We start from the raw sequence: 55,743 nt of genomic DNA, 5'->3' as shown, positions 1-55,743 counted from the left end.
CCGTTTTCTGGTGGAGTTTATGGCTAAGCTCAGTGCCGAACTGGCGGGCGAGAATGAAGGTGTGGATCATACGGTGATTGATGCGTTTTCGCCGGTTGACTGACCGCGTAGCCCTAAACAGAAGTAATTATGTTAACCTGTCGGCCATCTCAGATGGCCGGTTAAATCTATGCAGGAAAATATATCAGTAACCGATTCATACAGCACCGGGAATGCCGCACAGGCAATGCTGGAGAAACTGCTGCAAATTTATGATGTAAAAACGCTGGTAGCGCAACTTAATAGCGTGGGAGAAAACCACTGGAGTCCGGCGATTTTAAAACGTGCGCTGGCTAACGACTCGGTGTGGCACCGCTTAAGCGAAAAAGAGTTCGCCCATTTGCAAACGTTGTTACCCAAACCGCCAGCACATCATCCGCATTATACGTTTCGCTTTATCGATCTCTTTGCCGGTATTGGAGGCATCCGTCGCGGTTTTGAATCGATTGGCGGTCAGTGTGTATTTACCAGCGAGTGGAATAAACATGCGGTGCGCACCTACAAAGCTAACCATTATTGCGACCCGGCGACGCATCACTTTAATGAAGATATCCGCGACATCACTCTGAGCCATAAAGAGGGTGTGAGCGATGAAGTGGCGGCAGAACATATTCGTCAGCACATTCCTGAACATGATGTTTTATTGGCCGGTTTTCCTTGCCAGCCGTTTTCACTGGCTGGCGTATCGAAAAAGAACTCACTTGGTCGTGCGCACGGTTTCGCTTGCGATACCCAGGGCACGCTGTTCTTTGATGTAGTGCGTATCATCAATGCCCGTCGTCCGGCGATTTTTGTGCTCGAAAACGTCAAAAACCTGAAAAGCCACGACCAGGGCAAAACATTCCGTATCATCATGCAGACGCTGGATGAACTGGGCTATGACGTGGCCGATGCCGAAGATAATGGCCCGGACGATCCGAAAATCATCGACGGCAAACATTTTCTGCCGCAGCACCGAGAGCGCATCGTGCTGGTGGGCTTTCGTCGCGATCTGAATTTGAAAACAGATTTCACCTTGCGGGATATTAGTGACTGCTATCCGGCACAACGTATTACGCTGGCGCAGTTACTGGACCCGGTTGTCGAAGCAAAATATATCCTGACGCCGGTGCTGTGGAAGTACCTCTATCGCTATGCGAAAAAACATCAGGCGCGCGGTAACGGCTTTGGTTACGGAATGGTTTATCCGGACAACCCGCAGAGTGTTACGCGTACGCTTTCTGCCCGTTATTACAAAGATGGTGCGGAAATTTTAATCGATCGCGGCTGGGATATGGCGACAGGTGAGAAAGACTTTGACGATCCGCAGAATCAGCAACATCGTCCACGTCGATTAACGCCTCGAGAATGCGCACGCTTGATGGGCTTTGAAGCACCCCATGAAGCAAAATTTCGTATTCCGGTTTCTGACACTCAGGCCTATCGCCAGTTCGGCAACTCGGTGGTAGTACCGGTATTTGCTGCAGTGGCAAAATTGCTTGAGCCAAAAATCAAACAGGCGATGGCGTTGCGTCAGCAAGAGGTACAACATGGCCGACGTTCACGATAAGGCCACGCGTAGCAAAAACATGCGCGCGATTGCCACGCGCGATACGGCAATCGAGAAACGTCTCGCCAGCTTATTAACCGTGCAGGGGCTGGCGTTTCGTGTTCAGGATGCCAGCCTGCCCGGACGCCCGGATTTTGTCCTCGATGAGTATCGCTGTGTAATATTTACACATGGCTGTTTCTGGCATCATCATCACTGTTATCTGTTTAAAGTGCCTGCTACACGCACTGAGTTCTGGCTGGAGAAGATTGGCAAAAATGTAACGCGTGACAAGCGGGACATTAGCCGCTTACAGGAATCAGGTTGGCGTGTATTGATTGTCTGGGAGTGTGCGTTACGCGGACGGGAGAAGTTGACCGATGCGGCGCTTGCCGAGCGTCTGGAAGAGTGGATCTGCGGCGAGGGCGCCAGCGCGCAGATCGACACTCTGGGGATTCATTTACTCGCGTGATCCATCCTGAATGACTGGCGCGACAATCGGTTTTGCCGGGAAGAGATATTTTCCCAACGTGACCAGCACCACTGCGAAGACAATCACGCCCAGCGCCAGCCATTCAATCTTCGACAACGTTTCGCCGCCCAGCCCCGTACCCAGCAAGACCGCGACTACGGGGTTAACGTATGCATAGCTGGTGGCGAGAGCCGGGCTGACATTGCGGATTAAATACATATAAGCATTGATGGCGATGATCGAACCAAACAGCGCCAGATACCCGACCGCAAGGAAGCCCGAAAGAGAAGGGAGCTTCGCCAGTTTTTCACCTGCAATCATCGACGCGATCATTAACACCACTCCAGCCGCCAGCATCTCAATGGCGCCCGCCATCATTCCTACTGGTAGGGTAATGCGCGAGCCATAAACCGAACCAAACGCCCAACTCACAGAACCGATCAAAATCAGAATCGCGCCCCACGGATTGCCGCTTAAATTACCGCCGCTATTGAGCATGATGATTCCGGCAAGCCCAATGGCGATACCCACCCATTCCAGCTTGCGCGTTTTAATGCCAAACAGGCGACTGAAACAGAGAGTAAAGAGAGGTACTGTTGCCACCACCACGGCGGCAATGCCGGAAGGAACATTTTGATGTTCAGCCACCGTTACCATACCGTTACCGACAGCAAGCAGTAATAAACCAATCAACGCGGCATTAAGCAGGGGACGCAGTGGCGGCAATTTGTGCCCACGCAGCAGTAAAAAGGCCATTAATAAAATACCGGCAGCCAGAAACCGCACGCCTGCCATCATTAACGGTGGCCAGCTTTCAACCCCAATCCGAATGACAAAATAGGTTGAGCCCCAAATGATATACAACGCAAACAGCGCGCCAAAAAGCGGTAACAACTGGCGGAAACGCATAATCCCTCACGATGGAAATAAAAAGGCGGTTCATAGTAAACGTGAAAATCATTTCGCTGGCGAGAGATATAATTGTGTTTGATTGTTAAAAAAATGTTGACCTGTGAAGCAAGTATCAGCCGGGCCGATTTTGCTTCATACTTAGCGCGTCAACGATAAAAATGAGAGGGAATGCTTTTGGCCGGGAGTAGTTTACTGACATTGCTCGATGATATCGCCACTTTGCTGGACGATATCTCCGTGATGGGCAAGCTGGCGGCGAAGAAAACCGCCGGTGTATTAGGGGATGACTTGTCGCTCAATGCGCAGCAAGTTTCAGGTGTGCGTGCCAATCGGGAGTTGCCCGTGGTCTGGGGCGTGGCGAAGGGATCGCTTATCAACAAAGTGATTCTGGTGCCGCTGGCGCTGATCATCAGTGCTTTTATCCCGTGGGCGATTACGCCACTGTTGATGATTGGTGGCGCATTTCTCTGCTTTGAAGGGGTAGAGAAGGTGCTGCATATGCTGGAGGCGCGTAAGCACAAAGATGATCCGGCGCAAAGTCAGCAGCGTCTGGAGGCACTGGCGGCGCAAGATCCACTGAAGTTTGAAAAGGACAAAATAAAAGGGGCGATTCGAACCGATTTTATTTTGTCTGCGGAAATCGTTGCCATCACGCTGGGGATTGTGGCGGAAGCGCCGTTGCTTAATCAGGTGCTGGTACTTTCAGGGATCGCACTGGTCGTGACCGTGGGTGTTTATGGTCTGGTGGGTATCATCGTTAAAATTGATGATTTGGGCTACTGGCTGGTGGAAAAATCCAGTACGGTTATGCAAGCGACAGGCAAGGGGTTGTTGATTATTGCCCCCTGGCTGATGAAAGCGTTATCGATAGTCGGTACGTTGGCGATGTTCCTGGTCGGCGGCGGTATTGTGATACATGGCATCGCGCCGCTGCATCATGCGATTGAACATTTCGCCGGGCAGCAGAGTGCGCTGGTCGCAATGATATTACCGACTGTTTTAAATCTGATTCTTGGTTTTATCATCGGTGGTATCGTCGTGTTGGGAGTGAAAACGATAGCGAAATTGCGCGGTCAGGCACATTAATATTCTCATTGGCTATTATGCAAAATTCGCCATTCTCGACTAAGGTGAACAAGTTTCACTCGAAAAAAGGAGGCGAGTATGAGCTTTGTGGTTAGTGAGGAAGTGACGGTCAAAGAGGGCGGCCCGAAGATGATTGTTACTGGGTATTCCAGCGGCATGGTTGAGTGTCGGTGGTATGACGGTTACGGTGTCAAACGGGAAGCCTTTCATGAAACTGAGCTTGTTCCGGGGGAGAGGCGTCGTTCGCCGGAAGAAGCCTGAAAGCGTATAATTAACACCAAGCCGGATAAGGCGTTCACGCCGCATCCGGCTGTTGTGCCAATGTCTGCATTGAATGCCTGATGCGTCTTATCATGGCAACATTATAAAATTATTGCTGTTTGGCGGTACGTTATCGCCAGGTTATGCCAGAATCATAAGAAAGCAGGTTGGGAGTCGTCAGGGTGCAGCACGAGACAGAAATGGAAAACCAGAGCTGGCTGAAAAAACTCGCGCGCCGCCTGGGGCCTGGTCATGTCGTTAATCTCTGCTTTATTGTGGTGTTGATCTTCTCAACGTTACTTACATGGCGTGAAGTGGTGGTTCTGGAAGATGCCTATATTTCAAGCCAGCGTAACCATCTGGAAAATGTTGCCAACGCGCTTGATAAACAACTGCAATATAACGTTGATAAATTATTGTTTTTACGTAACGGGATGCGTGAAGCCCTCGTTGCGCCGCTCGATTTCACTTCTCTGCGCAATGCCGTTACCGAGTTCGAACAACGTCGCGATGAACATGCCTGGCAGATAGAACTCAACAGACGGCGCACCTTGCCAGTAAACGGTGTCTCGGATGCGTTAGTCAGTGAGGGGAGTCTGCTTTCCCGCGAAAATGAATCCCTGGATAATGAAATTACCGCCGCGCTGGAAGTTGGTTACTTACTGCGTCTGGCGCACAACTCCTCATCAATGGTTGAACAAGCGATGTATGTCTCGCGCGCCGGATTTTACGTTTCGACGCAGCCGACGCTATTTATGCGTAATGTGCCTGGGCGTTACTACGAATTTGTCACCCAACCCTGGTTTATCGGTCATTCACAACGAGAAAACCGTCAACGCGCGGTGCGTTGGTTTACCTCTCAGCATGAGCATAACAATGCTACTGAACCACAGGTCACTGTAAGCGTGCCGGTCGATAATAATAATTACTGGTATGGCGTATTGGGGATGAGTATTCCCGTGCGTTCAATGCAGCAATTTTTACAAAATGCTATCGATAAAAATCTCGATGGCGAATATCAACTCTATGACAGCAAACTGAAATTATTGACCTCATCTAACCCGGACCATCCTGGCGAAGATCTCTTTGATCCTCGTGAACTGGCATCACTTGCGCAGGACATTGAACACGATACGCGCGGTGGGATTCGGATGAACAGCCGCTATGTTAGCTGGGAACGGCTGGATCATTTCGATGGCGTATTAGTGCGTATCCATACGCTTAGTGAAGGTGTACGTGGTGATTTTGGCAGCATAAGTATTGCATTAACCCTGCTGTGGGCGCTCTTCACCACCATGCTACTTATCTCCTGGTATGTGATTCGCCAGATGGTAAGCAATATGTTTGTCCTGCAAAGTTCGCTGCAATGGCAAGCGTGGCACGACACCTTAACCCGCATGTATAACCGTGGTGCACTGTTCGAAAAAGCGCGTCCGCTTGCTAAATTGTGCCAGACACACAAACATCCTTTTTCTGTCATTCAGGTCGACCTTGACCATTTTAAAGCGATTAATGACCGCTTTGGTCACCAGGCAGGCGATCGTGTGTTGTCACATGCCGCCGGATTAATTAGTCGTTCATTGCGAGCCCAGGATGTTGCCGGACGAGTTGGCGGCGAGGAGTTTTGTGTGATTCTGCCGGGCGCTAACCTGGAGCAGGCAAAAGAAGTTGCCGAACGCATTCGTCTGAAGCTGAATGAAAAAGAGATGTTGATTGCCAAGAGCAAAACCATCCGCATTAGTGCTTCGTTGGGGGTGAGCAGCAGCGAGGAAACCGGCGATTATGATTTTGAACAATTACAGTCGCTTGCCGATCGTCGGCTTTATCTCGCTAAACAGGCAGGGCGTAATCGGGTTTTTGCGAGCGATAACGCTTAACGAGCGGTGAAAAAGTGATCCAGTCCTTCGCGCCAGCCTTCCGGTCCTTCTCGCTGCGTTCGCCAGACCCTGGCAGGCTCCTCATTTTGCAGATGAACACCTTCCCGGTTTAGCCCTTTCACAATGACTGCGTAATCCATCACCTCCAGTAAGGGGGCATCATTTGGACCATCGCCTAAGCCGATCGTCGTCGGACGTTCTCCCCCTGATTGTTGATATATTGCGATGATCCAGTTAGCTGCCTGATCTTTTCCGGCAGAGGCATCCAGTACATGCCAGAAGCGAGCGCCTTGTACAAACTGTAACCCCAGCTCGTTCAGGCGGGCGGTAAATTGCGCCATCCGCTCGTCACTGTCGCGCCAGATGAGCGTGACTGAGGCTTCATGCAACTGCGTCAGCGCCGCCTGGCTGCGGCTTAATCCCGTCCATTCCGCAATGGTTGTATCATCGACATCATCAAAGGTGGTGAATTTGAAATGTTCTTTCTCGCGCAGCGTATTCAACACCAGACTGATTTCACTATGGGCAATGCCCGAGATGATCCGGGGAAAACCGTCGATATCTTGCCATTGATGATCCAGTTGGATCACCGCGCCGTTTTCGGCAATCATCGGCAACCCTTGTAGCCCCACGTTTTTTTGCAGGTACAGCATTTCCGCTGACGTTTTACTGCTACAGAGAATCACAGGCACGCCTGCTTCCCGTAAACGGTTTAACCAGGGAGCGGCAGGCTGCCAGTCATAACTATGACTATCTAACAGGGTGCCATCGAGATCGGTGAAAATCAGCAGTGGTTGTTGAATTGAAAGCATGGTAGCGCATACTCCCTTTACCAGGATGTTTCTCAAAATAGCACGATTTGTATTTGATCATTTTTCGGGAGCGATCCCGCTCGTAGCAGAGCTCGTAAGGGGTGACGGAAGTCACAGTTTCATTCATTAATGACATTAATCATTCGCGCAAAGAATATTTCCTTGTCAGCGAAAAAAATTGCAGATAAGGTGATGAACACATCAGATTTCCTGGTGTAACGAATTTTTTAAGTGCTTCTTGCTTAAGCAAGTTTGATCCCGACCCCCACAAGGGTCGGGATTTTTTTATGTTGCATTTAGCGGTTCACTTCCGAGACGCTAAAGTCATGGATGTCCAGCTCAAAGGCATCCGCTAATTCACGCCATGTATGATATTCACGCCCATCAACGCTGACGTGCTCAGAATCGCTCTGGCTGCGATGAACTTCGCTTTCGCTAATTTCATTGATCGCCGCCAACAGGGCATCGACATCGACGCTGACCTCTCGTTTTGCGGTATCGCTGTACTCTTTTGCGGTCTTCATCATCTTTCCTCGCAACCGTTACTCATTTGTTGCTGCCGACCGTTATGTCAGCCTGGCATCTCTTAAGTATAGACCGTCGAGAAAATCAGCACTCGCGTGCGCCCGGCGCTGCCAGAAAAACGAAATTGTTCTACACTGGCACAAAGCCACAGGAGGAAAACGATGAAGGTGAATGATCGGGTAACAGTCAAAACGGATGGCGGTCCGCGTCGTCCTGGCGTGGTACTGGCAGTTGAGGAGTTTAGTGAAGGCACAATGTACCTGGTTTCGCTGGAAGACTACCCGCTCGGCATCTGGTTCTTTAATGAGGCAGGGCATCAGGACGGTATCTTTGTGGAGAAAGCAGAGTAATTTTATTCAGTCTGACTGGTGGGAAACCACCAGTCAGAATGTTTTAGCGCATGTTGACAAAAATACCATTAGTCACATTATCCGTCAGTCGGACGACATGATAGATAACCTGTTTATTATGCGTTTTGATCTTACGTTTAATATTGCCTTTATGCGATGAAACGGTCTTGGCTTTGATATTCATTTGGTCGGAGATTTGAATGGTTCCCTGACCTGCCATCCACATTCGCAACATACTCGATTCGGTTCGACTCAATGATAATGTCGGCATATTTAAAACAGTGGCCATCGTTGTCTCTTTTTTCAGAATATCGCCAAGGATATCATCGAGAGATTCCGGTTTAATCGATTTGGAACTGATCAATAAATTTTTTCTGACCAACAGATATTCATCAAAATGAACGTTGGCAATCGCCATAAAAACGATAAATAACGTATTGGGATGTTGATTAATGATGTGCTTGATGCGTTGACTGTTAGAAGTATCGTGGATAAAACAGTCCTCATTAATAAACACCACTGAAGGGCGCTGTGAATCACAAGCAATGGCAAGGTCATCAACGGTTTCGATGTCGTTGATTTCTCTTTTTTTAACCCCTCTACTCAACAGATACCCGGTTAAACCTAGTCGGGTGTAACTACATAAATCCATAATAATCGTTGACATGGCATACCCTCACTCAATGCGTAACGATAATTCCCCTTACCTGAATATTTCATCATGACTAAACGGAACAACATGGGTCACCTAATGCGCCACTCTCGCGATTTTTCAGGCGGACTTACTATCCCGTAAAGTGTTGTATAATTTGCCTGGAATTGTCTTAAAGTAAAGTAAATGTTGCGATATGTGAGTGAGCTTAAAACAAATATTTCGCCACAGGAGTATCCTGGAAGATGTTGTCTGATTTTATTTTTCAGATAATCCTTAGGATAACACGATAAACATTACGGAATCATATTGCTGGAAATTCGCTAATAATGTCCGCCAGTAAATTAAAAATTTCACTAAATAAATGTTCGCAAAATGGAGCAATTAACGGCATTAATGCTGCCATTAATGAAATGCCGACCGTCAGCGTTAATGGAAAACCGATAACGAAAATTGATAATTGCGGAGCCATACGATTAAGCAATCCCAGCGCCAGATTCAGCGTCAGCAGCAGAGTAATAAGCGGTAATGCCAGCATAAATCCGTTGAGAAAAATCAAACTTCCCGCTTTGGTGAGTGCCAGAAAAGCATTGCTGTTAAGCGGTTCGCCACCAATCGGCAGGGTGTGAAAGGTATCGACCAGCAGCGAAATCAACCATAAATGACCGTTAAATGTCAGGAACAGCAGTAACGCCAGCATATCCATGATGCGCGCTAAGACGGGCATATTGAGATGGCTACCAGGATCCACAAACGTCGCAAATGACAGCCCCATTTGCAGACCGATAATTTCGCCTGCGGTTCGTACAGCGGCAAAGGCAAATTGCATGGTAAAGCCAAGCGCAATGCCAATCAGGATCTGCTGCATTGCCAGCCACAGGGCATTAAACGAAAAAATGGAAACATCGTTGGCAGGTAATGCCGGAGCTATGGCGAACGTGATCATCATTGCGAGACCCAGTTTCACCCGTTTCGGCACGCTGCGTTCGCTCAAAATGGGCGCGGTAGAAATGAGCGCCAGCACGCGCAGTAATGGCCAGAAATACAGGCTTAACCAGGAAAGCCATTGATCGCTTGTCACCTGCAACATAGTACGGGTTACCCGATGATATACGGCAGGTTAGTGAACAAGGTGCGGACGTAATCCAGCAACAGGTTGAGCATCCACGGTCCGGCAATAATAATGGCGATAAATACGGCGATAATTTTCGGAATAAACGACAGCGTCATTTCGTTAATCTGCGTGGCAGCCTGCAAAATGCTGATGATAAGGCCAGTGACCAGCGCCACCAGCAGCAGCGGGGCAGCCAGCGCCAGCGCGACTTTCATCGCTTCTGTCCCCATCATCATGACCGATTCGGGTGTCATTTTGCCTCTCTAGCTGTAAAAGCTCTGCGCCAGCGAACCGACAAGCAATTGCCAGCCATCCACCAGCACAAACAGCATCAGTTTAAAGGGCAGAGCAATGGTGGCGGGTGGAACCATCATCATCCCCAACGCCATCAAAACGCTGGCAATCACCAGATCGATAATCAAAAAAGGAATGAAAATCGTGAAGCCTATCTGGAATGCGGTTTTTAACTCGCTGGTCACGTAGGCCGGGAGCAAAATGCGCATCGGCACAGCCTCCGGTCCCTGCAACGGGCCAGTATTCGCCAGTCTGGCAAACAACCCTAAATCCGCCTCGCGGGTCTGACGCAGCATAAATTCACGCAGCGGCTGCGCCCCTTTTTCCAGCGCCTCCTGCATGGAGATTTTCTCTTCGCTGAATGGCTGGTATGCATCGACATAAATTTTGTCGATCACCGGAGACATAATAAAAAAGGTCAAAAACAGCGCCAGCCCCAGCAATACCTGGTTGGGCGGCGCGGAGGGCGTTCCCAGCGCGTTACGTAATAAACCAAAAACAATGATGATGCGGGTGAAGCTGGTCATCATCAGTAAAATCGCCGGAATAAACGTCAATGAGGTGATGAACACCAGCGTCTGCACCGGGAGCGACCAGCTTTGTCCACCGCCAGGTAGCGGCTGGCTGGTGATACCAGGCAGTTGCGCGAACGCGAGGGGCGTAACCAGCCAGAGAAGAACCGGCGCGACAGACAACAAACGACGCATCAGGATCTCCCGCTACGCTTGAGCAAGTTTTTCATGACCGACTGAAAATCGGCCTGTGGTATCTCTTCTGTGGGTGCTGAAGGGGGAAGTTTATGCAGCAAATTGATTTGCCCTGCGGTAACGCCGAGCACCAGCCGCGCATCGTCCACATCGACCACCACGACCCGTTCACGCGCGCCCAGCGAGGCGCTGGCGCTAATTTTCAGACCGTTAACGCCAGTGCGTTTAGGGGCAAATCCCAGCCGTTTTACCAGCCAGGCAGCAGCGAGGATCAGGACAATAATGGCAATCAGTGCGCCACTCACCTGAAGGAGCGGCGCGGTGGAAACTGGCGCAGAAGATTGCACAGTGGCGTGGTTATTCATCACTAACGGCTCAGGCGGCGCATTCGCTCAGACGGGGTAATGATATCGGTGATCCGCACGCCGTATTTATCGGCAACGACCACCACTTCGCCCTGGGCGATTAAATAGCCGTTGATCAGAATATCCAGCGGTTCGCCCGCCAGACCGTCCAGCGCCACGACTGACCCTTGCGTCAGACGCAACAGCTCTTTGATGGTCATACGTGTGCGACCCAGCTCGACGGTCAGCTTAACCGGAATATCCATAATCAGGTCGATATCCTGCAATGTTCCACTGACGTCGCCGCCGCCAAGCTGCTGGAACACGGCTTCAGTCGCGCTTTTGCCGCTTGTTGATTTTTGTTCGCTCAACGCTTCAGCCCACAGATCGTCCATTGCGCCGTTGTTGTCATCGGCCGGATTATTCAAGTCACTCATTTGGGCTGTTCCTCGTTCAGAGAATTCAAAATCGGGTTAATCAAATGTTCTATCCGTAACGCATATTGACCGTTGATGGTGCCGTACTGGCTGGTCAGTACCGGAACGCCGTCAACATGGGCGATGATGCGATCGGGTTTTTCTATCGGCAGGACATCGCCGGGTTTCAGTTTCAAAATCTGCGACAGGCGCAGCGATATATCGGCAAAGTTGGCGACCAGTTCCAGCTGTGAGTGCTGCACCTGACGCACCAGGTTATCGCGCCAGTTCTGATCTTCATTACGCGAGTTTTCCAGCGGTGGGTTAACCAACAATTCCCGTAGCGGCTCGATCATGCTGAATGGCAGGCAGATATTAAATTCGCCGGTCAGGTTGCCAATTTCGACATGAAAAGGCGTGTTAACCACAATGTCGTTCGGCGAGGTGGTGATATTGGTAAATTTCACCTGCATTTCGGAACGCACGTACTCTACTTCCAGCGGATTAATCGCCTTCCAGGCGTCGCTATAGCCTTCAAGCGCCAGCTTCAACATGCGATTGATGACGCGCTGTTCGGTATGCGTAAACTCGCGACCTTCTACTTTGGTCGGGAAGCGACCATCTCCGCCAAACAGGTTATCCACGGCGATAAACACCAGACTTGGCGAGAACACCACCAGCCCGGTGCCGCGCAGCGGTTTCAGATGGATAAGGTTCAGGTTGGTCGGCACCGGCAGGTTGCGGGCAAATTCATGGTACGGCTGAATGCGGATCGCCCCGACGGTAATGTCCGGGCTACGGCGCAGCAGGTTAAACAGCCCCATGCGGAAATGACGGGCAAAACGCTCATTAATGATTTCCAGCGCCTGCAAACGTTCGCGCACAACCCGTCGTTGGGTATTGGGATCGTACGGACGAATATCACTTTCGCCGCCAGCACTGGTTGTCGGTTCGTCTTTGACCTCGCTGTCGCCATTCAACAGCGCATCAATTTCAGCTTGAGAAAGAATACTATCGCCCATGTCGTTATCGCAGAATAAAAGCGGTATACAGCACGTCGGTGACATCCTGTTTCGGTTGCCCGGCAACGAGCGGGGTGGAGAGTGTGGCTTTAATTGCGGCAATCAGCTTTTGCTTGCCTTCTTCAGTTGCCAGCACGGCGGCATCTTGGCGCGAAAACAGTAACAGCAAGCGACTGCGGACTTCCGGCAAATACTCGCTCAGGCGCGAACGGGTGGCTTCATCTTTCAGTCGCAGTGTTATGCCGATATAAAGCACGCGATCCGCTTCGCCCAGATTGACCGTAAAAGTGTCCAGTGCATAGAAGACAGGTGAGAGTACGACGTGTTGCTGTGCTTTGTCGTCAGTAGCAGCCTGACGCGAATGCCAGTAGCTGTAACCCGCGCTGGCGCAGGCCGCGAGAGTAATGAATACCAGGATCGGGAGCCAAAGCGATCGCTTGCTTTTCTTGCTTATCGCGTAATCAGTCATGTGTTGCGGTCTTCCTGTGTCGCTACTGCTTATCGGCTAATTATCCTGTGTCTTAAGCGCGGCAAAGCGTGGAAAAGACGTGGATTACGGTGCCACCTCTGACGTTAGGCGAAAATATCAACGCCGCTATTGCCTGTTGCACGCCCTTGTAAAGAGGCGGGAACCGGCAGTGCATCGTCATCTTCGACAGCCAGGTGTTCATGGCTTGTTGTGCGCGGACTTTGCTGTTGCTGGGACGCGGCCTGCTGCTGACCGTTAAAACTCTCGCCGCTGATATTGCTCTGTCCTAACTGAATACCGCTTTCTGCCAGTTGTGTGCGCAGTGCTGGCAGAGCCGCCTCCAGTGCCGCGCGAACGTGCTGATGCGGCGAAACCATCTGGATTTGCGCCTGGTTGTCATCCACCTTAAGGGAGATTTGCACCTCGCCTAAATCCTGCGGATGCAAACGCAGCTCGGCACTTTGTTGTCCCTGACGGGTAAACAGCGAAATATGCTGGCTTAATGATTGTTGCCATTCGTGAGAACCCAGCGGTGCACTCAAAACAGGCGCTGCGACGGTGGGCAGTGGCTGCGTCTGGTGCGAAGTGATTAGCGGACTGGCGGCAGCGGTCACCGGCGATGGCGTGCTGATGACTTCCGCTTTACTCTGGGCTTCAGCAATCAGCGGTGTTAATGGCTGAGTTGGAGCGCCAGGGGCGTCGTCAGTCTGTGCTGTGGTGAGTTGCGCAGAAGTCAGTTTTGTGAAGAGCGTTGGCTTCTCTGTCGGTAACACGGTTGACGGCGTATTAGTCACTTTGGGTGTATTGTCAAAACCCGGTAACATCGCGAAAAGGGCGCTCAGGCTTGCGGTGACGTCTTCATTAAGATCATCCGCTTTTTCGTCTTTTGTCGTATTTTTGTCAGCCGCCGCAGCCAGCGTCATCGCCTGAGCGGCGGTTAACGGTGTTGATGTGGCGTGTTCGTCATTAACGACTGGCGGTGTATCATCCACAGGGAGCAGTAAATCCGCTTGTTGCGTATCGGAAAGAATATCACTCACCAGCGGTTCGCCTTTTGTGGCAGGTTTATTTGTTGCCACCAGCAATTGGATCGCAGCTTTGTCGGTTGTTGTATCGTCTGCTAATGCCCCGCTCAACAATGCGAGAAAATCTTGAGCGACATCACTGGCTTTGCCGCCGGGCAATGCGGAGGTGTCAACGTCAGCGGTAATCAAGGGCGCTAAGCGAATCATTCTGGTTTCCTCATGGCGGCGCGCTGGGCGAACTCATCCATCTTTTTCTGATCGAGGCGGTTTTCTGCCAGTAGCGCCGCCGTGGATTGCCGTTCCTGTAGTGTCTGCCAGGCCTGCAAACGTTGTTTTTTCTCCCGCCAGTTATTCAGGGCAACATCAACTTTTTGTGTCCACTGCGTGAGTTGCTGGTGATGCTGGGTAATGGCTTTTTCCAGCGTCTGAATAAACTGCTGATAGTTGATCCAGCGGTTGCTGGTCATCCCGGCACTCATATCGCTATTCAGGTTGTTTCGATATTCATTCTGATAATCGATCAGCATTTTGAGTTGTTCTTCTGCCTGCTGACATCCGCGACGCATTTCACCCAACAGACGTGCGGCGTTATCCACCTCTTTTTCTGCCAGATCTTTCAGGGTCGCCAGTGCGCCATGTTCTGCCATCTGCTGTTATCTCCTGCGTAGTCACACTGTCGGAAAAATACGTTCCAGCCCCTGAAGAGAGTCTTCCCAGTCCGCGCGTTCAAAAATACCTTGTTGCAAATAGCCCTCCAGCTGCGGCCACAGGGCGATGGCTTTATCGAGCATTGGATCGCTGCCTTTGGCGTAAGCGCCGACACTGACCAGATCGCGATTACGCTGAAAGCTCGACAACAACTGTTTGAATGTGCGCACTCGCGCATAATGTTGCTCGCTGATTAACGCCGTCATTGCACGGCTGATCGACGCTTCAATATCGATAGCTGGATAGTGCCCGGCTTCCGCCAGTCGGCGAGACAGCACAATGTGACCGTCGAGGATTGCCCGCGCGGAGTCAGCAATCGGATCCTGCTGGTCATCGCCTTCGGTGAGCACGGTATAAAACGCGGTAATCGAGCCGCCGCCGCTGATGCCGTTTCCGGCACGCTCGACCAGTGCCGGTAATTTGGCGAATACCGACGGCGGATAACCTTTGGTGGCTGGCGGTTCGCCAATCGCCAGCGCAATCTCACGCTGAGCCATCGCGTAGCGGGTGAGGGAGTCCATAATCAGCAACACATGCTGACCACGATCGCGAAAATCCTCGGCAATGCGCGTGGCATAGGCGGCACCCTGCATTCGCAGAAGTGGGGAAACATCTGCCGGTGCGGCAATCACCACTGAGCGTGCACGTCCTTCAGCACCGAGGATATTCTCAATAAAATCTTTTACTTCGCGCCCACGCTCGCCAATCAAACCCACGACAATCACATCAGCGCGGGTGTAACGTGCCATCATTCCCAGCAGCACACTTTTACCGACGCCGGAACCGGCAAACAGCCCCATACGCTGCCCGCGCCCGACGGTAAGCAGGGCATTGATAGGACGCACGCCCGTGTCCAGCACATGTTCAATCGGTGTGCGTTGTAACGGGTTAAACGGCGGGGTAATCAGCGCACCGGTTTCAGTCGTATCGGGGGAGGGGAGGCCATCGAGCGGTTTACCGCTGCCGTCCAGAACGCGACCTAATAACGCCGAACCGAGCGGCAACTGTTTGCCGCTTTGCAGGCCATCGCCGGAGATATTTTTGGCATAAACGCGTGCGCCGGGCAGGACACCTTCCACTTCCTCCAGTGGCATTAAAAACAGTCGTTGACCATTAAAGCCAACCACTTCGCTTTCTACTTCGTGAGTTTCAGTGCCGTTCTGGCGTTCAATCACACAGGTTGCGCCGAGCGGCAATTGCAATCCGGTAGCTTCCAGCACCAGCCCGGTGGCGCGGGTTAATCGCCCGTAGCGACGCACCGCAGGCAACTGCGCCATTTTGGCTTCAAAGTTGTCCAGTGTGGTTAGCCAGCGTGTCAGGCGCGTGGTCATTACACTACTCCCGGCGCTGCCAGACGGCAGAGTTCTTGCCAGCGAGTGGCGACACTGGCGTCGAGATCGCCTTCATCGGCGGAGACTTTGCAGCCGCCGGGATGGAGTGTCGGATCGCCCCGCAAGCGCCAGCCATGCAAACCTAAGGTTGCGCCGAGCATTTCATCGATGCGTTGCAGATCGTCCGGGTGTACGCGCAGCTGCGGTTTGCCGCTGAATAACGGTTCTTGCTGTAACAACTGCTGGATCTGCTTAATCAACGCCGCATTGTCCACCGTTGGCGTCTGACCGATCACCTGACGCGCCGCCTCCAGCGCCATCTGCATCAGGCGCGAAGCAATCACACTATCAAGCGCATCAAGCGTGGTTTGAAATTCGCTGACCAGTTGCTGCATCCGGGCATGAATCGGCGCTTGCTGGGATTTTGCTTGCGCCAGTCCTTGTTCCAGCCCCTGAGCGATTCCTTCCTGATAGCCTTGTTCGTGGCCTTGCTGGCGACCTTCGGTAATTCCCGCCTGATAACCTTGCTCATGGGCCTGCATTTGCAGTTGCGCCAGTTGTTGCTCAAGGTTGGGTTCGGCCTCTTCAGGAATGCTCTCTTCTGGCTCGACCATTGGCACAAACACCGCCTGCGGCGGCGCAAGATCGTCCGGTGTCCAGGTTTTCCACGGCAGATTATCAGACATAGGTATCCTCGCCGCTGCCAATCACCATCTCGCCGGTTTCGGCAAGACGGCGCACAATCAGCAGAATCGCTTTCTGTTCGTTCTCGACCTGCGACAGACGCACCGGACCACGGTTGGCGAGATCGTCGCGCAGAATATCGGCGGCACGCTGCGACATATTGCGCAGGAATTTCTCGCGCAGTGGCTGCTCGGCACCTTTCAGGGCGATCAGCAGCGATTCTGAATCCACTTCCTGCAACAGGCGCTGGATGCTGCGATCATCGACATCCACCAGATTTTCGAACAGGAACATCTCGTCGATGATCTTCTGCGCCAGCTCACCGTCAAATTCACGCACGGCGGTAATAACCGCTTCTTCCTGCTGGGTTTTCATCAGGTTGATAATCTCGGCTGCCGTTCTCACGCCGCCCATTTTGCTGCGTTTGAGATTCTGACCGTCGAGAAGGCCATTGAGTACTTCGGTCAGTTCCGCCAGCGCGGCAGGCTGTACGCCGCCAAAGGTCGCAATACGCAACATCACGTCGTGGCGCAGACGTTCATCGAACAACGCCAGAATATCAGCGGCCTGGGCGCGCTTCAGATGCACCAGAATGGTGGCGATAATCTGCGGATGCTCATCGCGGATCAGATCGGCGGCGCTCTGCGGTTCCATAAAGTTGAGTGTCTCAATACCACTGGCGGTATCGCGGGTTTCGAGGATATCTTCCAGCAGGCTGGCGGCACGCTCTTCACCAAGGGCTTTGACCAGCACCGAACGTAGGTAATCGTTGGCGTTGATATTCAGTGCCGCGAACTGTTCAGCTTCTTGCTCAAACTCCGCCAGCACATCCGTTAACTGCTTATTGGAGATCTGTGTGACGTTTGCCATCGCCGCGCTCAGGGTTTGCACTTCGCGCTGGGAGAGATGTTTGAAAACCTCTGCCGCCCGGTCTTCGCCAATGGTCATTAGCAGGATGACGCTCTTTTCGGTGCCTGTCAGGTTACTCATGATCGTTGTTTATCCACTGGCGAATGACCAGCGCCACCACGCGCGGATCGTTATCAGACATGTCACGGATACGCTGGCTCATTACTTCAGCTCCCAGACGTTGGTTAGTGCGGCGTTGCTGTAGTTGTTCGTCTTTGCTCAGGCGGACTTCTACCGCATCTTCCTCTTCCGCGCGGCTCTGTGCCTGTTGCTGTACAGCTTTCATCGTCTCGGCGCGACGTGTTAGCTGTGGGCGTACCGCTTTACGCCACAGCAGCCACGCCACCAGCAGCACCAGCAACCAGCGCCCGGCAGCCAGCAACTGATCGATAAATGCCTGCTGTTGCCAGAATGGTAGTTCTCCACCGCTTTCGTCAGTGCTATTGAATGGCGAGTTGACGACATTGAGCGAGTCGCCGCGTTTTTCCGAAAAGCCCATCGCTTCGCGGGTCAGATCTTCAATCTGCTTCATCTGTTCGGTGCTGAGAGGCAACGGTTTGCCATCTGGCAACGTTTTGTAATTCACCACTACCGCAACGGATAAGCGTTGCACATCGCCCACGTTCATCTTGGTATGACGAATGGTGCGATCGACTTCGTAGTTACTGGTTTCATTACGCTGCGTGCTACGCGGTCCACTATTGCTGGTGGTGCTCGCCTGCTGCTGGCGATTATTTTGATTTGCCGGAGGCGTACTGATTGGTGCGTTATTCGCAGGCGCTGGCTGATTCGACAACGCACCCGGTACGCCGCCCGGATAACCGGAACCGCTTTGCTCGCTCTCATTAAGCTGGCGTGAGCGGAGCGCCGCCTGTGATTCGTTGCCGTTAGGGCGATACTGTTCTTCTGTTTGCTCTTTACTGGCGAAGTCCAGTTGTGCCGTTACCTGGGCGTGAATATTGCCGTTGCCGACAATAGGCGACAGGATCGCTTCAATACGCCGCTGAATGCGTCCTTCGACATCGCTGGCATATTTCAACTGGACATCATTAAGGTCACGCCCGCTGGTGTTGGATTGGGTTAACAGATGTCCGCCCTGATCCACCAGCGTGACATTTCCTGGTGGTAGACCGGCAACCGCGCTGGAAACCAGATGTACAATGGCGCTAATTTGCCCTTCATCCAGCGCGCGGCCTGGCAACAAATTTACCGTCACTGATGCCGAAGGAGATTTTTGTTCACGAACAAATAAAGAGGGTTTTGGCATCGCCAGATGCACGCGCGCCCCTTTTACCGGGCCAATAGTTTCGATGGTACGGGAAAGCTCGCCTTCCAGCGCCCGCTGATAATTCACCTGTTCACTGAACTGGCTGATGCCAAATTTTTCCTGATCGAGCAGTTCAAATCCAACTGCACCGCCTTTAGGTAAGCCTTGCTGCGCCAGACGCAGACGCAGCTCGTGAACTTTATCGGCCGGAACTTCAATCGCGCCGCTGGCTTCGCTGAAGCGGTAAGGAATATTCATTTGCGTCAGTTGGCTGACGATTGCGCCACCATCCTGATCGGAAAGATTGCTGAATAACGTGCGGTAATCAGGGGCTTTTGCCCACAGAATTAACGCGACTATCACTGCCACCGCAGCGGAACCAGCAACAATCAGGGGAATTCTCGGATTCGCGCGCAGGCGATTGAGCCACTCAAGAGATTTTGTCTGGGCTGCGGTCGTATTCATCGCGCACCTCGCGGCAGATGATAGACGGCGGTATTGGCAAAGTGGAACAAGACGCACTCCCGGGTCAGCACACTCGAAAAATTAACGGCCTCATTATTTGTGGTTTTATTTTTTTCTATGCCCCAATTAACCCGTTTTTTTATCGTTATTTAACGCCTTTATCTTATTGACTTGCTGATAGGCTCTGCTACCAGAAACTATTTGGGAGATGAGTATGTCAGCCATACAAGGGATCGAAGGGGTTATCAGCCAGTTACAGGCCACGGCAATGAGTGCGCGTGTCCAGCAGCCACTGTCGCAACCCACAATCAGTTTTGCCGGACAGCTTCATGCCGCGCTCGATCGCATAAGCGATACGCAAACCGCCGCGCGCACGCAGGCAGAAAAATTCACCCTCGGCGAACCCGGCGTGGCGCTAAACGATGTGATGGCCGATATGCAAAAAGCGTCGGTTTCGATGCAAATGGGGATTCAGGTGCGTAATAAGCTGGTGGCAGCGTACCAGGAAGTGATGTCCATGCAGGTGTAGGTTTTAACTTGTTGACTGTGCTTGTTTAATGACATCCGATCCCACAGCGTGGGGCATGGATGGGGCAAACGCACCCAATTTCTGATACCTGCTCCTGATTGTTTTCTGCCATCCACAACGCTTTGCACTGGATACAATCCAGACTCTCTTTTCCCGTGCTGCCGATCTTTTGTATTCCGCGTTTGAATGCGTGAAGGCAAAGTTCGTAAGTTAGCGATGGATTAGATAGTGAAAAGAAACGCGGCTGTCGGATTGGAGCCGCGGGACAAGGCCAAAAATTTTCCAAGAGTTGTTGAATTTCCCAGCTTTTTTGGAAGCGCATGTATCTTACTAATAACTAAAAAAGGTTTAAACCATAAAATTAATCGTATTTTCAGGTAACACTTACCGATATATCCCCACACTATTCAGACGGTTAAAGCAGCAAGTATTTAACGCGTAAACAGGGCGCGGGTTTGTCGCTCTCGCCAGCAGGTGTGATGTGGGGGGAAACCGTGTCACAGCCAGCTCCTGTCTGTTACTGACAGTCATTTTCAAGTACAGGAAAGTAATGACGGGGATAGCCCCGTCGTTCTCTGTTTACTTAATCTGGATGTTGACGCTGTATTTTTTAGCCTTGTTTTTACGAGCGTCATTGCGGGTTTGAAGCACCCTTAGCTCATATTTACCGGAAGCGGGAAGGATGTACTGACCGTTGTCATCAAGCTCGGGAGAGTATCTGGAGAGATCAACCGAATCGCTGATTCCGGGCCCAAAGAGGACAATATCAGCTCCCTCATTGGAGATGCTGACGTGCACCTTCTGGCCTTTTTGGGCATAGAAGTTATATGTGTCGTAATCGTATCCCTTTATCTCTCCTGAGTACTGCGCACTATTATGCCCCTTCCTGAACTCAACATTAACGTCCTTGCCAGCGGCAGAGGCCGTTGAGGTTAGCAGTGCAAAAAGAAAAATGGCTTTACTTACACCATTGATTTTCATGTGTGTTCTCCTCAGTCATGGAAAAACTACCGTTGTTATAATATAACAATTTTTGCCAGATATTTTCCATGAGCCTCCCGCCTGGAAGTTGCTATGGCGCGTGAGTGGTGTCAGGGAAGAGATAATCTGACAGATACCTGTACAAATAACGGATAACTGTCAGATCTGAGATGAGCTAATACACTTAAATTAAGGGTTTATTGTTTTCAACATCTTCAATATATAAGAGTGTATTATCGATGGAATAGTAACGACGTTTATTATCATTAACGTCAGTAACCCACCGGAAAACACCCGCATTCGCGAGCGTTATACAATATTCCCGAAAAGTAGACTTTCTGGAAATGTGAGTCCGGGCTGCTTTTATTACTTGCTCAGGGTTCTTAGTGGCACTGACTTTTAATAGATTTCTGCTTCCTCTTATTAACAACACCTTGTCATCGTGTGTGACGATCCTAATGTTATCTGTAGCAAGATAGTAAATGTAATGCGCAATATGATGACGTTTTAACTCTGTGTAAAACCAGGAAAAGTTTAGCTCCGTTCTCACTTGCTCAAACATCTTTTGGAAAATAGCAACCTGATCCATCAGAGGGAATAATCTCTTGTTAGTTGTGAGAGTTTGTAGTTTGCATGATTGGTGCTATTCCTTCAATCAGATCCGATGACTTAATGCGGGTGACAAAGACGTACTAAATATAGGGTTATGATGCGTGTGTCTGGTTAGGTTTTGCTATTCGTTCTTCAGTATTGCACTCGCAAAATGTTATGTTATAACATTTAATGAATGTTGAAGCGGGAGGATAAACTGGATGATGGTTGTTAATAAATTGGCTTTTGCGCTGGGGTTACTATTGACTGGCAACTATGCACTTGCTCATGGGCATCATTCGCATGGGGCACCACTGACAGAAATAGAACAAAAAGCAGCAAAGGGTATTTTTGATGATGATAACGTGAAAGACAGGTCACTCACTGACTGGGATGGTATTTGGCAATCGGTATACCCCTTGCTTCAAAGTGGTGACCTTGATCCTGTTTTTGAAATGAAAGCAAAAAAAGAACCGGGTAAATCATTTGCGGATATTAAGTCCTATTATCAGCAGGGATATACGACGGATATTGACACTATCGGTATCGAAAATGGTGTTATGGAGTTCCACAGAGGGGAGGAGGTGACTTCCTGTAAATATAATTATAGTGGATTCAAGATATTGACATATAAATCAGGAAAGAAAGGTGTTCGTTATCTGTTTGAGTGCCGTGATCCTGCCAGTAAAGCACCTAAGTTTGTGCAGTTTAGCGATCATATTATTGCCCCCCGGAAATCCTCTCATTTCCATATATTTATGGGCAATACGTCACAACAGCAATTACTTGAAGAGATGGATAACTGGCCAACTTATTATCCTTATCAGTTACAGACGAAAGAAATTGTGGATGAGATGCTTCATCACTAGTTCATTTCAGGATTGCCATAAATCCTTGAGAATATTTGTCTGATATATCGCGTACTTTTCTCTGCCTCTACAGCAGAGCATTTGTAGCATAGACACTCCCGCTGCCTGAAACAGCGGGAGAAAAGATTACTTTTGAATCAAATAACGAATGGTCGGCCCGTCTTGCTGGATATCCAGTACGGTATAGCCGTGATTACGTGCATCCAGCGGAATATTGTTAATTGACTGCGGGCAATCGCTGACCACTTCGAGGATCTCGCCTTTCTTTAACTGCGGCATTGCCTCAAGAGTAGCGACCGCCGGATAAGGGCAGGGTTCGCCCACCATATCTAGACGGTAATCAGGAACGATATTTTTCATGCGATCTCCTTAGCAGTCTGCGGCGCCGCACGGCGGAAGAAGCGTTTCTCCCAGCCGATAACCAACATTAACGCAGCGAACAGCATCAAATATGTCACCAGCAGGCCGCCCATTGGGCCAAAGGTTTTCAGCAGGTTGATTTTGTCCCAGTCGGTTGCCAGCGCCGGGGCGAAATCATCCCAGTAATAAGCCAGAATCGTCGAGCCGATAACGTTGCCCAGGCCAACCCACCAGTAGTGCACCTGGCCTTCCACCGCGCGGTACATCCAGCCAGTTTCACAGCCGCCTGCCAGAACAATACCAAAACCAAACAGTAACCCACCAATGACAGCGTTCGGACCCGCCCACATTATTTTCGGTTCTACGCCTAACTGTACATAACTGAAAATACCGATGGCACTCACCGCCATACCGATAATGATCGCTTTCGCCATATGGGTTCGTCCGGTGATCCACATATCGCGGAACGCCGAGGTAAAGCAGATTTGCGCGCGTTCAATCAGTAAGCCAAAGCCGACGCCAAATAGCATAGCCAACCCCAGCTTCGGTTGATTCATTGCTGTCAGCAGCGCCCAGCCCAGCATACCGAAAAATACCAGCATCCCGAGGCGGAAGCGACGCCGTGCCTGATCCGGTTTTTGTGTTAGCGGTGATGCGGCAGAGACTTTCTGCATTTTTACCGGGATGCGGAACATCGGCAGTAGGGTAAAGCGCGCACCAAACCATGAGCCGATGGCGGTGGCGATAGCAAAGAACCAGGCGTGCAACGAGAACTGCGGAATACCGGTGAAGAACGCAGCCAGGTTACAGCCCATCGCCAGACGTGCGCCGAAACCGGCGATAATACCGCCAATAATGGCCTGCATAATGCGGATACGGCTGCGCGGCATACGTAATTTAACGTTGTTGGCCCACAGAGCAGCGGCAAAACAGCCGCCAAACATACCCAGAATCATCATTCCGTCGATGCGGGTTAATGGCGATCCTTCCAGATGGATTATTTTAAAATAACCCCACTCTTCAGCATGGACGCCAAACAGTTGCAGGAGCTGACCGCCCCAGCGGGTAAATTCACCCGTAACTGCCCAAAAGGTGCCGGTGATGCCAAAATAATAAGTGGAGAGAATACCCGCCGCGATGACTGCGGGGATGGGGGCCCAGAATTTAATCAACCAGGCTTGCTTGAATTGCTGCCATGACATGTATGTAGCCTCTGAACTCAGAAGGTTTGTAACAAGAGCTGCGAATCATACACCATGTAAATTTATTTTCGGGTCAATAATTCACAAAAATAATGGTTAGATCAAATTTCACCTTGGGTCTGGAAAGGCTGGCAGCATCAAGGCATTAATGCCACAATCCTCTTTTCTTCTCATGCAGGATGAATGATGAAAAAACTCGCAATTGCAGGCGCACTTATGCTGCTGGCTGGCTGTGCCGAAGTTGAAAATTATAACAATGTTGTGAAAGCACCCGCGCCAGAGTGGCTGGCGGGCTACTGGCAGACCAAAGGGCCACAACGTGCTCTGGTCAGCCCTGAAGCGATAGGTAGCCTGATTGTTACTAAAGAGGGTGATACGCTGGATTGTCGTCAGTGGCAGCGGGTGATTGCTTTACCGGGTAAGTTGACGCTGATATCTGATGATCTCACTAACGTTACGGTCAAACGTGAGCTATATGAAATTGAACGTGACGGTAACACCATCGAATATGACGGCATGACGATGGAACGCGTGAATCGACCGACGGCTGAATGTGCTGCCGTGCTGGAAAAAGCGCCGTTGCCGACGCCACTACCGTAATGAAATCCCCCTGGCGCTGGGGGATTTTTATGTCAAAAAAAGTGCCCGATGCGCAAGCTTATCGGGCCTAAAACGGTAACGCCCCCGCAATAACGATGAGTGTATTGCCAGCGATCGGTTTTAAATCACCTCTTCGATAACCCACACACTGACGCTACCGCCGTTGCAAAAGAAGGTCGCTTCGCCATTTTCATCGGTTACTACGCTCTCTTGTCGATTACCCAGAAAGTCGCGCCAGGTTTTATTGCCGTAATTCTCCCCCAGATTAATGGCTTTTTCGCCATCGTCGCCGTTTGACATGACCACCACGCAGCCAGGATATTCGTCAGTACCGCTGCGACTAAACGCAATACAGTTCGGATGGTCGAAAAATAACGTCTGTACTCCGTGGGCGAAACGCTGGCGGGCGAGAATCAACTCATCAAGCTGTTCGATTATCGGCATATCTATCGGATAAGTTTGTCCGTCACCGCCGACATCTTCGTAATGAGCACCGTACAAATCAGGGTAGAACACGGAAGGGACGCCATTTTCCCGCAGCAAAATCAGGGCATAAGCCAGCGGTTTAAACCACGGTTCAACCGGCGCTTCAAGGGCTTGTAACGGTTGGGTGTCGTGATTGGCGACCAGCGTAACAGCATGGAAAGGATCGGCTTCCACCAGCGTACCGGTGAAAATCTGCGTCATGTCGTAGTCGCGCCCCATGCGTGATGCTTCGTGAAATTTCATCTGTAGCGGCGCATCAAACAGCATGGTTTTGCCTTCAACTTGATCAATATACGTTTGCAGCTTATCAACTTCGCGCGACCAGTATTCCGCCACAATAAATAGCGGCTTTGGCGCGACTTCCTGCACGTGTTCGATCCACTCTTTATAAAACCAGGCCGGAATATGTTTTACTGCGTCGAGACGAAAACCGTCGCATTGCGTTTGCTCCATCACCCAGCGCGCCCAGTATTTGAGCTCTTCCGTAACGGCATGGTTGCGAAAATCGATATTTTCACCCATCAGATAGTCAAAATTACCAAGCTCATCATCAACCTGGTCGTTCCAGCCTTCGCCGGTGTAGTCGTTGACGATTTTAAAGATACCGTCTTCGTTTGGGTTTTCGATATGGTCGATACCGCTAAAACATTTGAAATCCCAGATAAACTGCGAGTATTGCCCGCCACGAGCGGGAAAGGTGTAACGCGTCCAGCCTTCGCACTCAATGATTTCATCATCAATTTGCGTGCGATCGTCAGCATTGACGCGCTGTACGCGAATGGCTTCTTTTTCATCTGCGCCCATTTTGTGGTTGACGACCACGTCCAGCAGTACCGCAATGTCATTGCGTTTGAGTGCATCAATGGCGGCCAGCAGTTGTGCTTTATCGCCATATTTGGTGGGGATGCTGCCTTTTTGATCAAATTCGCCTAAATCAAATAAATCGTAGGAGTCGTAGCCGACCGAATACCCGCCCGATGCGCCTTTATAGGCTGGTGGCAGCCAGATCATATTGATACCAATATCATTAAAACCGTCGGCGCGCTCGGCCAGTTCAGGCCAGAGCTTGCCGCCTTCCGGGTAATACCAGTGAAAACATTGCAACAGCGTGGGATTACGCATTCTTCGACTCCACTCAAGGGGAACATTAGAAGCGTAGCCGTAATCGGATTATTCGCGAGCCATCATCTTTTTAAGCGTCAAAAGAGGTTTTCCTGCGGCGCCAGCACGTAGCCCCCCTGATCACCGTAGGCGCTTAACACAGATTTTTGCATTGATGACTGACCGACCAGTTTCGCCAGTTCATCCATCCGAATCTGCAATAACTGTTTTACTTTGTTTTCGTTTTCCAGAACGAGGCGCAGCAGCGGTCTGAGCTGCTCCTGTATCATGGCAGAGGGTTCTGTTTCTTCCGTTAGGTGTGCGATCTTTTGCACCGCATTGACATATTCCATTTCGCTGGCGATGAGTTCATTCCATCGTCCTTCTGTCGCCAGGCGTAACATGAGTTGGCTTTTTTCGACGAGTTGTTGCCAGGCAAAATACAAGTGCGGTGCGTGGTTCATCAGACAGGATCCTGAATCAAAGAAGGGGAGAGTAAAGACTCTTTCCAGGCATCGGCAAGGTTGCGCATCAACGTTTCCACTTCTTCGACTGCGGAGACATCGTTGCGTAAATTGGCTTGCAGCAAACGCCTGATCATATAGCTATACAGGGCTATCAAATTCTGGGTTAATTCGTCCTGGCTTTCTTCGTCAAGACCGATCCTCAGCCCGTTATCAATAATGCTGATCGCTTTTGACAAAGAGACGCCTTTTCCTTCCTGATTGTTGTCCTGCATAAACAGGCGCGCTCTTACCAGTGCACTCAACACGCCGTCAAATAGCATGGTGACCAATTGTTGTTGGCTGGCGCTCATTACGGCGCTTTCGACGCCAATTTGGGCATAGGCCTGGGTGCCTTTTGCGCTGTACATAGTCTCTCCTGAAGATTATTTCGAGCTGCTATTTGAGGTATCGAACTGCTGTGTCAGATAGCTACTGGTGGAGTTCAGCGAGTTCATTAACACATCTAATTGGGTAAACTGGGCTTTATAGCGCGCCATTAAGGTATCGATACGTTCACTGGCTGCGTTGTACTGATCAGTCAAATTGTTCAGCGTTTTGCTGACGCCATCTTTTGCTGCCTGGATTATCCCGGTGGAGGAGAGCCAACTGGTCAGATTGCTGCTAATGCCGGTGGTTACCCCTGTACTTTTACCGTCACCAATAAACATTTCACCGACGCCAGCGGCATCTTTCTTCAGCGCCGTTTGCAGCTTGTCGGTCGCGATTTCCAGCTTGCCGGTACTGGCATCGCTGGTAATGCCAATCTGTGCCAGCGTTTTATAGTTTGAACTGCTGTGGGTATTGGCGAGCAAGGTTTTAAGCTGAGTCTGGATGGTACGCAGTGTGGAGTCGCCGAGTAATGCGCCATTGCTGGAGTCCTGACTTTCTGCGCCGGCATCGACGGCGGTGTATTTGGTTAAGCTGCTGAACGTATCCTGCAATGTGTTATAGGCATCCACCCACGCTTTAACCGCATTTTCAGCTTTTGATGTGTCTTTACTGATGGTCAGTGTCTGATTACCAGTGGTGACGTCATTCAGGTTGAGGGTGATATCTTCCAGTGCGTCGCTGATAGTGTTACTGCTGTTTTCAATCTCAACGTTATTGACCGTCAGTTTGGCGTTTTGCGCGGTGACGCTTTCAATCATGCCATTGCTGCTATCACCTGAAGTTCCGTTGTAACCCATAAAACTTTCCAGGGCGCTGTCGCCGCTGACGCTAAGTTTCATCGCGTTATCGCTGCCCGTATCGTTAGCGGTGATGGACAGACGATACTCGCCGTTACCTACATTGATGATACTGGCGCTGACGCCAGCTTTGGCGTTGTTAATGGCATCGCGAATACCGGAAAGTGACGAGTTAGCCGCGCTGATATCAATCGTGACCGGATCTTTACCGCCGCCTTGCTGGATGGTCAGTACGCTATCGCTGGTGGCGATGGCGGCTTTACTGTCTTTTTGACTGTTTTTGGTGGTCAGCGTCTGTGCCTGCGCCAGTTGGCTGACGCTAATGGTGTATTTCCCGGCAATCGCGCTGCCCGTGGTGGTGGCGCTGAAAGCCGATGAACTACTGGTGGTTGAGGTGGCGGTAAATAAATCGGCTTTATTCAGTGCTGTGTTGGCTGTCTGGAAACTCTCCAGTGCGCTTTTCAGCGTCCCGTAGGCGCTCAGTTTCGCGGTGTAAGAGCTTTGCTGTTTTGATATCGGCGTCAGGGTAGATTTTTCTGCCGCCTCCAGACTGTCGAGGATGCTGCTTAAGTCCAGCCCCGACCCAACCCCAAGCGTTGAAATACTAGCCATATTGATTCCTTAATCATGCGACATGTAGAACGAATACCGGGGTTATCGGCGTAAGCGGGGCAAAGTTTACGATTTATTTTTTGGCTTAATGACACGAACAGCAACGAGGAAGGGGAGTATTTCGACGGCTAGAAAAAAATTCTAAAGGTTGTGAGTGACCAGACGATAACAGGGTTGACGGCGACGAAGCCGAAGGGTGGAAGCCCAATACTTAAACCGTAGAGCTAAAAAACAGGAATAAAAATTATGGCACAAGTCATTAACACCAACAGCCTCTCGCTGATCACTCAGAACAACATCAACAAAAACCAGTCTGCGCTGTCGACTTCTATCGAGCGCCTCTCTTCTGGTCTGCGTATTAACAGTGCAAAAGATGACGCTGCTGGTCAGGCGATTGCTAACCGTTTCACCTCTAACATTAAAGGGCTGACTCAGGCTGCGCGTAACGCTAATGACGGTATTTCTCTGGCGCAGACCGCAGAAGGCGCACTGTCTGAAATCAACAACAACTTGCAGCGTGTGCGTGAGTTGACCGTTCAGGCGACGACCGGGACTAACTCTGATTCTGACCTGTCTTCTATTCAGGACGAAATCAAATCCCGTCTCGATGAAATTGACCGTGTATCCGGTCAGACTCAGTTCAACGGCGTGAATGTGCTGGCGAAAGACGGTTCGATGAAGATTCAGGTTGGCGCGAATGATGGGCAGACCATCTCTATCGATTTGCAGAAAATTGATTCTTCAACGCTGGGTCTTAAAGGATTTGCCGTAGACGGTAATTCTTTAAATGTTGGCGACTCGATTACAAGTGTGCCTCAGGCTACAGGGGCTCCGAAAGATGTTACATTTGCAGGGACAACAGCTGCAACGTTAGGTATTGCGGATACTAATAATTTAAGCCTGCATAACATTCTTGATAAAGATGGGGCCGCTACAGGAAATTATGTTGTTAAATCTGGTAGTGATTATTATGCGGCAACGCTGAATCAGACTAGTGGTGTGGTGACAATTAACACATCTAATGTAACTTACACTACTGCTGATGGTGCCGGTGCGACTAAAAACGGTGTTGCAGTTAAAGTTGCAAATGATCCAGCAACGGGTAATGCAGCTGGTTTTGTGACAGTTGATGGTAAAAATTATAAAGCGGGTGGTGATGGTCTAGATATTCTTGCCGCTACAGATATTGATACAACAATTAAGATGTCAACAGATACTGAATTTGCAGGTGCTTCGACCAACGATCCACTGGCGCTGCTGGACAAAGCGATTGCATCAGTCGACAAATTCCGCTCCTCCCTCGGTGCCGTACAAAACCGTCTGGATTCTGCGGTCACTAACCTGAACAACACCACCACCAACCTGTCTGAAGCGCAGTCCCGTATTCAGGACGCCGATTATGCGACCGAAGTGTCTAACATGTCGAAAGCGCAGATCATCCAGCAGGCGGGTAACTCTGTGCTGTCTAAGGCTAACCAGGTGCCGCAACAAGTTCTGTCTCTGCTGCAGGGTTAATCGTCGTAATATAACGACAGCAAACGCCAAATTGCCTGATGCGCTGCGCTTATCATGCCTAAAAGGTGAATCGCAATTAATAAATTTGCATATTCGCGTAGGTCGGATAAGGCGTTTACGCCGCATCCGGCAAGATGAGGCTGACGTTGTCAGCAATCTTAACCCCGCTCCGGCGGGGTTATTCTGCTCGTTATTTACCGATTACCCTAAATAACCCCTTATTTCACCCATTAATCGTCCGATTAAAAAACCTGCAGAAACGGATAATTATGCCGATTATTTATATAACGCAGGGCTGTTTATCGTGAAATCACTCTATACCGCTGAAGGTGTAATGGATAAACATTCGCTGTGGCAGCGTTATATCCCGCTGGTGCGTCACGAAGCATTGCGCCTGCAGGTTCGACTGCCCGCGAGTGTAGAACTTGACGATCTGCTACAGGCAGGCGGCATTGGATTACTTAATGCTGTTGAACGTTATGATGCCCTGCAAGGAACGGCATTTACAACTTACGCAGTGCAGCGTATCCGTGGTGCTATGCTGGATGAACTTCGCAGCCGTGACTGGGTGCCGCGCAGCGTGCGACGCAATGCACGTGAAGTGGCGCAGGCAATAGGGCAACTGGAGCAGGAGCTTGGCCGCAATGCCACAGAAACTGAAGTGGCAGAACGTTTAGGGATTGAAATCGCCGACTATCGACAAATGTTGCTTGATACGAATAACAGCCAACTTTTCTCCTATGATGAGTGGCGCGAAGAGCACGGTGATAGCATTGAACTGGTTACTGACGATCATCAGCGGGATAACCCATTGCAGCAATTACTGGACGGTAATTTGCGTCAGCGGGTGATGGAAGCCATCGAAATGTTACCGGAGCGCGAACAGTTGGTATTAACGCTCTATTACCAGGAAGAGCTTAATCTCAAAGAGATTGGCGCAGTGCTGGAAGTCGGTGAATCTCGGGTCAGTCAGTTACATAGCCAGGCTATTAAACGGTTACGCACCAAACTGGGTAAGTTATAACTTAGGTAAATGCCGCACATTAATTTTGAATACCAGGAGTTCTTAATAATGGTGCAGCACCAGAAAAGGCGGCCATTAAGCCGCTATCTTAAAGACTTTAAACATAGCCAGACTCATTGCGCATATTGCCGTAAATTACTCGATCGTATTACTCTCGTGCGCGATGGCAAGATAGTGAATAAAATAGCGATATCTCGCCTTGATACGCTGCTTGATGAAAATGGCTGGTTTGAGGAACAAAAATCATGGGCGGCATTATGCCGTTTCTGCGGCGATTTACATTGCAAAACCCAGAGTGATTTTTTTGATATTATCGGCTTTAAACAGTTTCTCTTTGATCATACTGAAATGAGCCCCGGCACTGTGCGTGAATATGTGGTACGTCTACGTCGTTTGGGTAATTATTTAAGCGAACACGATATTTCCTCCGACCTGCTGCAGGATGGTTTTCTTGATGAAAACCTGGCTCCCTGGCTGCCCACCACCAGCACCAATAATTATCGCATCGCATTACGTAAGTACCAGTGCTACCAGATGCAAACCCGTGGTGACCTTACGCAGAAATCCCCCAGCCTGTCAGCTTCTGATATATATTAAATAAGAATAAGATGTAGCAGAGTTGTTTTTGTGTCTTCGAACAATGGCTCTACACTGCAAACCAACATAACAACATTCGGGGTGAATATGAAATTAGTACATCTGGGACGTCAGGCGCTGATGGGGGTTATGGCCGTGGCACTGGTTGCGGGTATGAGCGTGAAAAGTTTTGCCGACGAAGGTCTGCTCAATAAAGTGAAAGAGCGGGGCACTTTGCTGGTGGGACTGGAAGGGACTTACCCGCCGTTTAGCTTTCAGGGCGATGACGGTAAATTGACCGGTTTTGAGGTGGAATTTGCGCAACAACTGGCAAAACATCTGGGCGTGGAAGCCGCATTAAAACCGACAAAGTGGGACGGTATGCTGGCGTCACTGGATTCTAAGCGCATCGATGTGGTGATTAATCAGGTCACCATCTCTGATGAACGTAAGAAAAAATACGATTTCTCTACCCCGTACACCATTTCCGGTATTCAGGCGCTGGTGAAAAAAGGTAATGAAGGCACCATTAAAACCGCCGACGATTTGAAAGGTAAAAAAGTTGGCGTTGGTCTGGGGACTAACTATGAAGAGTGGCTGCGGCAGAATGTTCAGGGTGTTGATGTGCGTACCTATGATGATGATCCGACCAAATATCAGGATCTGCGCGTAGGTCGTATTGATGCCATCCTGGTTGATCGTCTGGCTGCGCTGGATTTGGTGAAAAAAACCAATGATACGCTGGCAGTAACCGGCGAAGCCTTCTCCCGCCAGGAGTCAGGTGTGGCGCTGCGTAAAGGTAACGAAGACCTGCTGAAAGCGGTTAACGATGCCATTGCAGAAATGCAAAAAGACGGCACTCTACAAGCTCTTTCCGAAAAATGGTTTGGTGCTGATGTGACCAAATAATCGCATAATGACTAGTCCTGATTTAAGTTGACAGTTTTCTGTCTGTAAAACGCCTGATGAACTCCATCGGGCGTTTTGTATTTCCGTGCCAGGTGTGGTCGCTCATGGTTATAAATTGTCACGGATTTTTTTACCATTTCCCAGGTCTACGTCAGGTTTGTAGGACGCGAGAGTAAAACTCATTTTTCAGGATCTCATTTATTCGTTCAGCCAGCGCATTCTGGTAGCAATCATAACCATTGGTCAGTGAACAGGTTATCCCGTTTCTCTCATGCACTGACTGATAAAGAGCTGAACAGTATTACTGACCACTACACTACCCGGTTCAGAATGTATACTTCACACCCAGCATGGCAGAGGCGTCACTGTATCCCTTGTCACCGAGCTGTACACCCACATTGCCCCACAGGTTCAGATGGTCATTTATCTGTCCCTCAACACCGGTTTTTACTTCTCCGGTATTGCTGGCACCGTCCTGATGTACCGTCACACCGTTCATACGGGTGCCAAAATCACGGGTGTTGTGCAGCCAGTTCACCTCAACGAACGGACAGAACTCATGGGATTTGCTGTCGTCCATTCTGTTGTGCCCCTTAATCCAGGTTTTCACGCCCAGACGGGTACGGAGGTTACCGTCACCGGTGCTTTCAACATGGGTACCATTGAGTTCGCGGTGCTCATCAGCTTTTACGCCCATCCAGATAACCTGAGCCTGAGGCTGGACATACCATTCGTTCAGACTGCCATGGCTGCCGGTAAACTCACCGGTTTTCCAGACATAACCGGTTTCCAGTGAGGCTGTCAGACCTTTTGATTTCCAGGATTCCCCCGGCAGTCCGTCACCTTTCACATCGTTATCGAACCAACTGTACTGTGCCCAGCTATCCAGATAAGCCCCGCTATGTGTCTCATCATTAGCATACCAGGTGGCATACAGACCTGTGTTGTATCCTTTCACACTGCCTTTTGAACTGTATCCGGTACGTACAGAATCTGTATTGTTATGGTCATTACCGTAACCAGCCATAACCCCCAGATGCCAGCGGTCAGAGCTGTTCCGGCTCCACTGAGCCAGGTCACCGCCCATCTGCAGGACGTAACGGTTACCCTGTGTTTTCAGTTGGCCTGTACCGTCACGCCAGCGGTTGTGTCCCCCTTCATGGTGCATCCACATGCTGGTTTCTTTCTGCTCACCGGTAATCACATCGGTGTAATGCATCGGCCCCTGGCGTTCATAAAGACGGGATACGAACATGGTGTTTGCTGCAGCAATGTTCGCTGTGTAGGAGCCAGCTTCCGGACGCAGGTCGTTGTCATGACCACCCGGAGCAGGTTCATGGGCAGAGGGTTGCATTGCTTTCAGAGCGCGCAGCAGGAACGGAGTGTTTTTACCACTGGTCAGATACCAGTTATCACGGTTGCTTCCCTGACCACGTCCCAGCGTGTAGTCATAAGCCCCGGCGGCAATACGCCCGGCCTGAATAAATGCAGCACTGTCAGCATTTCCGTCGACATGAATCAACTCAATACCGTTCAGTGTCTGTGCTCCGGTACCACCTGCATTTATAACAACCACTCGGGTCTGACTGGAAGCATTGCCTTTAATAACCAGTTTGTCTGTTGCGGAGCTGTCATTCCCCAGAGCGGTGTTCATGAGCAGTAAGCCATTATTACCGGTATAGTTACCTCCGATCGTCAGTACATTACCCGGAGCATCGGCTCTCAGGTCAAGAGTACCGCTGTTGGTTACGTTCCCGGCGACACCACCAGAGCCAGAGAGTGTCCCCTGCTGAGCGATGGTGACCTGGCTGTTAGCAAGCATGACAGGTGCATCAGCCTTGCCCAGAATCAGTGTGCCGGCAGTGTTAACCGAGCCTGCTCCCAGTCCGTCAGTAGTAAGCACCTTCACCATTGCCTTTTCTGCGATAGTGGTGGTGGCATTCAGGGCGCGGGTGGAACCAGTAATAGCGAACACGCCACCGCTGATGTTCAGGGATCCAGAGCCGATGAGGGTGCCTGCAGACAGGCCTCCACCTGTGAGGGTCAGATTACCGCCATTAATGTTCAGTATGGAACCTGCTGCGTTGTTCAGTTTACCTGCGATCTGGCTGTGACCGTTCATATCCAGCATGGTGTCAGCTGCCAGGCGAATCTCGCTGGTCTGTCCCAGAGCACTGTTGCTGTTCATGCGGACATTGCCGCCACGGATGTCTGTTACACCCGTGTAAGTGTTTTGGGAGGACAGAATCAGTGTTCCTTCGCCGGCTTTGGTCAGCGTTTTTCCATCCCAGCCATGAGATAACTGAGCAGCATTGTTATCTGCAAGCCGTACCTTCAGCTCTAACACCGCGCCATTTCTCAGATCAAACGTGCCATATCCATTTCCTGAGGGGTCATTCCACTTCAGGGAAGAACTGACCTCTTTTACTGTCTGCCCGTTACCTCTAAGTGATGTTAAAACATAGTCTTCAGCACCATCACTCAGTAGATTATTATGTTGATAAATATTATTTTCAGAGAGCCCTGTTATGCCGTCGGAGGTCGTCAACAAGCCGTACTCATTTTTCTTCCATATTGTCATGGCAGTATCAACATTAAGCACTGCACCGTTATTGAACTGAATACTGTTGGCAGTTAAATGACTGGAACCTGTGCTCATATTCAGCGATGAATCTCTGTCAAATACCGAACTTCCGCTAAAGGTGACATCAGCTCCCGAAACGGAAACATGTGTACCTGTACCCGCACTCAGATTGCCTTTTATCTCAGAGCTGGCGGAGTCTTTATTTGTAATGGACAGAAAATTACCATCAGCATTATTTACAGCACTATTCAAAACAATATCACCTTGAATGGTAGAACCGGCGTAGAGATTCAACGAGTTAGTTCCACCATTCAAAGATATTGCGGTGTCACAATCTTGCCCTCTGTTACCAGATACTCCTCCGGGGAAGTGAACGTTACTTTCACCTTCCTGTCCGCCACTACCAGGCAATATCCTGCCATGATTATTTATCGTAATATCACTCCCGGATATAGCAGTACCACCATTACCTCCGTTGCCACCATTACCTCCGGCACCAGTTTTATTATTTTCAAGGGAACGCCCTCCATCGCCACCATCACCACCATTTCCGCCAATAATATTTCCATAATTATTTATTTCCATATTATTTCCAGATATGGCAATCCCCCCGGTGCCACCAATACCACCAATACCACCAGAACCAAGGGGCGCTGAGTCAGTGTGATCATATTCATCTGTACCACCTCTACCACCTTCACCACCAGTGCCCCCCTGTCCGCCAGTTATATCTCCCGTATTATTTATCTTAATATTATTACCATATATAGCAGTCCCTCCAATACCACCATTACCACCGCTACTCCCATTAATATTCTGATCGGTAGTAAATTCGACACTACCTTCGCCACCGCGAGCACCATCCCCCCCCTGGCCACCTGTAATGTGATTATTATTTGTTATCTCCATATTATTTCCGGATATGGCCGTGCCTCCATTCCCTCCGGTGCCGGCAGAAGAGCCCCATACTGCCCACCAGGCACCACTACTACCTTGCCCGGCAGTGATATTTCCGTTATTGCTTATTTGAAGATTATTGCCAGATATGGCAGTCCCACCAACAGCAGGAGTCCCAGTTAAACCACCGCTTTCATCGCCATAACCACTGGCTCCAGGCATTCCGCCATTGCCACCCGTAATGCTTCCGTTGTTCGTAATGGTAAGATCATCTCCGGAAATAGCGATACCCGCTTCACCTGCATCGCCTCCGCCATTACCATAACCTCCCCAACCGCCCTTACCACCGGAAATATAACCAGAATTAACAAGAGTAAAATTATTTCCAGTAATGGCTGTACCGCCCTGGCCCCCAGCAGAGCCCATTTTAGTAACATCATCATCACCAGCCCATCCGCCTTCACCGCCACTAATGCGAGTACCGCTGTTAATTGTCAGGATATTTTCATTCTGTAACGAACCGGGTACAACATTAACAGTGAGAGCATCTTCACCGGCCTCCCCATCATCATTACCCGACCTGTCCTGCGAGCCATCAGCACCAATGATATTTTCAGATATTTCAGCAGGGTTTCCTTCAGAAAGAGTAACTTCCTTTTTAGCTCCCAAAGCAGGCTGAATGGCCAGAGTGGCAGATATAAGGCTGCATAGTAACGTTGTCTTCATTCCCTCTTGCGTTATGCCGAATGTTTTTCTGTTTTTTATATAGATATCAAACCTTTCTTTTTTATTAATTTTGATTTTCACAAAAGCTCCAATTTTTTTGTTTAAGAATGTTGGTTAAATAGTTTGACTGTGTAATGTTATTGAGAAGTAATATGCATTATCTAATCATCATACAAATGAACGAAGCGAGCGAGCATTATTGCAAATAAACAGAAAAAATCTATCTCAAGCAATCAGGTTGATTTTTTTTGACAAGTAATTTGAAATTGTAATGTTTTCTGGATGTTAGTTTGTTTATTGATTAGTGTAATTTTAGATAGTGAGTGTTTCTCTGCTTCTTTTATAGGAAAAGTGTCTGAAAATATTCTCGGAGAATATAATATTCTTTTCCTAAAAATAGACTTAGGTATAAATAATAATTAATGCAGAGATAATGATTTTCATATTAATGAATGGGGGGATAACCAGACTTGAACAACCGAAAATGCCAGGAGAAGTTATACTCGTAACCAGGGGACATCAGATGTTCTGCTTTATGGATATAAGCAGCCTTTACACAGTTACGTTCCTGATGATCCATCGGACATTCAACAGTATCACGGGACCACAAACCTGATTCTATTAATGCACTACATGCCATCACCCGGAATCCGTGACTACTACAGTTGCCAGACGCTCAACGAAAGACCGATAAAACGCCAGAGTATGAATCACCCGCAGAGCGGTTCAACCAGTATGTTGCATCCATCGGGTGAAATCACAGCCAGAAACGTGTCAACGCTGTTCTGGACGGGGCATAATGACAAAAAAGGTGCTTTAATTAGCGCCTTTTTTATTTAAGCGTTTTTTGCGTGCATAATAACAATATCACAACAACACATACCGGAGGCTTTTATGCCACTGCATAATTTAACTCGTTTCCCACGGCTGGAGTTTATCGGCGCACCAACGCCGCTCGAATATCTGCCGCGTCTTTCTGATTATCTTGGGCGGGAAATTTTCATTAAACGGGATGACGTCACTCCGATGGCGATGGGCGGCAATAAATTACGCAAACTAGAGTTTCTCGCGGCAGACGCCCTGCGTGAAGGTGCCGACACTCTGATTACCGCCGGAGCGATTCAGTCTAACCACGTGCGCCAGACTGCCGCCGTCGCCGCAAAACTTGGGCTGCATTGTGTGGCGCTGCTGGAGAATCCTATCGGAACATCCGCAGAAAACTATTTAACCAACGGCAATCGCTTGTTGTTGGATCTCTTCAATACCCAGATTGAAATGTGCGATGCGCTGACCGATCCCAATGCCCAACTGGAAGAGCTGGCAACGCGAGTCGAAGCGCAAGGGTTCCGTCCGTATGTCATTCCGGTTGGAGGTTCTAATGCTTTAGGCGCGCTGGGCTATGTGGAGAGCGCGCTGGAAATCGCGCAACAGTGTGAAGGGGCGGTTAATATTTCTTCGGTGGTGGTGGCGTCGGGCAGCGCCGGAACGCACGCTGGACTGGCAGTAGGATTGGAACAACTAATGCCAGAAAGCGAACTGATTGGCGTGACCGTGTCACGTTCCGTTGCTGACCAGTTGCCAAAAGTGGTTAACCTACAACAGGCAATAGCGAAAGAACTAGAACTGAGCGCATCAGCGGAAATTTTACTCTGGGATGACTATTTTGCGCCTGGCTACGGCGTGCCGAACGACGAAGGCATGGAAGCGGTGAAACTGTTGGCGCGGCTGGAAGGCATTCTGCTTGATCCTGTGTATACCGGAAAAGCGATGGCGGGGCTGATGGATGGCATCAGTCAGAAACGCTTCAAAGACGAAGGGCCGATTCTGTTTATTCATACTGGCGGCGCGCCTGCGCTGTTCGCCTATCATCCTCACGTCTAGCCCCGGAAACGCTCATGCAAGAAAGTATACAACTGGTTATTGATTCTTTGCCGTTCCTGCTTAAAGGGGCTGGGTATACGCTGCAACTCAGCATCGGCGGCATGTTTTTTGGCTTACTGCTGGGATTCATTCTCGCGCTGATGCGCCTGTCGCCACTCTGGCTCGTGCGCTGGCTGGCGCGTTTTTACATTTCCATTTTTCGCGGTACGCCGCTCATCGCGCAACTGTTTATGATCTACTACGGCCTACCGCAGTTTGGCATTGAACTAGATCCGATTCCGTCGGCGATGATTGGCCTGTCACTGAACACCGCTGCCTATGCTGCCGAAACGCTGCGTGCCGCCATTTCATCTATTGATAAAGGTCAGTGGGAAGCCGCCGCCAGTATTGGCATGACGCCGTGGCAAACTATGCGTCGCGCCATTTTGCCGCAGGCGGCTCGGGTGGCGCTGCCGCCGCTGTCGAACAGCTTTATCAGCCTGGTAAAAGATACCTCGCTGGCAGCGACGATTCAGGTGCCGGAACTGTTTCGTCAGGCGCAGTTGATTACCTCGCGCACGCTGGAAGTTTTCACCATGTATCTGGCGGCTTCGCTCATCTACTGGATTATGGCGACAGTGTTATCGACGCTACAGAACCATTTTGAGAATCAACTTAACCGCCAGGAGAGAGAACCAAAATGAGTGCCATTGAAGTTAAAAACCTGGTGAAAAAATTCCACGGTCAGACGGTACTGCACGGTATCGATCTGGAGGTCAAAACTGGCGAAGTCGTGGCGATTATCGGCCCGAGTGGCTCCGGCAAAACCACGTTGCTACGCAGCATAAATTTGCTGGAGCAACCGGAGGCGGGGAGCATCACCGTTGGGGATATCACTATTGATACTGCGCGTTCGTTAAGCCAGCAAAAATCGCTGATTCGCCAGTTGCGCCAGCATGTCGGATTTGTCTTTCAGAATTTTAATCTGTTTCCGCATCGCACAGTGCTGGAAAACATTATTGAAGGGCCGGTGATCGTTAAAGGCGAACCGAAGGAGGAGGCCACGGCGCGCGCTCGCGAGCTGCTGGCAAAAGTTGGACTGGAAGGGAAAGAGACCAGCTATCCGCGTCGTTTGTCCGGCGGTCAACAGCAACGTGTGGCGATTGCGCGTGCGCTGGCGATGCGCCCGGAAGTCATTTTGTTTGACGAACCCACTTCGGCGCTGGACCCGGAGCTGGTGGGGGAAGTCCTGAATACCATACGCCAGTTGGCACAGGAAAAGCGCACCATGGTGATTGTGACGCACGAAATGAGCTTTGCCCGTGACGTTGCTGACCGCGCGATCTTTATGGATCAAGGGCGGATAGTAGAGCAGGGCCCTGCAAAAACCTTATTTGCCGATCCTCAGCATCCCCGTACACGCCAGTTCCTTGAGAAGTTTCTGTTGCAATAAGATAAGAAAAAATCAGCCCCGGCAGCTTTTTAGTCGGGGCGAAAACGCATTCCTGACCGCATAAATCGCTTAATAAATCAGCATAACTTATTAATAACATAAGAGAATGCTATGGCTTGCAAAAGTAATTCATTGTCTGAATAATATAAATTATATATAAATCTTATTTATGTGATAGTTTGAGTTATCAGTATAAATGATACTCACTCTCAGGGGCGTTGCGGTTAACTATGCAGGATACGGATTTTTTCAGCTGGCGTCGCACGATGTTGTTGCGTTTTCAGAGGATGGAGGCCGCAGAAGAGGTCTACCATGAAATAGAGCATCAGACTTACCAACTGGAGTTCGATTTTTATTCATTATGTGTGCGCCACCCGGTGCCATTCACGCGACCGAAAGTGGCTTTCTACACCAATTATCCGGAGTCATGGGTCAGTTATTATCAGGCCAACAACTTTCTCGCCATTGATCCTGTGCTTAACCCTGAAAACTTCAGTCAGGGGCATTTATTGTGGAATGATGAGTTATTCAACGAAGCACAGCCGTTATGGGAAGCCGCACGTGCGCATGGTTTACGCTGTGGCGTCACTCAGTATTTAATGCTGCCGAATCGGGCGTTGGGGTTTTTGTCCTTTTCCCGTAGCAGTACGCGTGAAATACCCATTCTTAGTGATGAACTGCAATTAAAAATGCAGCTATTGGTGCGTGAAAGTCTGATGGCGTTGATACGTTTAAATGATGACATAGTGATGACGCCAGAGATGAATTTCAGCAAGCGGGAAAAAGAAATTCTGAAATGGACCGCAGAAGGTAAAACGTCAGCAGAGATTGCGATGATCCTGTCAATCTCTGAGAATACTGTCAATTTTCATCAGAAAAATATGCAGAAAAAAATCAATGCACCGAATAAGACGCAGGTTGCCTGCTACGCAGCCGCAACTGGCTTAATATGATATCTATTACATTGGGCATGAAAGATGCCAAACCGGCTGAAAGGTGCGCTTTCAGCCGGTTTTATATTACTGACGGTAGGCTTGTTTAATTTGCTTAACCGTTTTGGAAAATACCGCAGCCTGGGTTTCGTCTTCGATCAGCGCAAGCTGTTTTTCCATCTTTAACATCACGCGGCCCGCGTCAGCTTGTCCCATCGCCTGCAGCATCAGCGTCAGCATCGCTTTCAGGCAGGAGACTTCATTTGCCAGTTCTTGATTATTCTCGGCAGTAGAAAAATCAGGCGTACTCATTTATTTTCCTCGTCATGTTGCAATGAAAATTTGCGGTGAAAAATGTTAAGGCGGCGGAGTATACCATAAGCTTTGCTAAAAATAGCAGTGGTTGTTTTTTGCGCACGATATCAGCAATAGTAATAAAACAGGGAATATAACGCGCAATAAATATTTTTATCATGAATGTTTTTCGCGCGTATTGTTCGGGTTAATTCATGTTACATATTCATGCCGCTGATTTTTCATTTATGCTGAATAAAGTCAATTTTTGTCACATTTCGTCGTTGGCCTTACTGCGAAACGCGCTGGCAAACCTTTGATGACGGACGTGACGATAACTCTGGACAATCGAATTTACAAAAACGAGAGAAAAATCGAATACCCACCATTTTTAACGTTTCAAAGTTGCAATAAAAACCGCTAATATACGAATGACTAACTATCAGTAGCGTTATCCCTATTTCTGGAGATATTCCTTTGATCAACGTTCTACTTGTTGATGACCACGAACTGGTGCGCGCAGGGATACGACGCATTCTGGAAGATATAAAGGGTATTAAAGTCGTCGGTGAGGCATCCTGCGGTGAAGACGCCGTTAAGTGGTGCCGGGCAAACACCGTTGACGTCGTGCTAATGGACATGAGTATGCCTGGCATTGGCGGTCTTGAGGCGACGCGTAAAATCGCTCGCTCGACAGCAGATGTCAAAATCATCATGCTTACGGTTCATACTGAAAACCCTTTACCAGCGAAAGTCATGCAGGCCGGTGCTGCGGGCTATCTCAGCAAAGGTGCGGCTCCGCAGGAAGTTGTGAGTGCGATTCGCTCTGTCTATTCGGGGCAGCGTTATATTGCTTCTGACATTGCTCAACAAATGGCATTAAGCCAGATCGAACCAGAAAAAACAGAAAGCCCATTTGCCAGTTTGTCTGAACGTGAATTGCAGATTATGCTGATGATTACCAAAGGCCAAAAGGTCAATGAGATCTCAGAACAGCTTAACCTCAGCCCGAAAACGGTGAACAGCTATCGCTACCGTATGTTCAGTAAATTAAACATTCATGGCGATGTTGAGCTGACTCACCTGGCAATTCGCCATGGTCTGTGTAATGCGGAGACATTAACAAGTCAGTGAGTGTTCAGTTTGACGCAAAAGCGTTTTTAAAAACCGTAACCAGCCAGCCTGGCGTTTATCGCATGTATGATGCTGGTGGTACGGTTATCTATGTCGGCAAAGCGAAAGACCTGAAAAAACGGCTTTCCAGCTATTTCCGTAGCAACCTCGCTTCGCGCAAAACCGAAGCGTTGGTTGCCCAGATCCAGCAAATTGATGTGACGGTTACCCATACCGAAACCGAAGCTCTGCTGCTGGAACACAACTACATCAAACTCTATCAGCCGCGTTACAACGTTCTGTTACGCGATGATAAATCTTATCCTTTTATTTTTCTTAGCGGCGATACCCATCCGCGTCTGGCTATGCATCGCGGTGCAAAGCACGCCAAAGGTGAATATTTCGGCCCGTTCCCAAACGGCTATGCCGTGCGTGAAACCCTGGCGCTGCTACAAAAGATTTTCCCGATTCGCCAGTGTGAAAATAGCGTTTATCGCAACCGCTCGCGTCCGTGTCTGCAATATCAGATAGGGCGCTGTCTGGGACCGTGCGTTGAGGGTCTGGTGAGTGAAGAAGAGTACGCCCAGCAGGTAGAGTATGTGCGCCTGTTTTTATCCGGTAAGGACGATCAGGTGCTGACTCAACTGATCGGTCGCATGGAAACAGCCAGCCAGAATCTGGAGTTTGAAGAAGCGGCACGTATTCGCGACCAAATCCAGGCGGTGCGACGCGTAACCGAAAAACAGTTTGTCTCCAATACAGGTGATGACCTTGACGTTATTGGCGTAGCTTTCGATGCGGGCATGGCTTGTGTCCACGTCTTGTTTATTCGTCAGGGCAAGGTGCTCGGTAGCCGTAGTTATTTCCCGAAAGTGCCTGGCGGTACGGAGCTGGGCGAAGTGGTGGAAACCTTTGTCGGTCAGTTCTATTTACAGGGCAGCCAGATGCGCACTTTGCCGGGTGAGATCCTGCTCGACTTTAATCTTAGCGATAAAACGCTGCTCGCCGATTCCCTTTCAGAACTGGCAGGGCGCAAGATTAACGTTCAGACTAAACCGCGTGGCGATCGGGCACGTTATCTGAAGCTGGCGCGCACCAATGCGGCGACGGCCTTAACGACCAAACTTTCGCAGCAATCTACGGTTCACCAGCGTCTGACCGCGCTTGCAAGCGTGTTGAAATTGCCGGAAGTGAAGCGGATGGAGTGTTTTGACATCAGCCATACCATGGGTGAACAAACGGTCGCTTCGTGTGTGGTGTTCGATGCTAACGGCCCGCAGCGTGCGGAGTATCGGCGCTATAACATTACCGGCATTACGCCTGGTGATGATTATGCGGCAATGAATCAGGTGCTGCGTCGGCGTTACGGTAAAGCCATCGACGACAGTAAGATTCCGGACGTGATCCTGATTGATGGCGGCAAAGGCCAGCTTGCGCAGGCGAAAAATGTCTTCGCCGAGCTGGATGTCTCATGGGATAAAAACCATCCGCTGCTTCTTGGCGTGGCGAAAGGAGCCGATCGTAAGGCTGGGCTGGAAACGTTGTTCTTCGAACCTGAAGGTGAGGGCTTCAGTCTGCCGCCAGATTCACCGGCGCTGCATGTCATCCAGCATATCCGCGATGAATCACATGATCACGCGATTGGTGGGCATCGCAAAAAACGCGCAAAAGTCAAAAATACCAGCACGCTGGAAACCATCGAAGGCGTTGGACCAAAACGTCGGCAAATGTTGTTGAAATATATGGGCGGTTTGCAAGGTTTACGTAACGCCAGCGTTGAGGAAATTGCAAAAGTGCCGGGTATTTCGCAAGGTCTGGCAGAAAAGATCTTCTGGTCGTTGAAACATTGATGTCTCTGTAGCAACATAGGGGTAATCTTACTGACAACAGATAGTTACCCGTCATTATGCAATTTAATATCCCTACGTTGCTCACACTGTTCCGTGTCATCCTTATCCCATTCTTTGTATTGGTCTTTTATCTGCCTGTCACCTGGTCGCCGTTTGCTGCCGCGCTCATTTTCTGCGTTGCGGCGGTAACTGACTGGTTCGATGGTTTTCTGGCGCGTCGCTGGAATCAGAGTACCCGCTTTGGCGCTTTCCTTGATCCAGTAGCAGATAAAGTGCTGGTTGCCATTGCCATGGTGCTGGTAACTGAGCATTACCATAGCTGGTGGGTCACTTTGCCAGCGGCAACGATGATCGCCCGTGAAATTATTATTTCTGCTCTACGTGAATGGATGGCTGAACTCGGTAAACGCAGCAGTGTGGCTGTCTCCTGGATTGGTAAAGTAAAAACGACTGCCCAAATGGTGGCGCTGGCCTGGCTGTTATGGCGTCCGAACATTTGGGTTGAGTACGCTGGTATTGCACTTTTCTTTGTGGCTGCGGTACTGACTCTGTGGTCTATGTTGCAATATTTGAGCGCAGCTCGCGCAGATTTGCTTGATCAGTGATCGTTTCGGCGCAAAATTCAGCAAACGATCAAAAGTGGTGAAAAATATCGTTGACTCATCGCGTCAGGTAAGTAGAATGCAACGCATCGAACGGCGGCACTGATTGCCAGACGATAATAAAATCAAGTGATTAGCTGATTGCTTGATGAATGCGGGAATAGCTCAGTTGGTAGAGCACGACCTTGCCAAGGTCGGGGTCGCGAGTTCGAGTCTCGTTTCCCGCTCCAGTTTAAAAGACATCGGCTTAAGCGGGTGTCTGGCTGAAAAGCCTGAAGAATTTGGCGCGTTAACAAAGCGGTTATGTAGCGGATTGCAAATCCGTCTAGTCCGGTTCGACTCCGGAACGCGCCTCCACTTTTTTCCCGAGCCCGGATGGTGGAATCGGTAGACACAAGGGATTTAAAATCCCTCGGCGTTCGCGCTGTGCGGGTTCAAGTCCCGCTCCGGGTACCATGGGAAAGATAAGAATAAAATCAAAGCAATAAGCAGTGTCGTGAAACCACCTTCGGGTGGTTTTTTTGTATCTGCCACTTATCGTTATACCCCTCTTATTTTTAATCACTGGGTAATCCACTCAAAAAGTATCTCTATGCCAGACCGACATGTAAGATAGACGCTGGCGAGTCGAGATCCACAAGGAAAAGCGTATGAAAACGGGACCGTTGAACGAAAGTGAGTTGGAATGGCTGGATGATATCCTGACCAAATACAACACAGACCACGCCATCCTTGATGTAGCTGAGCTGGACGGTTTATTGACGGCGGTGTTGAGTTCTCCGCAAGAAATTGAACCAGAACAGTGGTTGGTGGCCGTCTGGGGTGGGGCGGACTATGTACCGCGCTGGGCGTCAGAAAAAGAGATGACGCGCTTTATGAACCTGGCTTTTCAACATATGGCCGATACCGCAGAGCGTCTGAACGAATTTCCTGAACAGTTTGAGCCGTTATTTGGTCTGCGAGAGGTTGATGGTAGTGAGCTGACGATTGTTGAGGAGTGGTGCTTTGGCTATATGCGTGGCGTTGCTCTCTCTGACTGGTCGGCATTGCCTGAATCCTTAAAACCGGCGCTTGAGGCGATTGCGCTGCACGGTACGGAAGAAAACTTCGAGCGGGTAGAGAAGCTGTCGCCGGAAGCGTTTGATGAGAGTGTGGATGCCATTCGACTGGCGGCACTTGATTTGCATGCTTACTGGATGGCTCATCAGCAGGAAAAGCCTGTTCAGCAACCGATAAAAGCAGAAGAAAAACCGGGTCGTAACGATCCTTGCCCGTGCGGTAGTGGTAAGAAATTTAAGCAGTGCTGCTTGCATTAAGAGGTCACATTGGGTGCCAGAGTTAATTCTGGCACCCAACAGGGATATGTGAGGCTATTTGATCATCCCACTTCTGGTAACCACCCTGCTGCAATCAAAAATTGCACTCCAATCACGCCAATACCACAGAGAAACACCAGTATCAACGCTGGACGGCCGCCTTTCACCCGATAACCTGCTTGTGGATTATGCTTTCTGCTCTGCCAGGTCAACAGGGAAGGGATAATCAACGCCAGCACAGCCAGCGCCACACCGGCGTAACCCAGCGCCATTACAAAGCCACGTGGGTAAAACAGCGCAAATGCCAGCGGTGGCAGAAAAGTAATTGCCCCGGTTTGCATTCTCCCGCCAACGCTATTTGAACGCTGAAACAGATCCGCAAGATAATCAAATAAGCCTAATGCTACGCCGAGGAAGGACGTTGCGAGGGCTAAGTCAGCAAATAAATGCACCGCCAGTTCGACATGCGGTGAGGCCACCACTTCGCGTAATGCCTGTAACAGCCCGTTTAGCCCGGCATGATTAGCCAACAATCCCATAAAGGTTGTGGAATCAATGCTGCCCAGCGTCGCCAGTTGCCAGAATATATACGCCACCAGAGGGATCGCACTACCGGTAATAAATACCCAGCGCAGCTTGCGAATGTTGCCATCCATATAACTGACGATGCTCGGTACACTACCGTGGAAGCCAAATGACGTAAAAATTACCGGGATCGCCGACAACGCAAGTCCTTGTTGTAGCGGCAGGGTTAAAAGATTCACTTTGTGAATATGCGGTAGCAGCAATACCAGCATCACCACCAGAAAAATAATTTTGGCGCTGAACAGAAAGCGGTTAAATAAATCGACCAGCGACGTCCCGACACAAACCACACCACCGGCAACAAAAGTGAACAACAACACGCCAGTGGTTGCCGACACTGGAATACCCGTCCAGTCGCTGATGCTGGAGGCCAGCAATTCACCGGCGCCGCTAATGTACGCCGCCGTCAGGGCGTACATTAAAAACATCATACTGAAGCCTGTCAGCCACTGCCCATAATGCCCCAGATAGCGTTTTGCCAGCGTGCCCAGACCGGTATCTGCGGGTACATGCTGATACACCTCCAGCAATAGCAGTGCGGTGTAACACATCAATGCCCACAGACCAACTAACAATGTCAATGTGACACTAAAACCGACGCCTGCTGCCGCCAGCGGCATTGCCAACATACCCGCGCCAATTGTGGTTCCTGCCACGATAAAAACACTTCCCAGAGTTCTGTTTTTCACGCTTTCTTCTGTCCTGACGATCTTTATGAGTGATATCTGCGGCGCAGGTTAAGGCATTCTACATTTTTCGTCAAATCGGCGTTACATTTAGTGTAAATAAAAATGTACAATAAAATGAATTCAGAACTGCGCTGGCGCAAAGCCTTGATGAGCAGCTATCGCTACGCTATGCCCTTTTTGAGGAGGAACGATGAGCTCTATTCACGGTCATGAAGTGTTAAATATGATGATTGAATCAGGCGAGCAATATACGCACGCCAGTCTGGAAGCGGCGATCAAAGCGCGTTTTGGTGAACAGGCGCGTTTTCATACCTGCTCGGCGGAAGGGATGACTGCGGGAGAACTGGTGGCGTTTCTGGCGGCGAAAGGTAAATTTATTCCCGGTGAAGAAGGGTTCTCAACCGATACAAGTAAAATTTGTCGCCACTGATATGAAACGGCGGCAGTAAATCTGCCGCCAGAGTAGATTAATTTTGCGCGTCGAGGGTAGAAAGTTCTTTATCGATGAAATAAAGACCTTCGCCGCTTTTACCGGCCAGACTTAATTTATCAATAATCGATTTGAACAATTTCTCTTCTTCATGTTGCTCAGAAACATACCATTGCAGGAAATTAAACGTAGGGTAATCCTGGTTGGTCATGGCAGCGTGAGCCAGTTCATTAATTTTCTGCGTGATTAATTGTTCATGCTTATAGGTTTCCTGGAATAATTCATCAAGTGAAGAATATTCAGCAAACGGGGATTCAACGGTATTAATACGCGGTAAGTTTCCGGTATCGGTCAGATAGTCAAACAGACGCTGCATATGCGTCATCTCTTCCTGGGCGTGTCGGCGGAGAAACGCAGCCGCGCCTTCAAAGGTATGATAGCTGCACCAGGCGCTCATTTGCTGATAAAGCAGTGAAGAGTACAGTTCCAGGTTCATCTGCTCATTGAGTTTTTCAATCATTTCTGGTTTCAGCATGATAGTGCTCCATAAAGGTTATTTTTGTTGCTGTGGCGCCACTATAATTTGTTATTTTATTATTTGCAAAAGGTAAAATATTAAATTCAATTATTAAAAATACGAATGGGAATAAAACGCATTAACGCTATTCGTGGAATTAATTAACCAGCGAAGCATCCCTCACTGATTAAGGTCTTTATTGATAAGTCGAGGGCATTAAATTTTGGCACTGATACGACAGCGTAAATTCCGTATTCAGGCATAACGATCCCGCAAACAGACTACAGTTACTGACAGGTTGCCCAAACGCAATAGCGCGGGTAAACCCTGCGTGCTGACATGCGCGTTCCGCTATTCTTTGATTAAGATAGCTGTCAGTACGGGCGTGTTGTAAAAATGCCTGATTATAAACGAGGCGCACAATACCGCTCGTGACATTAACTTCGCTCAATTGAGCCTGACGAGTTACGGTGCAGCCCGCTAATGTTAAAAGTGAAAAAATAAATATCAGATGTTTCATGTCACGGCCTGAAGAGGGAGAAGAAACTGGTATTGTACCCGCGCGCAGTACCAGGTTATGGACAGAAAAGACGACGGATCGGTGCTATTCCTTGCTTTTCCCTGAAGTCAGGCGCTTTATGGGGACTTTGTGGTTATCAATTTCATAACATTAAAGGGGTATTTATGTGATGCAGATCACATAAAGATTGATTTTTGCGATGGGTGTCATATTATAAGCGCAAAGACGATAACACCTGCATAACAAATGGTCGGAGTACCTCGATGAAACTACGCAAAATCCTGAAAAGCATGTTTGATAACTATTGCAAGACGTTCAAAGACGTACCGCCAGGCAATATGTTCAGATAACAAAAAAACCTGCTTCGGCAGGTTTTTTTGTGCCCTGGTGATGGCGGATGTGACTATCGCTGTGGAGGGGAAGCCGCTACTATAGCGGCTTTCAAAAAGCTATCAGGAGTTTACAATGTCCCAGCCGCTGAATGCCGATCAGGAACTGGTCTCTGATGTTGTCGCTTGCCAGTTGGTAATCAAACAAATTCTCGACGTACTCGATGTGATCGCACCTGTTGAGTTGCGTGAAAAAATGTCCAGCCAGTTGAAGAATATCGATTTTACTAACCATCCCGCCGCAGCCGATCCGGTAACGATGCGCGCTATCCAAAAAGCCATCGCGCTGATTGAACTGAAATTTACTCCGCAAGGTGAATCCCATTAAAAAAACCGCTGCTTCAAAGTATGAAGCAGCGGCTTTCTCAAAATTATTTGTATCCGGCGCATGTTTTAAAGCGCCGAACATGATTAATGTATCTGATGCGACACGACATTAAGAACATGCTGGTCGGTCTGGACAGGGCACATACCGGCAAGTTTCGCGCTGCGTACTTCATCAAGAATGGTTTGCAACAACAGACCATCGTGCTGCTGTTCTTTTTCCAGATCGCGCAGGAAATCGACGGTAGAATCATCATTCAATTCTTTAGCTTCATCGGCTAATTGTGACAGCTTGCTTGAACGCTGCTCATATTCTTCCATCGTCTTTTGGAAGAGTTCTTCCAGGGAGTTAAGCTTTTCTCCTGGTACATCGATAGCTTTAACGATGGGAGTTGCTCCGATACTTTTCATAAAGTTAAACATGCGCATCATTTGCGTCACGTTACTCTGTGCCTGGGCGCGAAGGAAAGTAGCGGTGCCATTCAGACTTTGTTCAGAACACCATTTGCTCAGGTGAAGGTAGAGATTGGATGCATAAAACTCGCGGTTCATTTGGGTGTTGAGTTTGAGAAGCATTCCAGTGGTTGCCATACCTAATATCCTTATATCCAGAAGACGTGAGGTGCAAGATGAATCAAAACACCGTAATTACTGATTGCAGAATAATTCCTTTCTGCATGTCCAAAATGTGATCGTGGAGTCAATTCTGACGATGATCTGAAATAAGCATAACGTCTGAACGGATATAAGAAAATCCTTAAATCACCAGATTTATATTTTTTTACATTTCATTGATGAGAACAATTAGTTTGCAATAATTCCTAATGCGCTGTGTTGGTATATCTCATTGATATTGAAATGAATTATTAATAACATGATGATGTTTTGATATTTTAAGATATTTTTTTAGTTATGCGATGATGCTCTCATTATAGCGTTACTCTTAATTAATAATGGTGGTGATAATTAATGTGGAAATTGATTGTTGCAAGGATTAGAGACTTCATCCTCCTTCACTATTCAGCGTAAATGAACAACCTCTTACCCGGTAATAATTAGATTAAAAAAAGACACTCCCAGCCTCTCAACGCATACCACAAGGATTTCCAGGCTAATGTCATGGATTATTCTGCTAATGCCTTTTTGAATTGTCAGACAATTACCGTTTCCAGTATGTCATTTCTCGCTGAATTTATGCACGTTCTCACTGTAATTCTGCTATGTGATATTGCTCTCCTATGGAGAATTAATTTCTCGCTAAAACTATGCCAACACAGTCAATTATCTTTTCGCTAAAGGTAATGCTTTGTTTTCCGATTGAATTAACAAAAGTTCTTAGTTTTTGCCCTACACAAAATGACGCTAAAGCTGGAGATAACCATGCACAAATTTACTAAAGCTCTTGCAGCCATTGGTCTGGCTGCCGTTATGTCACAATCCGCTATGGCGGAAAACCTGAAACTCGGTTTCCTGGTAAAGCAACCAGAAGAGCCGTGGTTCCAGACCGAATGGAAGTTTGCCGATAAAGCCGGGAAAGATTTAGGGTTTGACGTTATTAAGATTGCCGTGCCGGATGGCGAAAAGACGCTGAACGCCATCGACAGTCTGGCTGCCAGCGGTGCGAAAGGGTTTGTCATTTGTACGCCAGACCCGAAACTGGGTTCCGCAATTGTGGCGAAAGCACGTGGCTATGGTATGAAAGTGATTGCCGTGGATGACCAGTTTGTAAATGCCAAGGGTAAGCCGATGGATACCGTGCCGCTGGTGATGATGGCGGCGACCAAAATTGGTGAGCGTCAGGGCCAGGAACTGTATAAAGAGATGCAAAAACGTGGTTGGGACGTAAAAGAAAGTGCCGTAATGGCGATTACTGCCAACGAACTGGATACCGCTCGTCGCCGTACCACGGGCTCTATGGACGCACTTAAAGCCGCCGGATTCCCGGAAAAACAAATATATCAGGTTCCTACCAAATCTAACGACATCCCTGGGGCATTTGACGCCGCCAACTCCATGCTGGTTCAGCACCCTGAAGTTAAACACTGGTTGATTGTCGGGATGAACGACAGCACCGTGCTGGGCGGTGTACGTGCAACGGAAGGTCAGGGCTTTAAAGCGGCGGACATCATTGGTATCGGTATCAATGGGGTGGATGCGGTGAGCGAGCTGTCCAAAGCGCAGGCTACCGGTTTCTACGGTTCACTCCTGCCAAGTCCGGACGTACATGGCTATAAATCCAGCGAAATGCTCTACAACTGGGTAGCGAAAGACGTAGAACCACCAAAATTCACTGAAGTTACCGATGTAGTTCTGATTACGCGCGACAACTTTAAAGAAGAACTGGAGAAAAAAGGTTTAGGCGGTAAGTAATCTGCCGTAAAAATTCCCCTCTGCCTTTATTGTGCAGAGGGGGTGTGAAAGACCAGTGATTCACGGAGACGTTATGCAACAGTCTACCCCGTATCTCTCATTTCGCGGCATTGGTAAAACTTTCCCCGGCGTTAAGGCGTTGACGGATATTAGTTTTGACTGCTATGCCGGTCAGGTTCATGCGTTGATGGGTGAAAATGGCGCAGGAAAATCAACACTCTTAAAAATCCTTAGCGGAAACTATGCGCCAACCACGGGTTCTGTAGTGATTAATGGACAAGAAATGTCCTTTTCCGACACGACCACTGCGCTTAACGCGGGCGTGGCGATTATTTACCAGGAACTGCATCTCGTGCCGGAAATGACCGTCGCGGAAAATATTTATCTCGGCCAGCTTCCCCATAAAGGCGGCATTGTAAATCGTTCACTGCTGAATTATGAAGCAGGTTTACAACTCAAACATCTGGGTATGGATATTGACCCGGCTACGCCGCTGAAATATCTCTCCATTGGTCAGTGGCAGATGGTTGAAATTGCCAAAGCTCTGGCTCGTAACGCTAAAATTATCGCCTTTGATGAGCCAACCAGCTCCCTCTCTGCCCGCGAAATCGACAATCTTTTCCGCGTTATTCGTGAACTGCGAAAAGAGGGGCGGGTGATCTTATACGTTTCTCACCGTATGGAAGAAATATTTGCCCTCAGCGATGCCATCACTGTCTTTAAAGATGGACGTTATGTCAAAACCTTTACCGATATGCAGCAGGTTGACCACGACGCGCTGGTGCAGGCGATGGTCGGGCGCGACATTGGCGATATCTACGGCTGGCAACCGCGTAGTTATGGCGAGGAGCGCCTGCGTCTTGATGCTGTGAAAGCACCAGGCGTGCGTACGCCAATAAGTCTGGCGGTTCGCAGTGGTGAAATTGTTGGGCTGTTTGGTCTGGTAGGGGCGGGGCGTAGCGAATTAATGAAAGGCATGTTTGGCGGGACGCAAATCACCGCCGGTCAGGTTTATATCGACCAACAGCCGATCGATATTCGTAAACCGAGCCACGCTATTGCCGCAGGCATGATGCTCTGCCCGGAAGATCGCAAAGCGGAAGGCATTATTCCTGTGCACTCCGTTCGCGACAATATCAACATCAGTGCCAGACGCAAACATGTGCTCGGCGGTTGTGTAATCAACAACGGTTGGGAAGAAAACAATGCCGATCACCACATTCGTTCGCTCAACATCAAAACGCCGGGCGCAGAGCAACTGATCATGAATCTTTCAGGCGGAAATCAGCAAAAAGCCATTCTGGGCCGCTGGTTATCGGAAGAGATGAAGGTCATTTTGCTGGATGAACCTACGCGCGGCATTGATGTTGGTGCTAAGCATGAAATTTACAACGTGATTTATGCGCTGGCAGCGCAGGGCGTGGCGGTGCTGTTTGCCTCCAGCGACTTACCTGAAGTCCTCGGCGTTGCCGACCGGATTGTGGTGATGCGGGAAGGCGAAATCGCCGGTGAATTGTTACACGAGCAGGCAGATGAGCGTCAGGCACTGAGCCTTGCGATGCCTAAAGTCAGCCAGGCAGTTGCCTGAGTAAGGAGAGTATGATGTCTTCTGTTTCTACATCGGGTTCTGGCGCACCTAAGTCGTCTTTCAGCTTTGGGCGTATCTGGGATCAGTACGGCATGCTGGTGGTGTTTGCGGTGCTCTTTATCGCCTGTGCCATTTTTGTCCCAAATTTTGCCACCTTCATTAATATGAAAGGGTTGGGCCTGGCAATTTCCATGTCGGGGATGGTGGCGTGTGGCATGTTGTTCTGCCTTGCTTCCGGTGACTTTGACCTTTCTGTCGCCTCCGTAATTGCCTGTGCGGGTGTCACCACGGCGGTGGTTATCAACCTGACTGAAAGCCTGTGGATTGGCGTGGCAGCGGGGTTGCTGCTTGGCATTCTCTGTGGCCTGGTCAATGGCTTTGTTATCGCCAAACTGAAAATAAATGCTCTGATCACGACACTGGCAACGATGCAGATTGTTCGAGGTCTGGCGTACATCATTTCAGACGGTAAAGCGGTCGGTATCGAAGATGAAAGCTTCTTTGCCCTTGGTTACGCTAACTGGTTCGGTCTGCCTGCGCCAATCTGGCTCACCGTCGCGTGTCTGATTATCTTTGGTTTGCTGCTGAATAAAACCACCTTTGGTCGTAATACCCTGGCGATTGGCGGGAACGAAGAGGCTGCGCGTCTGGCGGGTGTACCGGTTGTTCGCACCAAAATTATTATCTTTGTTCTCTCTGGCCTGGTATCTGCGATAGCCGGAATTATTCTGGCTTCACGTATGACCAGTGGGCAGCCAATGACGTCGATTGGTTATGAGCTGATTGTTATCTCCGCCTGCGTTTTAGGTGGCGTTTCTCTGAAAGGTGGCATCGGAAAAATCTCATATGTGGTGGCGGGTATCTTAATTTTAGGCACCGTGGAAAACGCCATGAACCTGCTTAATATTTCTCCTTTCGCGCAGTACGTGGTTCGCGGCTTAATCCTGCTGGCAGCGGTGATCTTCGACCGTTACAAGCAAAAAGCGAAACGCACTGTCTGATGCTTTTTTCTACAACAATTTAGCGTTTTTTCCCACCACAGCCAGCCGCCACAACGGTTGGCTGTTCTTCGTTGCAAATGGCGACCCCCGTCACACTGTCTATACTTACATGTCTGTAAAGCGCGTTCTGCGCAAAACAATAAGAAAAGAGAAGGAGGAGAACCGGGTGACAGAACCGTTAACCGAAACCCCTGAACTATCCGCGAAATATGCCTGGTTTTTTGATCTCGATGGAACGCTGGCGGAAATCAAACCGCATCCCGATCAGGTCGTCGTACCTGACAATATTCTGCAAGGACTTCAGCTACTGGCAACCGCAAGTGATGGTGCATTGGCATTGATATCAGGGCGCTCAATGGTGGAGCTGGACGCACTGGCAAAACCTTATCGCTTCCCGTTAGCGGGCGTGCATGGGGCGGAGCGCCGTGACATCAATGGTAAAACGCATATCGTTCATCTGCCGGATGCGATTGCGCGTGATATTAGCGTGCAACTGCATACGGTCATCGCCCAGTATCCCGGTGCGGAGCTGGAGGCGAAAGGGATGGCTTTTGCGCTGCATTATCGTCAGGCTCCGCAGCATGAAGACGCATTAATGACATTAGCGCAACGTATTACTCAGATCTGGCCACAAATGGCGTTACAGCAGGGAAAGTGTGTTGTCGAGATCAAACCGCGAGGCACCAGTAAAGGTGAGGCGATTGCTGCCTTTATGCAGGAAGCTCCCTTTATCGGGCGAACGCCTGTATTTCTGGGCGATGATTTAACCGATGAATCTGGCTTCGCAGTCGTTAACCGGCTGGGCGGAATGTCAGTAAAAATTGGCACAGGCGCAACTCAGGCATCATGGCGACTGGCGGGCGTACCGGATGTCTGGAGCTGGCTTGAAATGATAACCACCGCATTACAACAAAAAAGAGAAAATAACAGGAGTGATGACTATGAGTCGTTTAGTCGTAGTATCTAACCGGATTGCACCACCAGATGAGCACGCCGCCAGTGCCGGTGGCCTTGCCGTTGGCATTCTGGGGGCACTGAAAGCCGCAGGTGGACTGTGGTTTGGCTGGAGTGGCGAAACAGGGAATGAGGATCAGCCGCTAAAAAAGGTGAAAAAAGGAAATATTACCTGGGCCTCTTTTAACCTCAGTGAAAAGGATCTCGACGAATACTACAACCAATTCTCCAATGCCGTTCTCTGGCCTGCATTTCATTATCGACTCGATCTGGTGCAATTTCAGCGTCCTGCCTGGGACGGCTATCTACGCGTAAATGCGTTGCTGGCAGATAAATTACTGCCGCTGCTAGAAGACGATGACATTATCTGGGTTCACGATTATCACCTGTTGCCATTTGCGCATGAATTACGCAAACGTGGGGTGAATAATC

The 55,743-nt window shown here is 49.5% G+C and carries 62 protein-coding genes, 3 tRNA genes and 2 pseudogenes (2 of these 67 only partly in view); 33 read left to right on the top strand and 34 right to left on the bottom strand.

Annotated features, from left to right (window positions below):
• The 3 genes from A7Z29_RS15005 to vsr form a co-directional block, all read left to right on the top strand.
• A protein-coding gene (locus A7Z29_RS15005) for a phosphohydrolase (protein WP_085460821.1) crosses the window boundary here: on the top strand, positions 1 to 103 show its final stretch. It extends 593 nt beyond the left edge of the window; 103 of the gene's 696 nt are visible here — the last part of the coding sequence; the start codon falls outside the window, past its left edge; its stop codon occupies positions 101 to 103.
• Positions 104 to 169: 66 nt separating this feature from the next.
• A complete protein-coding gene (gene dcm / locus A7Z29_RS15000; protein WP_085460820.1) occupies positions 170 to 1,588 on the top strand; it encodes a DNA-cytosine methyltransferase in 1,419 nt (472 codons plus the stop codon).
• Positions 1,569 to 2,039: a VSPR family DNA mismatch endonuclease gene (gene vsr, locus A7Z29_RS14995; RefSeq protein WP_085460819.1), complete on the top strand. Its 471-nt coding sequence runs from the start codon at positions 1,569 to 1,571 to the stop codon at positions 2,037 to 2,039. The genes dcm and vsr overlap by 20 nt, the downstream gene beginning before the upstream one ends.
• On the opposite strand, the gene yedA is transcribed toward vsr, so the two are convergent.
• A complete protein-coding gene (yedA, locus tag A7Z29_RS14990; protein ID WP_001212251.1) occupies positions 2,028 to 2,948 on the bottom strand; it encodes a drug/metabolite exporter YedA in 921 nt (306 codons plus the stop codon). The two genes, vsr and yedA, sit on opposite strands and share 12 nt — an antisense overlap.
• A 171-nt stretch (positions 2,949 to 3,119) precedes the next feature.
• On the opposite strand from yedA, the gene A7Z29_RS14985 reads away from it, so the two are divergent.
• From A7Z29_RS14985 to dgcQ, 3 genes are all read left to right on the top strand, one after another.
• Positions 3,120 to 4,037 (top strand): DUF808 domain-containing protein, encoded by a 918-nt coding sequence (locus tag A7Z29_RS14985; protein WP_000922671.1) that lies wholly within the window; start codon positions 3,120 to 3,122, stop codon positions 4,035 to 4,037.
• A gap of 78 nt (positions 4,038 to 4,115) precedes the next feature.
• A complete protein-coding gene (locus A7Z29_RS14980; protein ID WP_032225582.1) occupies positions 4,116 to 4,298 on the top strand; it encodes a YodC family protein in 183 nt (60 codons plus the stop codon).
• A 182-nt stretch (positions 4,299 to 4,480) separates the two neighbouring features.
• Positions 4,481 to 6,175 carry a cellulose biosynthesis regulator diguanylate cyclase DgcQ gene (gene dgcQ / locus A7Z29_RS14970; RefSeq protein ID WP_077629652.1) on the top strand — a complete coding sequence of 565 codons (1,695 nt, stop codon included), beginning with the start codon at positions 4,481 to 4,483 and terminating at the stop codon, positions 6,173 to 6,175.
• Here dgcQ and A7Z29_RS14965 read toward each other — a convergent pair.
• Together A7Z29_RS14965 and yodD are read right to left on the bottom strand one after the other, a co-directional pair.
• Complete coding sequence (locus A7Z29_RS14965) at positions 6,172 to 6,987, bottom strand: mannosyl-3-phosphoglycerate phosphatase-related protein (RefSeq protein WP_000949101.1); 816 nt, start codon at positions 6,985 to 6,987, stop codon at positions 6,172 to 6,174. The two genes, dgcQ and A7Z29_RS14965, sit on opposite strands and share 4 nt — an antisense overlap.
• Before the next feature lie 296 nt (positions 6,988 to 7,283).
• The gene (yodD, locus tag A7Z29_RS14960; protein ID WP_010346997.1) at positions 7,284 to 7,511 is read right to left on the bottom strand and encodes a peroxide/acid resistance protein YodD; all 228 of its coding nucleotides are present in this window, start codon (positions 7,509 to 7,511) and stop codon (positions 7,284 to 7,286) included.
• Positions 7,512 to 7,673: 162 nt separating this feature from the next.
• On the opposite strand from yodD, the gene dsrB reads away from it, so the two are divergent.
• Positions 7,674 to 7,862: a protein DsrB gene (gene dsrB / locus A7Z29_RS14950; RefSeq protein WP_000867217.1), complete on the top strand. Its 189-nt coding sequence runs from the start codon at positions 7,674 to 7,676 to the stop codon at positions 7,860 to 7,862.
• Positions 7,863 to 7,905: 43 nt separating this feature from the next.
• On the opposite strand, the gene rcsA is transcribed toward dsrB, so the two are convergent.
• From rcsA to fliF, 14 genes are all read right to left on the bottom strand, one after another.
• Complete coding sequence (rcsA, locus tag A7Z29_RS14945; protein ID WP_000104005.1) at positions 7,906 to 8,529, bottom strand: transcriptional regulator RcsA; 624 nt, start codon at positions 8,527 to 8,529, stop codon at positions 7,906 to 7,908.
• A 289-nt stretch (positions 8,530 to 8,818) separates the two neighbouring features.
• Positions 8,819 to 9,604: a flagellar biosynthetic protein FliR gene (gene fliR / locus A7Z29_RS14940; RefSeq protein ID WP_000942311.1), complete on the bottom strand. Its 786-nt coding sequence runs from the start codon at positions 9,602 to 9,604 to the stop codon at positions 8,819 to 8,821.
• 8 nt (positions 9,605 to 9,612) lie between these two features.
• Positions 9,613 to 9,882, bottom strand: coding sequence for a flagellar biosynthesis protein FliQ (gene fliQ, locus A7Z29_RS14935; protein ID WP_000187358.1), 270 nt, complete (start codon positions 9,880 to 9,882; stop codon positions 9,613 to 9,615).
• A 9-nt stretch (positions 9,883 to 9,891) separates the two neighbouring features.
• Complete coding sequence (gene fliP, locus A7Z29_RS14930; RefSeq protein WP_001253450.1) at positions 9,892 to 10,629, bottom strand: flagellar type III secretion system pore protein FliP; 738 nt, start codon at positions 10,627 to 10,629, stop codon at positions 9,892 to 9,894.
• The gene (gene fliO / locus A7Z29_RS14925; RefSeq protein WP_010351023.1) at positions 10,629 to 10,994 is read right to left on the bottom strand and encodes a flagellar biosynthetic protein FliO; all 366 of its coding nucleotides are present in this window, start codon (positions 10,992 to 10,994) and stop codon (positions 10,629 to 10,631) included. Before fliO ends, fliP begins: the two co-directional genes overlap by 1 nt.
• Positions 10,995 to 10,996: 2 nt before the next feature.
• Entirely contained in the window at positions 10,997 to 11,410 is a 414-nt protein-coding gene (gene fliN, locus A7Z29_RS14920) for a flagellar motor switch protein FliN (protein WP_001281690.1), read from the bottom strand.
• Entirely contained in the window at positions 11,407 to 12,411 is a 1,005-nt protein-coding gene (gene fliM / locus A7Z29_RS14915; RefSeq protein ID WP_010346990.1) for a flagellar motor switch protein FliM, read from the bottom strand. Before fliM ends, fliN begins: the two co-directional genes overlap by 4 nt.
• Before the next feature lie 4 nt (positions 12,412 to 12,415).
• A complete protein-coding gene (fliL, locus tag A7Z29_RS14910) occupies positions 12,416 to 12,880 on the bottom strand; it encodes a flagellar basal body-associated protein FliL (protein WP_000133127.1) in 465 nt (154 codons plus the stop codon).
• A gap of 104 nt (positions 12,881 to 12,984) precedes the next feature.
• Positions 12,985 to 14,112, bottom strand: coding sequence for a flagellar hook-length control protein FliK (locus A7Z29_RS14905; RefSeq protein ID WP_085460817.1), 1,128 nt, complete (start codon positions 14,110 to 14,112; stop codon positions 12,985 to 12,987).
• Positions 14,109 to 14,552 (bottom strand): flagellar export protein FliJ, encoded by a 444-nt coding sequence (gene fliJ / locus A7Z29_RS14900; RefSeq protein WP_000807573.1) that lies wholly within the window; start codon positions 14,550 to 14,552, stop codon positions 14,109 to 14,111. Before fliJ ends, A7Z29_RS14905 begins: the two co-directional genes overlap by 4 nt.
• A 21-nt stretch (positions 14,553 to 14,573) precedes the next feature.
• Positions 14,574 to 15,944 carry a flagellar protein export ATPase FliI gene (gene fliI / locus A7Z29_RS14895; protein ID WP_000213313.1) on the bottom strand — a complete coding sequence of 457 codons (1,371 nt, stop codon included), beginning with the start codon at positions 15,942 to 15,944 and terminating at the stop codon, positions 14,574 to 14,576.
• Entirely contained in the window at positions 15,944 to 16,630 is a 687-nt protein-coding gene (fliH, locus tag A7Z29_RS14890) for a flagellar assembly protein FliH (RefSeq protein ID WP_085460816.1), read from the bottom strand. The genes fliI and fliH overlap by 1 nt, the downstream gene beginning before the upstream one ends.
• Positions 16,623 to 17,618, bottom strand: a complete 996-nt coding sequence (gene fliG / locus A7Z29_RS14885; RefSeq protein WP_000067966.1) for a flagellar motor switch protein FliG — start codon at positions 17,616 to 17,618, stop codon at positions 16,623 to 16,625. Before fliG ends, fliH begins: the two co-directional genes overlap by 8 nt.
• Positions 17,611 to 19,269, bottom strand: a complete 1,659-nt coding sequence (gene fliF / locus A7Z29_RS14880) for a flagellar basal-body MS-ring/collar protein FliF (protein ID WP_001098223.1) — start codon at positions 19,267 to 19,269, stop codon at positions 17,611 to 17,613. Before fliF ends, fliG begins: the two co-directional genes overlap by 8 nt.
• A gap of 214 nt (positions 19,270 to 19,483) precedes the next feature.
• Between fliF and fliE the strand changes: the two genes are divergently transcribed.
• Positions 19,484 to 19,798, top strand: coding sequence for a flagellar hook-basal body complex protein FliE (gene fliE, locus A7Z29_RS14875; RefSeq protein ID WP_024165182.1), 315 nt, complete (start codon positions 19,484 to 19,486; stop codon positions 19,796 to 19,798).
• A 579-nt stretch (positions 19,799 to 20,377) separates the two neighbouring features.
• Here fliE and pliG read toward each other — a convergent pair.
• A complete protein-coding gene (gene pliG, locus A7Z29_RS14865) occupies positions 20,378 to 20,779 on the bottom strand; it encodes a g-type lysoyme inhibitor PliG (RefSeq protein ID WP_000700153.1) in 402 nt (133 codons plus the stop codon).
• 184 nt (positions 20,780 to 20,963) lie between these two features.
• Positions 20,964 to 21,368: a DUF1398 family protein gene (locus A7Z29_RS14860; RefSeq protein WP_000373062.1), complete on the bottom strand. Its 405-nt coding sequence runs from the start codon at positions 21,366 to 21,368 to the stop codon at positions 20,964 to 20,966.
• Positions 21,369 to 21,591: 223 nt separating this feature from the next.
• Here A7Z29_RS14860 and zinT point away from each other — a divergent pair, with 223 nt between their 5' ends.
• Entirely contained in the window at positions 21,592 to 22,239 is a 648-nt protein-coding gene (gene zinT / locus A7Z29_RS14855) for a metal-binding protein ZinT (RefSeq protein ID WP_000989853.1), read from the top strand.
• Between the two features lie 126 nt (positions 22,240 to 22,365).
• Here the strand turns inward: zinT and yedF are convergent, their stop codons facing one another.
• Positions 22,366 to 22,599: a sulfurtransferase-like selenium metabolism protein YedF gene (yedF, locus tag A7Z29_RS14850; protein ID WP_000790504.1), complete on the bottom strand. Its 234-nt coding sequence runs from the start codon at positions 22,597 to 22,599 to the stop codon at positions 22,366 to 22,368.
• Entirely contained in the window at positions 22,596 to 23,801 is a 1,206-nt protein-coding gene (yedE, locus tag A7Z29_RS14845) for a selenium metabolism membrane protein YedE/FdhT (RefSeq protein ID WP_000118927.1), read from the bottom strand. Before yedE ends, yedF begins: the two co-directional genes overlap by 4 nt.
• A gap of 186 nt (positions 23,802 to 23,987) precedes the next feature.
• Between yedE and yedD the strand changes: the two genes are divergently transcribed.
• Complete coding sequence (yedD, locus tag A7Z29_RS14835; RefSeq protein WP_105290414.1) at positions 23,988 to 24,401, top strand: lipoprotein YedD; 414 nt, start codon at positions 23,988 to 23,990, stop codon at positions 24,399 to 24,401.
• A 120-nt stretch (positions 24,402 to 24,521) separates the two neighbouring features.
• Here yedD and amyA read toward each other — a convergent pair whose 3' ends face one another.
• From amyA to fliD, 4 genes are all read right to left on the bottom strand, one after another.
• A complete protein-coding gene (amyA, locus tag A7Z29_RS14830) occupies positions 24,522 to 26,009 on the bottom strand; it encodes an alpha-amylase (RefSeq protein WP_105290413.1) in 1,488 nt (495 codons plus the stop codon).
• 77 nt (positions 26,010 to 26,086) lie between these two features.
• The gene (gene fliT, locus A7Z29_RS14825) at positions 26,087 to 26,452 is read right to left on the bottom strand and encodes a flagella biosynthesis regulatory protein FliT (RefSeq protein WP_001015044.1); all 366 of its coding nucleotides are present in this window, start codon (positions 26,450 to 26,452) and stop codon (positions 26,087 to 26,089) included.
• Entirely contained in the window at positions 26,452 to 26,862 is a 411-nt protein-coding gene (gene fliS, locus A7Z29_RS14820; RefSeq protein WP_000286600.1) for a flagellar export chaperone FliS, read from the bottom strand. Before fliS ends, fliT begins: the two co-directional genes overlap by 1 nt.
• 15 nt (positions 26,863 to 26,877) lie before the next feature.
• Entirely contained in the window at positions 26,878 to 28,293 is a 1,416-nt protein-coding gene (gene fliD, locus A7Z29_RS14815) for a flagellar filament capping protein FliD (RefSeq protein WP_000146827.1), read from the bottom strand.
• Positions 28,294 to 28,539: 246 nt separating this feature from the next.
• On the opposite strand from fliD, the gene A7Z29_RS14810 reads away from it, so the two are divergent.
• From A7Z29_RS14810 to tcyJ, 4 genes are all read left to right on the top strand, one after another.
• Positions 28,540 to 29,808 carry a FliC/FljB family flagellin gene (locus A7Z29_RS14810; protein WP_105290412.1) on the top strand — a complete coding sequence of 423 codons (1,269 nt, stop codon included), beginning with the start codon at positions 28,540 to 28,542 and terminating at the stop codon, positions 29,806 to 29,808.
• Between the two features lie 304 nt (positions 29,809 to 30,112).
• Entirely contained in the window at positions 30,113 to 30,832 is a 720-nt protein-coding gene (fliA, locus tag A7Z29_RS14805; RefSeq protein ID WP_000839543.1) for an RNA polymerase sigma factor FliA, read from the top strand.
• A 45-nt stretch (positions 30,833 to 30,877) separates the two neighbouring features.
• Positions 30,878 to 31,429: a flagella biosynthesis regulatory protein FliZ gene (fliZ, locus tag A7Z29_RS14800; RefSeq protein ID WP_024165180.1), complete on the top strand. Its 552-nt coding sequence runs from the start codon at positions 30,878 to 30,880 to the stop codon at positions 31,427 to 31,429.
• 87 nt (positions 31,430 to 31,516) lie between these two features.
• Positions 31,517 to 32,317 carry a cystine ABC transporter substrate-binding protein gene (tcyJ, locus tag A7Z29_RS14795; protein ID WP_000779810.1) on the top strand — a complete coding sequence of 267 codons (801 nt, stop codon included), beginning with the start codon at positions 31,517 to 31,519 and terminating at the stop codon, positions 32,315 to 32,317.
• Positions 32,318 to 32,328: 11 nt separating this feature from the next.
• Here the strand turns inward: tcyJ and A7Z29_RS14790 are convergent.
• From A7Z29_RS14790 to A7Z29_RS23780, 3 genes and pseudogenes are all read right to left on the bottom strand, one after another.
• Positions 32,329 to 32,618 (bottom strand): annotated as a pseudogene (locus A7Z29_RS14790) (integrase core domain-containing protein); the annotation flags it as partial.
• A gap of 24 nt (positions 32,619 to 32,642) precedes the next feature.
• Positions 32,643 to 36,605 (bottom strand): autotransporter outer membrane beta-barrel domain-containing protein, encoded by a 3,963-nt coding sequence (locus tag A7Z29_RS14785; protein ID WP_105290411.1) that lies wholly within the window; start codon positions 36,603 to 36,605, stop codon positions 32,643 to 32,645.
• 439 nt (positions 36,606 to 37,044) lie between these two features.
• Positions 37,045 to 37,179, bottom strand: a pseudogene (locus A7Z29_RS23780) (hypothetical protein); the annotation flags it as partial.
• Between the two features lie 239 nt (positions 37,180 to 37,418).
• On the opposite strand from A7Z29_RS23780, the gene dcyD reads away from it, so the two are divergent.
• The 4 genes from dcyD (at position 37,419) to sdiA (ending at position 40,790) form a co-directional block, all read left to right on the top strand.
• Positions 37,419 to 38,405, top strand: coding sequence for a D-cysteine desulfhydrase (gene dcyD / locus A7Z29_RS14775; RefSeq protein ID WP_032225571.1), 987 nt, complete (start codon positions 37,419 to 37,421; stop codon positions 38,403 to 38,405).
• Positions 38,406 to 38,419: 14 nt separating this feature from the next.
• Positions 38,420 to 39,088 (top strand): cystine ABC transporter permease, encoded by a 669-nt coding sequence (gene tcyL / locus A7Z29_RS14770; protein ID WP_032225570.1) that lies wholly within the window; start codon positions 38,420 to 38,422, stop codon positions 39,086 to 39,088.
• Positions 39,085 to 39,837 carry an L-cystine ABC transporter ATP-binding protein TcyN gene (tcyN, locus tag A7Z29_RS14765; RefSeq protein WP_001273017.1) on the top strand — a complete coding sequence of 251 codons (753 nt, stop codon included), beginning with the start codon at positions 39,085 to 39,087 and terminating at the stop codon, positions 39,835 to 39,837. The genes tcyL and tcyN overlap by 4 nt, the downstream gene beginning before the upstream one ends.
• A 230-nt stretch (positions 39,838 to 40,067) precedes the next feature.
• Complete coding sequence (sdiA, locus tag A7Z29_RS14760; protein WP_105290410.1) at positions 40,068 to 40,790, top strand: transcriptional regulator SdiA; 723 nt, start codon at positions 40,068 to 40,070, stop codon at positions 40,788 to 40,790.
• A gap of 66 nt (positions 40,791 to 40,856) precedes the next feature.
• On the opposite strand, the gene yecF is transcribed toward sdiA, so the two are convergent.
• Together yecF and A7Z29_RS23275 are read right to left on the bottom strand one after the other, a co-directional pair.
• Positions 40,857 to 41,081 (bottom strand): DUF2594 family protein YecF, encoded by a 225-nt coding sequence (gene yecF / locus A7Z29_RS14755; protein WP_000106474.1) that lies wholly within the window; start codon positions 41,079 to 41,081, stop codon positions 40,857 to 40,859.
• Positions 41,068 to 41,244 carry a hypothetical protein gene (locus A7Z29_RS23275; protein ID WP_032155896.1) on the bottom strand — a complete coding sequence of 59 codons (177 nt, stop codon included), beginning with the start codon at positions 41,242 to 41,244 and terminating at the stop codon, positions 41,068 to 41,070. The genes yecF and A7Z29_RS23275 overlap by 14 nt, the downstream gene beginning before the upstream one ends.
• A gap of 296 nt (positions 41,245 to 41,540) precedes the next feature.
• Here A7Z29_RS23275 and uvrY point away from each other — a divergent pair, with 296 nt between their 5' ends.
• From uvrY to yecA, 7 genes are all read left to right on the top strand, one after another.
• Complete coding sequence (gene uvrY / locus A7Z29_RS14750) at positions 41,541 to 42,197, top strand: UvrY/SirA/GacA family response regulator transcription factor (RefSeq protein ID WP_000611331.1); 657 nt, start codon at positions 41,541 to 41,543, stop codon at positions 42,195 to 42,197.
• Positions 42,194 to 44,026, top strand: coding sequence for an excinuclease ABC subunit UvrC (gene uvrC, locus A7Z29_RS14745; RefSeq protein WP_105290409.1), 1,833 nt, complete (start codon positions 42,194 to 42,196; stop codon positions 44,024 to 44,026). Before uvrY ends, uvrC begins: the two co-directional genes overlap by 4 nt.
• A 56-nt stretch (positions 44,027 to 44,082) precedes the next feature.
• Complete coding sequence (pgsA, locus tag A7Z29_RS14740; protein ID WP_001160187.1) at positions 44,083 to 44,631, top strand: CDP-diacylglycerol--glycerol-3-phosphate 3-phosphatidyltransferase; 549 nt, start codon at positions 44,083 to 44,085, stop codon at positions 44,629 to 44,631.
• Positions 44,632 to 44,782: 151 nt separating this feature from the next.
• Positions 44,783 to 44,858: transfer RNA gene (locus A7Z29_RS14735), tRNA-Gly, on the top strand.
• 53 nt (positions 44,859 to 44,911) lie between these two features.
• Positions 44,912 to 44,985, top strand: a tRNA-Cys gene (locus A7Z29_RS14730).
• A gap of 12 nt (positions 44,986 to 44,997) precedes the next feature.
• Positions 44,998 to 45,084: transfer RNA gene (locus A7Z29_RS14725), tRNA-Leu, on the top strand.
• Positions 45,085 to 45,278: 194 nt separating this feature from the next.
• Complete coding sequence (gene yecA, locus A7Z29_RS14720) at positions 45,279 to 45,944, top strand: UPF0149 family protein YecA (protein WP_000847898.1); 666 nt, start codon at positions 45,279 to 45,281, stop codon at positions 45,942 to 45,944.
• 62 nt (positions 45,945 to 46,006) lie between these two features.
• On the opposite strand, the gene tyrP is transcribed toward yecA, so the two are convergent.
• Positions 46,007 to 47,218: a tyrosine transporter TyrP gene (gene tyrP, locus A7Z29_RS14715; RefSeq protein ID WP_000797587.1), complete on the bottom strand. Its 1,212-nt coding sequence runs from the start codon at positions 47,216 to 47,218 to the stop codon at positions 46,007 to 46,009.
• Between the two features lie 190 nt (positions 47,219 to 47,408).
• Between tyrP and A7Z29_RS14710 the strand changes: the two genes are divergently transcribed.
• Entirely contained in the window at positions 47,409 to 47,648 is a 240-nt protein-coding gene (locus tag A7Z29_RS14710) for a YecH family metal-binding protein (protein ID WP_000094895.1), read from the top strand.
• 37 nt (positions 47,649 to 47,685) lie between these two features.
• On the opposite strand, the gene ftnA is transcribed toward A7Z29_RS14710, so the two are convergent.
• Entirely contained in the window at positions 47,686 to 48,183 is a 498-nt protein-coding gene (gene ftnA, locus A7Z29_RS14705; protein ID WP_000917207.1) for a non-heme ferritin, read from the bottom strand.
• A 178-nt stretch (positions 48,184 to 48,361) separates the two neighbouring features.
• Complete coding sequence (yecR, locus tag A7Z29_RS14700; protein WP_000681392.1) at positions 48,362 to 48,685, bottom strand: YecR family lipoprotein; 324 nt, start codon at positions 48,683 to 48,685, stop codon at positions 48,362 to 48,364.
• A gap of 263 nt (positions 48,686 to 48,948) precedes the next feature.
• Between yecR and azuC the strand changes: the two genes are divergently transcribed.
• Both azuC and yecJ read left to right on the top strand, forming a co-directional pair.
• Positions 48,949 to 49,035, top strand: a complete 87-nt coding sequence (gene azuC / locus A7Z29_RS14695) for a stress response protein AzuC (protein WP_077629254.1) — start codon at positions 48,949 to 48,951, stop codon at positions 49,033 to 49,035.
• A 115-nt stretch (positions 49,036 to 49,150) separates the two neighbouring features.
• Positions 49,151 to 49,402, top strand: a complete 252-nt coding sequence (gene yecJ / locus A7Z29_RS14690; protein ID WP_000082114.1) for a DUF2766 family protein YecJ — start codon at positions 49,151 to 49,153, stop codon at positions 49,400 to 49,402.
• A gap of 83 nt (positions 49,403 to 49,485) precedes the next feature.
• Here the strand turns inward: yecJ and A7Z29_RS14685 are convergent, their stop codons facing one another.
• Positions 49,486 to 49,989, bottom strand: a complete 504-nt coding sequence (locus tag A7Z29_RS14685; RefSeq protein WP_000246122.1) for a non-heme ferritin-like protein — start codon at positions 49,987 to 49,989, stop codon at positions 49,486 to 49,488.
• 789 nt (positions 49,990 to 50,778) lie between these two features.
• Here A7Z29_RS14685 and araF point away from each other — a divergent pair.
• The 5 genes from araF to otsA form a co-directional block, all read left to right on the top strand.
• Complete coding sequence (gene araF, locus A7Z29_RS14675; RefSeq protein ID WP_000548667.1) at positions 50,779 to 51,768, top strand: arabinose ABC transporter substrate-binding protein AraF; 990 nt, start codon at positions 50,779 to 50,781, stop codon at positions 51,766 to 51,768.
• 73 nt (positions 51,769 to 51,841) lie between these two features.
• Entirely contained in the window at positions 51,842 to 53,356 is a 1,515-nt protein-coding gene (araG, locus tag A7Z29_RS14670; protein ID WP_105290408.1) for an arabinose ABC transporter ATP-binding protein AraG, read from the top strand.
• Positions 53,357 to 53,370: 14 nt separating this feature from the next.
• Positions 53,371 to 54,357, top strand: a complete 987-nt coding sequence (gene araH, locus A7Z29_RS14665; protein ID WP_000100203.1) for an arabinose ABC transporter permease AraH — start codon at positions 53,371 to 53,373, stop codon at positions 54,355 to 54,357.
• A gap of 166 nt (positions 54,358 to 54,523) precedes the next feature.
• Complete coding sequence (otsB, locus tag A7Z29_RS14660) at positions 54,524 to 55,324, top strand: trehalose-phosphatase (RefSeq protein ID WP_001295645.1); 801 nt, start codon at positions 54,524 to 54,526, stop codon at positions 55,322 to 55,324.
• Positions 55,299 to 55,743 carry the 5' end (the start) of an alpha,alpha-trehalose-phosphate synthase gene (gene otsA / locus A7Z29_RS14655; protein WP_024212390.1) on the top strand. Its footprint extends 980 nt past the window's final position, so the window shows 445 of its 1,425 coding nt (coding positions 1-445); it begins with the start codon at positions 55,299 to 55,301; its stop codon lies beyond the right edge, outside the window. Before otsB ends, otsA begins: the two co-directional genes overlap by 26 nt.

Origin of the sequence: Escherichia sp. MOD1-EC6842 (assembly GCF_002965705.1) — a bacterium.
GTDB lineage: Bacteria > Pseudomonadota > Gammaproteobacteria > Enterobacterales > Enterobacteriaceae > Escherichia > Escherichia ruysiae.
This window is presented reverse-complemented; position numbering and strand designations above follow the sequence as displayed.

Excerpts from the sequence above, each read along its gene's own strand:
- dcm (WP_085460820.1), top strand. The coding sequence starts at position 170 with ATGCAGGAAAATATATCAGTAACCGATTCATACAGCACCGGGAATGCC.
- vsr (WP_085460819.1), top strand. The coding sequence starts at position 1,569 with ATGGCCGACGTTCACGATAAGGCCACGCGTAGCAAAAACATGCGCGCG.
- yedA (WP_001212251.1), bottom strand. The coding sequence starts at position 2,948 with ATGCGTTTCCGCCAGTTGTTACCGCTTTTTGGCGCGCTGTTTGCGTTG.
- A7Z29_RS14985 (WP_000922671.1), top strand. The coding sequence starts at position 3,120 with ATGCTTTTGGCCGGGAGTAGTTTACTGACATTGCTCGATGATATCGCC.
- A7Z29_RS14980 (WP_032225582.1), top strand. The coding sequence starts at position 4,116 with ATGAGCTTTGTGGTTAGTGAGGAAGTGACGGTCAAAGAGGGCGGCCCG.
- A7Z29_RS14965 (WP_000949101.1), bottom strand. The coding sequence starts at position 6,987 with ATGCTTTCAATTCAACAACCACTGCTGATTTTCACCGATCTCGATGGC.
- yodD (WP_010346997.1), bottom strand. The coding sequence starts at position 7,511 with ATGAAGACCGCAAAAGAGTACAGCGATACCGCAAAACGAGAGGTCAGC.
- dsrB (WP_000867217.1), top strand. The coding sequence starts at position 7,674 with ATGAAGGTGAATGATCGGGTAACAGTCAAAACGGATGGCGGTCCGCGT.
- rcsA (WP_000104005.1), bottom strand. The coding sequence starts at position 8,529 with ATGTCAACGATTATTATGGATTTATGTAGTTACACCCGACTAGGTTTA.
- fliR (WP_000942311.1), bottom strand. The coding sequence starts at position 9,604 with ATGTTGCAGGTGACAAGCGATCAATGGCTTTCCTGGTTAAGCCTGTAT.
- fliQ (WP_000187358.1), bottom strand. The coding sequence starts at position 9,882 with ATGACACCCGAATCGGTCATGATGATGGGGACAGAAGCGATGAAAGTC.
- fliP (WP_001253450.1), bottom strand. The coding sequence starts at position 10,629 with ATGCGTCGTTTGTTGTCTGTCGCGCCGGTTCTTCTCTGGCTGGTTACG.
- fliO (WP_010351023.1), bottom strand. The coding sequence starts at position 10,994 with ATGAATAACCACGCCACTGTGCAATCTTCTGCGCCAGTTTCCACCGCG.
- fliN (WP_001281690.1), bottom strand. The coding sequence starts at position 11,410 with ATGAGTGACTTGAATAATCCGGCCGATGACAACAACGGCGCAATGGAC.
- fliM (WP_010346990.1), bottom strand. The coding sequence starts at position 12,411 with ATGGGCGATAGTATTCTTTCTCAAGCTGAAATTGATGCGCTGTTGAAT.
- fliL (WP_000133127.1), bottom strand. The coding sequence starts at position 12,880 with ATGACTGATTACGCGATAAGCAAGAAAAGCAAGCGATCGCTTTGGCTC.
- A7Z29_RS14905 (WP_085460817.1), bottom strand. The coding sequence starts at position 14,112 with ATGATTCGCTTAGCGCCCTTGATTACCGCTGACGTTGACACCTCCGCA.
- fliJ (WP_000807573.1), bottom strand. The coding sequence starts at position 14,552 with ATGGCAGAACATGGCGCACTGGCGACCCTGAAAGATCTGGCAGAAAAA.
- fliI (WP_000213313.1), bottom strand. The coding sequence starts at position 15,944 with ATGACCACGCGCCTGACACGCTGGCTAACCACACTGGACAACTTTGAA.
- fliH (WP_085460816.1), bottom strand. The coding sequence starts at position 16,630 with ATGTCTGATAATCTGCCGTGGAAAACCTGGACACCGGACGATCTTGCG.
- fliG (WP_000067966.1), bottom strand. The coding sequence starts at position 17,618 with ATGAGTAACCTGACAGGCACCGAAAAGAGCGTCATCCTGCTAATGACC.
- fliF (WP_001098223.1), bottom strand. The coding sequence starts at position 19,269 with ATGAATACGACCGCAGCCCAGACAAAATCTCTTGAGTGGCTCAATCGC.
- fliE (WP_024165182.1), top strand. The coding sequence starts at position 19,484 with ATGTCAGCCATACAAGGGATCGAAGGGGTTATCAGCCAGTTACAGGCC.
- pliG (WP_000700153.1), bottom strand. The coding sequence starts at position 20,779 with ATGAAAATCAATGGTGTAAGTAAAGCCATTTTTCTTTTTGCACTGCTA.
- A7Z29_RS14860 (WP_000373062.1), bottom strand. The coding sequence starts at position 21,368 with ATGGATCAGGTTGCTATTTTCCAAAAGATGTTTGAGCAAGTGAGAACG.
- zinT (WP_000989853.1), top strand. The coding sequence starts at position 21,592 with ATGATGGTTGTTAATAAATTGGCTTTTGCGCTGGGGTTACTATTGACT.
- yedF (WP_000790504.1), bottom strand. The coding sequence starts at position 22,599 with ATGAAAAATATCGTTCCTGATTACCGTCTAGATATGGTGGGCGAACCC.
- yedE (WP_000118927.1), bottom strand. The coding sequence starts at position 23,801 with ATGTCATGGCAGCAATTCAAGCAAGCCTGGTTGATTAAATTCTGGGCC.
- yedD (WP_105290414.1), top strand. The coding sequence starts at position 23,988 with ATGAAAAAACTCGCAATTGCAGGCGCACTTATGCTGCTGGCTGGCTGT.
- amyA (WP_105290413.1), bottom strand. The coding sequence starts at position 26,009 with ATGCGTAATCCCACGCTGTTGCAATGTTTTCACTGGTATTACCCGGAA.
- fliT (WP_001015044.1), bottom strand. The coding sequence starts at position 26,452 with ATGAACCACGCACCGCACTTGTATTTTGCCTGGCAACAACTCGTCGAA.
- fliS (WP_000286600.1), bottom strand. The coding sequence starts at position 26,862 with ATGTACAGCGCAAAAGGCACCCAGGCCTATGCCCAAATTGGCGTCGAA.
- fliD (WP_000146827.1), bottom strand. The coding sequence starts at position 28,293 with ATGGCTAGTATTTCAACGCTTGGGGTTGGGTCGGGGCTGGACTTAAGC.
- A7Z29_RS14810 (WP_105290412.1), top strand. The coding sequence starts at position 28,540 with ATGGCACAAGTCATTAACACCAACAGCCTCTCGCTGATCACTCAGAAC.
- tcyJ (WP_000779810.1), top strand. The coding sequence starts at position 31,517 with ATGAAATTAGTACATCTGGGACGTCAGGCGCTGATGGGGGTTATGGCC.
- dcyD (WP_032225571.1), top strand. The coding sequence starts at position 37,419 with ATGCCACTGCATAATTTAACTCGTTTCCCACGGCTGGAGTTTATCGGC.
- tcyL (WP_032225570.1), top strand. The coding sequence starts at position 38,420 with ATGCAAGAAAGTATACAACTGGTTATTGATTCTTTGCCGTTCCTGCTT.
- tcyN (WP_001273017.1), top strand. The coding sequence starts at position 39,085 with ATGAGTGCCATTGAAGTTAAAAACCTGGTGAAAAAATTCCACGGTCAG.
- sdiA (WP_105290410.1), top strand. The coding sequence starts at position 40,068 with ATGCAGGATACGGATTTTTTCAGCTGGCGTCGCACGATGTTGTTGCGT.
- yecF (WP_000106474.1), bottom strand. The coding sequence starts at position 41,081 with ATGAGTACGCCTGATTTTTCTACTGCCGAGAATAATCAAGAACTGGCA.
- A7Z29_RS23275 (WP_032155896.1), bottom strand. The coding sequence starts at position 41,244 with ATGATAAAAATATTTATTGCGCGTTATATTCCCTGTTTTATTACTATT.
- pgsA (WP_001160187.1), top strand. The coding sequence starts at position 44,083 with ATGCAATTTAATATCCCTACGTTGCTCACACTGTTCCGTGTCATCCTT.
- yecA (WP_000847898.1), top strand. The coding sequence starts at position 45,279 with ATGAAAACGGGACCGTTGAACGAAAGTGAGTTGGAATGGCTGGATGAT.
- A7Z29_RS14710 (WP_000094895.1), top strand. The coding sequence starts at position 47,409 with ATGAGCTCTATTCACGGTCATGAAGTGTTAAATATGATGATTGAATCA.
- ftnA (WP_000917207.1), bottom strand. The coding sequence starts at position 48,183 with ATGCTGAAACCAGAAATGATTGAAAAACTCAATGAGCAGATGAACCTG.
- yecR (WP_000681392.1), bottom strand. The coding sequence starts at position 48,685 with ATGAAACATCTGATATTTATTTTTTCACTTTTAACATTAGCGGGCTGC.
- azuC (WP_077629254.1), top strand. The coding sequence starts at position 48,949 with ATGAAACTACGCAAAATCCTGAAAAGCATGTTTGATAACTATTGCAAG.
- yecJ (WP_000082114.1), top strand. The coding sequence starts at position 49,151 with ATGTCCCAGCCGCTGAATGCCGATCAGGAACTGGTCTCTGATGTTGTC.
- A7Z29_RS14685 (WP_000246122.1), bottom strand. The coding sequence starts at position 49,989 with ATGGCAACCACTGGAATGCTTCTCAAACTCAACACCCAAATGAACCGC.
- araF (WP_000548667.1), top strand. The coding sequence starts at position 50,779 with ATGCACAAATTTACTAAAGCTCTTGCAGCCATTGGTCTGGCTGCCGTT.
- araG (WP_105290408.1), top strand. The coding sequence starts at position 51,842 with ATGCAACAGTCTACCCCGTATCTCTCATTTCGCGGCATTGGTAAAACT.
- araH (WP_000100203.1), top strand. The coding sequence starts at position 53,371 with ATGTCTTCTGTTTCTACATCGGGTTCTGGCGCACCTAAGTCGTCTTTC.